Here is a 56,912-nt window from a genome sequence, read left to right on the forward strand (position 1 = left end):
CCGCCCAGCTGATCGGCGTTTCGGGCGCCATGCTGGTGGCCGCGCAGGCGGTAGGCGCTGCCGCAGGCAACATGATCGCCATTCACAACGTGGTGGCGGCCTCGGCAACGGTCGGGTTGCTCGGACGCGAGGGCCAGGTGCTGCGCATGACCATCCTGCCCACGATTTACTACCTCATCATGGCCGGCCTGCTGACGCTGATCGCCATTCATGTGGTCGGTGTGACGGATGCGCTGATGTAACACCCGCGCCTGGCACGCCTCAAGCTCAAAAGGGAGCAGCCATGAAAAATGCCGCCGTCATTGAATGACGGCGGCATTTTTCGTTCATGACCCTGTATTGGGGTTATGGCGGGATTCAGCGAACGTTTAATCTGCAAGCAAATTGCTATTTTTTATATAGCTGTCAGCGCCCGCTGTATCTGCGCCAGAGGCACTTTTCGTTAAAAATGACAGCTTTTTAGCCCGGCTGGCCGCAAGCAATGCGCTTCAGACGTTGGAAAAATCAGGCCGGCGCTTTTCCATGAAGGCGCTGAAGGCTTCGCGGGCTGCCGGTTCCTGGAGCATGCGGCCGAAACTCGCGCCCTCTTCGGCCATGCGTTCGGCCACCATGCCGGCGTTGCCTTTTTTCATCAGCCGCTTGGTTTCCATCACCGAAGTCATGGGTTTGGCGGCCAGTTTCTGGGCCTGGCGCTGGGCCAGCGCATTGGCTTCAGCGGGCGGCACGATGCGGGTGATCAGCCCCATTTCCAGCGCCGTCTCGGCCATGAAAGGCTCGCCCAGCAGCAGCGCCTCGGCAGCGCGCGGGTAGCCCATCAACTGCACCGCCAGAAAGCTCGACGCCGCTTCGGGGCACAGGCCCAGGTTGACGAAGGGCATGGAAAACGCGGCGTTGTCACCGGCATACACCAAGTCGCAATGGAACAGCATGGTGGTGCCGATGCCGACCGCCGGGCCGCACACGCTGGCCACGATGGGCTTGGGAAAACTGCTCAGGCCGCGCAGAAAACGGAACACCGGTGCTTCTGACGTGGCCGGCGGATTGTTCAGGAAGTCGCCAATGTCGTTGCCGGCTGAAAAAACGGTTTCATGGCCCTGGATGACCACGGCGCGCACCGCCACGTCGTGGTTGGCCGACTCCAGCGCATCGGCCAGTGCGCCATACATGTCGGCGGTGATGGAGTTTTTGCGCGCCACGCGGTTCAGCGTGATCGTCATCACGCCGGCATCAACATGGGTCAGGATTTCTGGAACGGTAGAAGTGGTCATGGGCACTCTTTTTGAAGAAGGAACTGCGGGTGGATAAAGCCAAAGTGTAGGAGACTCCCGCGCTGCCGACCGCAAAGCCGGCGAACGGGCGGCCAGCGGCTACGCCTTGTAGTAAACGATCTGGTGGCTGCTGGCCAGCAAGTGGCCGGCTTCATTCCAGAGCTGCGCGGACTGGTCAAAAAAGCCATTGCAAAATGCCTGCGCCTTGGCCTGGCCCAGCAAATAGCCGCTGCTTTGCGCCAGCTGCGCGCTGTCGGCGTGAAAGTAGGTAGTGATGGACACCGTGCCCGCCGGCACATGCGTGGCGCGGCGCAGCCAGACACGCGGAAAAAACACATCGGCCATGGCCGCCAGCGCCGGAAAATCAAGCGGGCGCGGCGGTGCGTCGCGCACCCAAAGCCGGCTCACGCTGCCCTGTTCGCGGCCGTCCCAAACTTGAGGCACCTTGCCATCAATCAGCCGCATTTCATAGCGGTTGAGCCATTCCAGACCGGGTGCAAACTTGTGCGCCGCCACATCGGCTGGCGCGGGCGTAGCCGGCATGGGCATGTCGTTGGCGCTCCAGGTGGGGCGGCGCACGGCGGTGACGGCGGTGGCGGTCATCAGCACGGCGTCTGCGCCCTGCGCATCGGGCTGCGTGAGCAGCAGCGTCCAGTGCTGGGTCGAGCGGTTGGTGCGTACCGGCGTGGCTTGCAGGGTGAACGGGCCAGCGCCCAGCGCGGCGGCATAGTTGACCGTCAGGGCAATCGGCTCGCCAAGCCGGTCCGGATGCTGCACCACCGCCTGCATCGCCGAGGCAGCGGTCATGCCGCCAAACGGGCCAATCATGTTCCAGTAATCAAGGCTGCTGGCCCCCGAAAAACTGCCCGGCGTGTGCGCCAGCGGCTCCAGGCGGAGCGCCGCATCAAAAGGATGGTTTGTCATTGCAGGAAGTGTGCCTTTGCAGGTATTTTCAGGTTGTCATGCGGGCGACGCCGACAAATGATAAACGGGCCCAGCCAGCGGCGCAGCGTCCGAACGGACGGTCTGCTTTGGCAGCGCGCGCTTCGGTGGCGAGCCGCTATTGCGCACCGGGCGTGAAGCAAAATGCTATTTAATTCATAGCTGCTTACGCACGCCCCGCCTGCACAAGCGCCCTGAAACGCTTAAAAACAGGCTTTGGCTGCGTTACACGCGCTCGAAAATACCCGCAGCGCCCTGCCCCATGCCCACGCACATCGTCACCATGCCGTATTTCAGCTGGTGGCGGTGCAGCGCATGGATCACCGTGGCCGCACGGATCGCGCCGGTCGCGCCCAGCGGATGGCCCAATGCAATCGCGCCGCCCATCGGGTTGACCTTGGCCGGATCCAGGCCGAGTGTGTTGATGACGGCCAGCGACTGCGCGGCAAAGGCTTCATTCAGCTCGAACCAGTCGATGTCGTTTTGGCTCAAACCGGCGTAACGCAGCGCCGCCGGGATGGCCTCAATCGGGCCAATGCCCATGATTTCGGGCGGCACGCCCTTGGCGGCGTAACTGACAAAACGCGCCAGCGGCGTCAGGCCAAACTGCTTGATGGCGCTTTCGCTCGCCAAAATCAAGGCACCCGCGCCGTCCGACGTTTGCGAGCTGTTGCCCGCCGTGACCGAGCCGCGCGCGGCAAACGGTGTCTTGAGCTTGGCCAGGCCTTCGAGCGTGGTGTCGGGACGCGCGCCTTCGTCCAGGCTGACGATGCGGCTTTTGGCGATGACTTCGCCGGTCTCCAGATTCGCCGTGCGATCGGTCACTTCAACCGGCGTGATTTCAGCGATGAACTCGCCCGCCTGCTGCGCCTTGAGCGCCTTCATGTGCGACTCGTAGGCGAACTGGTCTTGCGCCTGGCGCGAGACTTTCCACTGCTGCGCCACTTTTTCGGCGGTCAGCCCCATGCCGTAGGCAATGCCGACGTTCTCGTCGTTGGCAAACATGGCCGGTGACAGCGACGGCGAATTGCCCGACATTGGCACCATGCTCATGCTTTCGGTGCCGGCGGCAAACATCACGTCCGCCTCGCCCACGCGGATACGGTCAGCGGCCATCTGGATCGCTGACAAACCGGAAGCGCAAAAACGGTTCACGGTAATGCCGCCGACGCTGGTTGGCAAGCCAGCCAATACGCCGCCGATGCGCGCGATGTTCAGGCCCTGCGGGCCTTCGGGAATCGCGCAGCCGCAAATGATGTCTTCAATCGCTTTCGGGTCCAGCGTCGGCACCTGAGCCAGCGCGGCCTTGAGGACGTGGACGAGCAGGTCGTCAGGCCGGGTATTGCGGAAAAACCCCCGGTGCGAACGACCAATGGGCGTGCGCGTAGCGGCAACGATGTAAGCGTCCTGGACTTGTTTGGCCATGATGGAAATTCCTTTGATTTTTTAGCTTTTTCGGGGACTGGACGGAATCCAGGCCCACACAAATTCACATTCAACAGGTTCGATGCCCGCTTCGTCGGTCACCGTTACCTGCACCTTGACTTCGCCCTTGTCGCTGGCCTGCATCAGCGCCTGCTGCTCGGCTGTGAGGACGGCAACCGCACGCATAGCCCCCGTGGCGCGCTTTTTGAACGCCATCTTCAGCTCCTTGGCCAGCGGGGTGCAGTCGTCGCGCACATTCATGCCGACCACCATGCCGGTGGCGGTTTCGGCCAGCAGGTTCATGGCCGATGCATGAATGCCGCCGAGGTGGTTCTGCACCTTCTTTTCGTTCTTCAAGCCAATTTCGACGCGTTCGCGGCTCATCTGCAAGAAGTCGATGCCCGCCGTGCCGGTAAAAGGCACGGCGCGGCGCAAGACAACGCTTTGAAACCAGGGTCGGGCAAAGGCCGGCGCGTCCTTCAGCCGGTCGAGCTGGCGCTCAAGCCGGTTGGGCGGCGTTGGGGTCAGATCAGTCACCACGCAGGGCCTGCCAGGGTGTTCATGCCCTTCAGTTCCTGACCGGCTTGCCGGTGCTCATCATGCCCATGATGCGTTCCTGCGTTTTTGGATGCTCCAGCAGCGCGCAAAACGCCTTGCGCTCCAGCGTCATCAAATATTCCTCGCTGACCAGCGTGCCGGCATCGACATCGCCGCCGCAGACCACGCCGGCGATCAGGCTGGCAATGTGAAAGTCGTGCGCGCTAATGAAGCCGCCGTCACGCATGTTGACCAGCTGGCCCTTGATGGTGGCGATGCCGTTGCGCCCGGCCACGGGAAACTGGCGCTTGAGCGGCGCGCGGTAGCCCGAGATGTACAGCGCGCGCGCTTCGTTGATGGCGACAAACAAGAGCTCGTCCTTGTTGGGCACGACCACGTCGCTGTCCAGCAAAAAGCCCAGCTTGCGGCCCTCCAGCGCGCTGGTGCCGACGGTGGCCATGGCCGCCGCCGTGAAACCCTCCAGCAGGAAAGGCAGCAAGTCCTTGTTGCTGGACTTGCCGGCATTTTCAGCCGCGCGGCGCGCAATGTAGGTCAGGCCACCGGCCCCCGGCACCAAACCAACACCCACTTCGACCAGGCCGATATAGCTTTCCATCGCGGCAACGCGTTTGGCTGAATACACCGCCATTTCGCAACCGCCACCCAGCGCCATACCGCGAATGGCCGACACCACGGGCACAGCGGCATAACGCAGTTTGAGCATCATGGTCTGCATTTCAGCCTCTGCCCCTTCCACCGCCGAGACGCCGGCCATCATGAAAGCCGGCAGCATGGCCTGCAAGTCAGCGCCGGCAGAGAACATGGAATGGTTGGACCAGATCACCAGGCCCTTGTAACTTTTCTCGGCCAGGTCGACCGCCAGACCCAAGCCTTCGACCACATCCGGGCCGATGGCGTGCATCTTGGTCTTGATGCTGGCAATCAGCACATCGCTTGGCTCGCCGTCCAGCGTCCACAAACGAATCGCGTCGTCTTCATGCAGCGTGGTGCCGGCGGTCTCGAACGCGGGGGCGTTGGAACCCAGTACGTCTTCCGGGAAAAACTGGCGCTCATAAACCGGCAGCTTGCGGCGGGCAATGAAGGTCTGGCTGGAGGCGCTCCAGGAGCCTGCCGGCGTGTGCACACCCCCGGCTTCGGCCACCGGGCCGTTGAAGACCCAGTCCGGCAGCGGCGCAGAACTCAGCGCCTTGCCGGCGTCAATGTCTTCCTTGATCCAGTTCGCCACTTTCAGCCAGCCAGCTTCCTGCCACAGCTCGAACGGGCCTTGTTTCGCGCCAAAGCCCCAGCGCATCGCAAAGTCGATGTCGCGGGCGGTTTCGGCAATGCTGGCGAGATGCACCGCCGCATAGTGAAACTGGTCGCGCAGCACGGCCCACAAAAAGCGCGGCTCGGCACCTTCGGCATGGCGCAGCAGCCCGAGGCGCTCGCCAGCTGGCTTCTTCAGCATGCGACCAACCACTTCATCCGCTTTCGCGCCGCCCGGCACATATTCCATGCTTTCCGGGTCGAGCCGCAAGATGTCGCGACCGACTTTTTTGTAGAAACCCGCACCGGTCTTTTGGCCCAGGCTTTTGCTTTCGAGCAGGCTGGCCAATACGGGCGGCGTGCCGTATATGCTTGAGAACGGGTCTTCAATCTTGCCGCTGCCGACAGGGCCGAGGTTGTCCTGCAGCGTCTTGATGACATGCGCCATCGTGTCCAGCCCGACCACGTCGGCGGTACGGAAGGTGCCCGAGCTGGCGCGGCCCAGTTTTTTGCCCGTCAGGTCATCGACCACGTCATAGCTGAGGCCAAACTTTTCCGCTTCCTTGATGGTGGCCAGCATGCCGGCAATGCCGACGCGGTTGGCGATGAAGTTGGGCGTGTCGTGGGCACGAATCACGCCCTTGCCCAGCGCGGTCGTCACGAAGGCTTCCAGATCGTCCAGTACGGCCGGTTGCGTGGTCGGTGTGTTGATCAACTCGACCAGCGCCATGTAGCGCGGCGGGTTGAAGAAGTGAATGCCGCAAAAACGCGGTTTGATGGCTTCGGGCAACGCTTCGCTGAGCGTGGTGATCGACAGACCGGAGGTGTTGCTGGCGACGATGGCGCCTTCGGCAATGAAAGGCGCGATCTTGTGGTACAGGTCGGTTTTCCAGTCCATGCGCTCGGCAATCGCCTCAATGATGAGGTCGCATTCCAGAAGCTGCTCCATGTGCTCTTCGTAGTTGGCCTGCTGAATCAGACTGGCGTCTTCAGCAACCCCCAGCGGCGCAGGTTTGAGCTTTTTCAGGCCCTCGATGGCGCGACTGACGATGCCGTTTTTCGGGCCTTCCTTGGCCGGCAGGTCAAACAGCACCACCGGCACCCGGCAATTGACCAGATGGGCGGCGATTTGCGCACCCATCACGCCCGCGCCCAGCACGGCGACTTTTTTAACCTGGAAACTTGACATGGATTTCTTTCTTCGAGTGACGCGATGGATGCGTCGGTCGTCTGATGTGAGATGAGAAAAGCAATAACGTCCCGTTCGTCATTCCCGCCTTCGCGGGAATGACGCAGACAAGTCATGCTGGAACGCCTGATTACTGAATACGAACCCAGGTCTGGGTGCGACCGAAAGGCCCGAACGAGCCCCGGACATCGAGCTTTTTGCCGTCTTCAATCGGCGTCATTTTCAGCGTGTAGTTTTTCCCGTTTTCAGGGTCCAGAATCTTGCCACCTTCCCACACGTCGCGGCCTTCGGCTTTTTTGGCACCACGAATGATTTCAAGGCCGATGATGGGTTTGTCCTTGCGCTCGTCGCTGCATTGAACGCACACATCCTCGGGCCGGGCGTCCTTGAGCAGGCGCTTTTCAATCTTGCCGCTCAAGCCAGCCGGCGTCTCAAGGATGCGGATTTCAGCTTTGGCTTCGCCCGTCTTGTCATCGCTGCTGCGCCACAGGCCCACCGGCGTGTTCTGGGCCATGACGCCCAAGGAAAACGCTCCCAAAAGCATAGCTGTCACTGCACGTTTCATATGCGCTCCCGCGTTAAATGATCAAAAAATCAAGCCAGTGCCGCGTCGGTATCCATCAGCGCTCGGCTGCCGCTGCGCGCGGTGCGCATCAGCGTAGCAGTTTCAGGAAACAGCTTGGCAAAGTAAAAACGCGCCGTCTGCACCTTGGCCAGATAGAACGGGTCAGGATTGCCGGCAGCGATTTCGCGCAGCGCGGTTTGCGCCATGCGCGCCCAGAAGTAGCCAAACACCAGGTGACCGGCCACACGCAAATAGTCAACGGCGGCGGCGCCCACTTCGTCCGGATTCTGGAAGCCCTTGAAACCCAGTTCGGTGGTGAACTTGGTCATCTGGTCGGCCAGGTAGGCCAGCGGGTTGATAAATTCGGCCATCTTCTCGTTTACGCCTTCTTCAGCGATCAACGCGCCCACGATCTTGCCGAACTTCTTCAGCGTCGCGCCGTTGTTGCCCAGCACCTTGCGGCCCAGCAGATCGAGCGACTGGATGGTGTTGGTGCCTTCATAGATCATGTTGATGCGGTTGTCGCGCACAAACTGCTCCATGCCCCATTCCTTGATGTAGCCGTGGCCACCGAACACCTGCATGCAGGCATTGGTGGCAATGTGGCCGTTGTCGGTCAAAAAGGCTTTGACGATGGGCGTGAGCAGCGCGACGATTTCGCCCGAATCCTTGCGGACTTTTTCGTCCGGGTGATGCAATTCCTTGTCGAGCAGCAGCGTGCAGTAAACAGCCAGCGCCCGGCCCCCTTCGGCATAGGCCTTGGCGGTCAGCAGCATCTTGCGCACGTCTGGGTGAACGATGATCGGGTCAGCCGGCTTGTCCTTGGCTTTGACGCCCGAAAGTGAACGCATCTGGATACGGTCTTTGGCGTAGGCCAGCGCGTTTTGGTAGGCGACTTCGGTCAAGCCCAGCGACTGGTTGCCCACGCCCAGACGGGCTGCGTTCATCATCACGAACATCGCGGCCAGGCCCTTGTTGGGCGCGCCGACCATCGTACCGACGGCGCCGTCAAGCACGATTTGTGCGGTGGCATTGCCGTGAATGCCCATTTTGTGCTCCAGGCCGCCGCAGTAAATGCCGTTGCGCGAACCGACCGAGCCGTCTTCATTGACGTTGAATTTCGGCACGATGAACAGGCTGATACCCTTGCTGCCCTGCGGCGCGTCCGGCAAGCGGGCCAGCACCAGATGCAGGATGTTCGGCGTCATGTCATGCTCGCCGGCGCTGATGAAAATCTTGTTGCCGGTCAGCTTGAACGTGCCGTCGGCTTGCGGCTCGGCCTTGGTGCGCAGCATGCCGAGGTCGGTGCCGCAATGCGGCTCGGTCAGGCACATGGTGCCAGTCCACTCGCCGCTGACCAGTTTTGGCAGGTAAAGCTTTTTCTGCGCGTCGGTGCCGTGGGCATGCAGCGCTTCATAAGCGCCGTGCGACAGGCCGGGATACATGGTCCAGGCCTGATTGGCCGAGTTCATCATCTCGTAGAAGCACTGGTTGACCACGAAAGGCAGGCCCTGGCCGCCGTATTCCGGGTCACAGCTCAGCGCGGCCCAGCCGCCCTCCACATACTTTGCGTAAGCTTCCTTGAAGCCCTTGGGCGGCGTGACTTCATGGGTGGTCTTGTCGAGCGTGCAGCCTTCCTCGTCGCCGCTGATGTTCAGGGGAAACGTCACTTCGACGGCGAACTTGCCGCCCTCTTCCAGCACGGCGTTGATGGTGTCGGCGTCGATGTCGGCATGCGGCGGCAAGATTTTCAGCTCATCGGTGACCTTGAGCACTTCGTGCATGACAAACTGCATGTCGCGCAGGGGCGGGTTGTACTGGGGCATGGTAATCCTTGGGCGTTAAATGGCGTCGATTGACGTCAAGCGGGGTGGGAAGAAGATTTCGACGAAAATTTTTTCGGCGATGCAGAAACTGAATCAGCGGCGATAGGTGCTGGCGCCGTGGCGGCAGGGCTGCCGTAACGCGCCAAAATGTTGGCAAAACCCGTGTTGGCGCGGGCAATCGAGCCGGGTGTTCTCAAGAAGCGGGCCTCGTAGTGCAGCGCCAGAATCAGGCCGTGAATCTCAAAGGCAATCTGGTGTTCGTCGGCATCCGGGCGCAGCTGGCCGGACTCCCTGGCCTGCACGACGGCGCGGGTCATGGCGGACAGCCAGATGCGCACCGAGTCAGCCAGGGCGTCACGCACCGGGCCGGGACGGTCGTCAAATTCAACCGCACCGCTGATGTAGATGCAGCCCGAATCAATTTCGACCGACGTGCGGTTCATCCAGTTGTGAAACATGGCCTGCAGGCGGGGCAAGCCGCGCGGCTGCTTGAGCACCGGAAAGAAAACCTCTTCCTCAAAGCGGGCGTGGTATTCACGCACCACGGAAATCTGCAGTTCTTCACGCGCGCCAAAATGGGCAAACACGCCCGACTTGCTCATGTGCATGACTTCGGCCAGCGCGCCAATGCTCAGGCCTTCCAGGCCGATCTGCGTTGCCAGGCTGAGGGCCGCATCAACAATGGCCGCCTTGGTTTGCTGGCCTTTTTGCGCACTTTTGGATGCGCCCCTCCCCAAGGAGGGGCGGGCGCTTTGGACGGAAGGTGAACTGACGGGCATGGATGAGGCTGATAAAAGAACGATCGTGCTATTTTGCAGCAATTTCATCGCATGCGGGCGATTGCCCCTAAATCTTGCTAGAGTTCATGCTCTAACCGAATCAAGGGTTTACCCTTCGTTTTTAAAAGCTTGCCCTTCAGGCGTTTTTGAAACTGGCGTCTTTTTGACGGCCAGTCGGGGGCGTGGCGCCACCCGCGTCATCTCTTCGCGCAGCATGTCCACCAAAGCCGTTGCGGCAGGTGAAAGACTGCGATAGCGCCGGGTCACCAGCCCGATGGGACGGGAAATGTCAGGTTCGACCAGAAGGCGGCGCACCACGCCGGGCTGCGGCGCACCACGCCGGGCTGCGGCGCTACCGCCGCCGCCAGTTCGGGCAACGCGGCAACCCCCAGCCCGCAAGCGACCATGGCGGTGATGGTGGCCAAATGTTCGACCTCGTAGGTCGGCGCAAAACGCAAGCGGTGCTCCAACAGTGCAGCGTCTGCATACTGACGTACGCTGGCGGGCAGCGGCATCGAAATGTGCGTCAGCGCGGCCACCTCAATCCAGCGCAGCGGCCCGTGCGCCTTGGCCAACGCATGGCCGGGCGGAATCAGCAAGACAAAGCCATCTGAAGCGAGCGGCTGGTAGTCGAGGTCGGCATAAGCGGGATTGGCTGCCGTCAGCGCGAAATCCACCTGGCCGGCGCGCACCAGGTCAAAGGCCGGGCCTGACAGCGTGTCCACGATGCGGAACTGGATGCCGGGGTGCCGTGCGCTGAAACGCGCGCACGCAGCCGGCACCACGGTGGCAGCCAGTGAAGGCAGCGCGGCCAGTGTCACCTTGCCCGACTGCAGTTCCACCACATTGCGAACCGCGCGCACCGCCTCGTCAGTCTGGGCGCGCAGCAGCAGCGCCTGCTCGGCAAACACCTGCCCGGTCGCCGTCAGCTGCACATGGCGCGTGGTTCGGTCGAACAGCCGCACCGCCAGTGTTTCTTCCAGCCGCGTGATGACGCCGGAAACGGCTGACTGCGACAGGTTGACTTGCGCAGCAGTACGGCGAAAGCTCAGGGTGGCGGCCAGGGCCAGAAAAACATCGAGTTCGCGGAGTGACCAATTGATCTGCATAACGAATCAGTTTATCCATAAAAACGTTTGGACAGCGCAATGCCCGCCTCCTAGACTCGCCTGAAAACCACCTCTGCCCATTTTGCAAAAAGGACCTCTTTTGAACCTGCTTCCCTCCCATCCCAAAAACGTCCATGCCGTGGTCGTCGGCGGCGGCACCATGGGGGCCGATGTGGCCGTCGTGCTGGCGCGCGGTGGCTGCCGCGTGACGGTGATTGATCCAGGCAAAGCCAAGCGCGCGGCATTGCAGGCGCATGTAAGGCAAGGCTTGACGCCGCTTGGCCTGGAACGCCGCGCAGACCAGGTCAGGGCCGTGCCCGACCTGTCATCTGTCGCCTGGGACGACGTGGCGCTGGTGGTGGAATGTATTCCTGAAAATCTGCCGATGAAGCAGCAACTGTTTGCCGAACTGCTGACGCATGCGCCGGCTTCCGCCGTTCTGGCCAGCAACAGTTCGAGCTTTCCGATCAGCGCCATTGCCCAGGGGCTGGCGTCGCGCCAGCGCATGCTGGGACTGCACTTTTTCATGCCGGCCCACTTGGTGCCACTGGTGGAAGTGGTGTGCGGGCCGGACTCCAGCATGGCACTGGCCGACAGCCTCTGCGCCTTCATGCGCGGTTGCGGCAGCGTGCCGGTGCTGGTGCGCAAGGACAAGCCCGGCTTCCTGGCCAACCGGCTGCAGCATGCGCTGGCACGCGAAGCTTTTGCCATGATCGACGAAGGTATTGCTACGCCGGAGGACGTGGACGCGGCCGTGCGGTTCGGCTTCGGCTTTCGCTACCTGGCCGCAGGGCCGGTGATGCAGCGTGACCACGCCGGACTCGACGTGCACTGCGCCGCTGCCGCCAGCATGTACCCCAGCCTTTCCAGCACCACCGTGCCGGCCCAGGTGCTGCAGACGCATGTCGATGCCGGCAGGCTGGGCATGAAGACCGGAGCCGGTTTTTACGAATGGCCCGAAGCGCGTCGCCTGGCGGAGCGCGCGCGTTATGACCGCCTGCTGCAGCAGGGGCTGGACTTGCTGGCCGATGAACTTCCGCAACTTGACAAAACCTTTTGACCCTTCACGCCATGACTATTGAGCCTCTCATCATCACCGTGGCGCCCAACGGCGCCTACAAGCAAGCCCATGACCATGCGGCCGTTCCACTCACCGCCGCCAGCCTGGCCAGCACCGCCAAAGCTTGCCTGGATGCGGGCGCTGCCATGCTTCACCTGCATATTCGCGACGCGCAAGGCCGGCACAGCCTGGACGTAGAGGGCTACCGCAATGCCTTGCAGGTCGTCAAGGCAGCCGTGGGCGACGCCATGGTGCTGCAAATCACCAGCGAAGCCGCCCGCGTTTACCAGGCCCCGCAACAAATCGCCATGGTGCAGGCGCTGCGCCCTGAAGCTGTGTCGGTCTCGTTGCGCGAACTGGACCAGCCCGACATCGGCGACGCCGGACTGGCGGCATTTTTTGGCGAGCTGGCGCGCGAGCGGGTCATGACGCAGGTCATCCTGTACGACGTGGCCGACCTGCAGCGCTGGCAAGCCCTGCGCGAACGCGGCGTGATTCCCGAAGCGCCCTGGTTTTTGCTGTTTGTACTGGGCCGCTACACCACCGGCCAAACCTCCAGTCCGCGCGACGTGGTTCCTTTTGTCCATGCCCACACCGGGCCAGAGCCTTGGGCGGTGTGCGCGTTCGGCGCCACCGAACATGCCTGTGTCACCGCTGCTGCTGCCCTGGGCGGCCATGTGCGGGTGGGTTTCGAGAACAACCTGCAGCTTAAAAACGGCCAGACCGCGCCCGACAACGCGGCCTTGGTCGGGCAGGCCAGAGAAGCGGCCTCCAGCCTGGGCCGTCCGCTGGCCAGCGCGCACGACATTCGCCAGCGCTTCGGTGCAGCCTGAAACCCATCCCCAATAACGACAACGACAACGACAACGGAGACAACATGAAACGCACTGCTTTTCTGAAACTTGGCGCCACATTAGGCGCTACCGCAACGCTCGCCCTGCTGATGCCACTGGCCAGCCATGCGCAGGACAACTACCCCAGCAAAAACATCCGCTTCGTGGTGCCCTACCCGCCCGGTGGCCCCACCGACCTGATGGCCCGGCTGCTGAGTCTGGAACTGCAAACCCGGCTGGGTGTCACGGTCATCGTGGACAACAAAAGCGGCGCCGGCGGCAATCTGGGCAGCGCCGAAGTCGCCAGGCAGTCGCCGGCTGACGGCTACACCCTGCTGCTGGCGGCCAGCGGCCCGATGGCGGTCAATTCCACGCTGTTTCGCAGCATGTCCTTCAATCCGCTGACCGACCTGGCGCCCGTGATCCAGATTTCGGCGTTTCCGCTGGTGCTGGAAGTCAATCCCAAGCTGAACGTGAAAACGGTCAAGGAGCTGGTGGCGCTGGCCAAAACCAACAAGCCGGACCTGAGTTTTGCCTCGGCGGGCAACGGCACACCACAGCATCTGGCGGGCGAGCTGTTCAACACCCAGATGGATATCAAGATCGCCCACATTCCTTACCGGGGCGCAGGCCCGGCGCTGAACGATCTGCTGGGCGGCCAGGTCAATGTGATGTTCGATGTGCTGGGCAGCTCCCTGCCTTACATCCAGACCGGCAAGCTCACCCCGCTGGCTGTGACCTCAGCCAAACGCAGCGCGTTGTTGCCCAATGTGCCCACCATGGCCGAAGCTGGCGTGGCCGGTTATGAATTCACCGGCTGGCACGGCGTTGCCGTTCGCGCCGGTACGCCCGCACCCATCATCGACAAACTCAACAGCACACTGAACGCCATTTTCAAGGAACCCGAGTTTCACAAAAAATGGGAAGCACTGGGAACGCCCGTGGTGGGAGGCACCCCGGCACAGTTCGGCGAATTGATCAAAAAAGAAACCGTGCGACTGGGCAAAGTGGTCAAAGACTCGGGCATCACACTGGATTGAGCTTTCAGTCTCGTGCCGCCTTGAAGCTGCACGGGACTGCCAATCAACTCCTTATTTGATAGCTGCTCACGCAGGCGGGCATTGCGCAAGCGCCTTTTTTAATCATTAATGCTGGAGTGCTGGCCAAAAACACCCAGCCCCCAGACACGCTCAGTGCGAGCGGATCATCGTTCCGTAGGCCTTGTCGGTCAGGATTTCGAGCAGCATGGCATGCGGCACACGCCCGTCGATGATGTGGACGGCATTGACGCCGCTTTTGGCCGCATCAAGCGCGCCTTCTATTTTGGGCAGCATGCCGCCTGAAATCGTACCGTCGGCAAACAGCTCGTCAATCTCACGTGCCGTCAGATCGGTCAGCAACTCGCCGGCCTTGTTCAGCACGCCCGGAATATTAGTCAACAACACCAGCTTTTCAGCCTTCAATACGGTCGCCAGTTTGCCCGCCACCACGTCGGCGTTGATGTTGTAGCTTTCGTTGTTTTCACCAAAACCAATCGGGCTGATGACCGGAATGAAAGCGTCGTCTTGCAGCGCCTTGACCACGCTGGGGTCGATGCTGACGATCTCGCCGACAAAGCCAAGGTCGTGCTCGGCGCTGGCGTCGTCTTTGTCGGGCATTTTGAGCTTTTTCGCACGGATCAAGCCGCCGTCGCGTCCGGTCAGACCCACTGCCTTGCCACCGGCCTGGTTGATCAGGCCCACGATGTCTTGCTGCACCTGGCCAGCCAGCACCCATTCGACCACTTCCATGGTTTCGTCGTCGGTCACGCGCATGCCCTGGATGAAATGGCCTTTCTTGCCGAGCCGGTTCAGCGCCGTTTCAATTTGCGGGCCACCACCATGCACCACCACCGGATTCATGCCGACGAGCTTGAGCAGCACCACGTCTTCGGCAAAGTCGGCCTGCAGCGCCGGATCGGTCATGGCGTTACCGCCATATTTGATGACCAGCGTCTTGCCATGAAACTTGCGGATGTACGGCAGCGCCTGCGCCAGGATTTCAGCCTTGTCGCGCGGGCCGATGTGGGACAGGTCGGGGTCGGAAGAAGAAGAGTCGGTCATGGTGCTTGCATTCGGGAGTGGGAATCTGCAAATTGTGCCGCATTGGCGTGGCAGGTCACTGCCAACAGTGCCGGAGCGGCGCATCGATTTTTACAAAGCCGGCAAGTCCATGTGGTGTGAGGCAAATAACGGCGGGTTCTGACACGAATGTGCGGGCGTTTAACTGCCCGCTTGAACCTGCGCCAAACGGTTGGGTTCAGGGCAATAGCCCTGAACCAGCTGCTTCAAAATGTCCTTCATCACAGCTTCATTGTTCTGGACGGCAGCTAGCCGCATGTTCACCAGCACCAAGGCCAGCTCAGGCCATTGAACAAAGTCTTCATGCGCTTTCATGATGCGTTCGTGCGCAGTCGCCTCGGGGTTGTCGCCAATCAGCAGCTCTTCGTAGAGCTTTTCTCCGGGGCGCAGGCCGGTAAACAGGATTTCTATATCTCCTTCAGGATTGCGTGCATCGCGCAGTGTCAGCCCGGAAAGCTGGGCCATTCGCCGGGCCAGATCAACGATCCTGACGGGGCTTCCCATGTCCAGAACAAACACATCGCCGCCCTGGGCCATGGCGCCGGCCTGCAGCACCAATTGGGCGGCCTCGGGAATCGTCATGAAATAGCGCGTGACTTCCTCGTGCGTGACGGTCAGCGGCCCGCCGTCGCGCAGTTGTTTGCGAAAAACCGGCACCACGCTGCCACTGCTGCCCAGCACGTTGCCAAACCGCACCATGGCGAATACGGTGTGGTTGGGTACTTCGACACTGTAGCTGCCGTCCGGGGTGACGAAGCGCACCGATGCGCTGGCCGCCAGCGCCTGCAGCACCAGCTCGGCCATGCGTTTGGTGGCCCCCATCACATTGGTGGGCCGAACCGCTTTGTCGGTGGACACCAGAACGAAGTGGGCAGCTCCGCTTTCCATGGCGGCGCGGGCCATGTTCAGGGTGCCAAAAACGTTGTTCAGCACGCCTTCGGACGGGTTGCTTTCAACCAGTGGCACGTGCTTGTAAGCGGCCGCGTGGTAGACAGTGGCAGGTCGGTAAAGCTGGCAGATTTCCTTCAGGCGGCTGAAATTACCGACGCTGGCGAGCAGGGGAACGATTTCCACCGGCAACGCATGCTCGGCGCACAAGCCCTCCAGCTCACGGTGAATGGTGTAGAGGCCGAACTCGTTGTGTTCGACCAAGACCAGCTGGCGCGGCCTTTCAAGCGCGATCTGGCGGCACAATTCACTGCCAATGCTGCCGCCCGCGCCGGTCACCAGCACCGTCTTGCTGGCCAGATTTTTCGCCAGCAGGCTGGAGTCGGGCGGCACCGGCACCCGGCTCAAAAGGTCTTCAACGTCCAGCTCCTGAAAGTCCTGAATCGTCACCCGGCCCGACGCCAGATCCACCATGCCCGGCAAGGTGCGAACGTGGACCGGCAAGCCCCGCAAGCTATTGATGATTTCGTTGCGACGGGCGCGCTCCAGCGAAGGCATGGCCAGCAAAATATCGGTCACGCCCATGCGCTCGACGGCCTCAACCACCGCGCCGGGCGTCATGATGTCAACGCCGTTAATGCTTCTGCCGGCTTTGCTCTTGTCGTCGTCAATAAAGCCCAGCAGCACAAATTGACGGGATATTGCCAGGGCGGAGGCCGTCTCTACACCGACCTCACCCGCGCCATAGATCAGCAACCGGCCGGCAGCCTGACGCGCCTTGCTCGACCAGCCTGCCAGCCAGAAACGCGCCAGGGCGCGTGTGGTTCCCACCAGCAGCAACAAAAGTAAAGGTTGAATCAACCCCAAAGTACGCGGCACGCCATCCCACTTGAACCACAACAGTACCAAAAAAAACAGCAGCGTATAGACGCACACTGCTTTGGCCGTGGTAGCCAGGGCCGCCATGCCGGTGTAGCGAAAAATGGCGCGGTACAAGCCAAACCGGATGAACACGGGAATCGCCAGCAAAGGCGCTAACAGGTAAACATAGGCTTGCTGGGCCTGCGGCGCCCCCGTCTGGTCGATGCGCAAATAAAAAGCCATCCAGACTGAGGCCAGCGTCATAGCCCAGTCGAGCGCAATAACCACCACGCGCTTGGCAGGGCGAGGCAATGCCAGCAAGGGGGTTACGACTGATTTATTAAATGGCATTCGAGCTTCTTAAATTGGCCCATGAAGGCCTAAAACGAGTCCTGACAAACCGCATCAATGAGTCACGCCATCGCGCCTGAGCACTTTCACCAACGTCAGCCACAGGATCCGGATATCGAACCCCAGCGACTGCCGCTGAAGGTATTGGGCATCCAGTTTCACCTTGTCAGGAATGGGCAATTCGTCGCGACCATTGACTTGCGCCCAGCCCGTCAACCCCGGCACCAATTCATGCACACCACGCTGTGTTCGCAATTCAATCAGGTCATGCTGGTTGAAAAGCGCAGGCCGAGGCCCGACAAAGCTCATGTCGCCGACCAGAATGCTCCACAACTGCGGCAGCTCGTCCAGGCTGCTTTTCCTTAAAAAGCTTCCAATCGGTGTGAGGTGCGACCTGGCATCGGCCAGCAGGTGCGTGGCCACAGCAGGCGTGCCCACCCGCATGCTGCGGAACTTCGGCATTTTGAATATTTTGTTGTGGCGTCCGACGCGGTCTGACCAATAGAGGGCGGGGCCAGCAGAAGTCAGCCGTACCGCCATTGCAACCAGCAATACCGGCACGGCCAAAACCACCGCTGCAGCCAAAGCCAGCAATAAATCAAAGATTCGCTTCAAGTCCATACCCTTCTGCTGCTTTTTTCAAGCCCTGATCCAGCGTGAGGGGCGGACGCCATCCCAAGAGCTGGCGCGTCTTTTCAATATCTACTTGCAAAGACCCGCACAAGCGCTGCGCCACATCCTGCTTGCCCACCATCTTCGCCGCCAGTTTGAGCCAACTGGCCGGCACAGGAATCAAACGCGCCGGGCGGTTCATGGCCTGACCCATACGGCGCAAGAGTTCGGTCGTGGAAACATCTTCGCCATCAGACACCAGAAAAGTCTGATTGGCGGCAGTAGGATGAGTAATGCAAGTCACGATCAAATCGACCAGATTGCCAACCGCCACCAGGCTGCGCTGGTTGTGAATGCCGCCCAATGGCAAGGGCACACCGCGTTGCAGCCAGCGCATCATCGCGGCAAAGTTGGCTTTGACACCGGGGCCATAAACCAATGGCGGACGGATGATGACGACTTCCATGCCCGTCTGCACAGACAACTCACGCAAGCCTTGCTCGGCTTCCCTCTTGGAAATGCCATAGGGATCCAAAGGCGCTGGCGTAGCGTCGGCCGTGAACGGATGGCCAAGCTGCGTTGATTCGCCATTCACCTTGATGGAGCTGATAAACACAAACCGCCGCACACCCGCTACAGCCGCCTGGCGGGCCAGGTTCAAAGTGCCTTGCACATTGACGTGGCGAAACTCCTCCAACGGGTCGGTGGCCGTATCGGCCATGACATGGACACGGGCTGCCGCATGCACGACAACGGCGATTCCAGCCAGCGCCGACTGCCAGTCGCTTTGCTCACCCAAACCTTCCTGGACTTGTCGCTCGACCCCGGCGGGCAAGACACACGGGCTGCGTACCGCGCCTCGCAGCGTCATGCCACACGCCAGCGCCTGTGCGCACACGGCTCGCCCCAAAAAACCATTGGCCCCTGTGACCAGCACATGCAGCGACATCATGAACGAGGCCCGCCAAGCAGGCTCATGGCCAGGCACGACAACGCAAACAGCAGCTTGTCACGCCCACGCCGGCGGCATTGCCCGCCATGACAAGCCAGCCAAAACAAGCCCGCCCGCCCGCCACCCGACCAGCGCTTGACGAAAGCGTCATCGCCCAAACCGACCAGATCAGCAATCAAGGCCGACTGCGCCAAACCCCAGCCGCCCAGCACCTTGCGCGCACGGTGGCGCCAGGCGCGCCAGCCTTTGTTGACGCCGACCTGGTTGTTCGCGTGCTGGCGGTACAGCATGCCCGCGTAGTCATCAATCACCCAGCGGTAACCGTTCGCACGGGCAAAAGCATAAGCAAACCAGTCATGCAGGCCGACCTGCTGCACCTCTGCCCATCGGGTTCTTAGTAAATCCTGAACGGCACAGGCTAACTCTTTTCGCATGACATAGGTGCACCCCGGCCCCGCAGCTTCAAATAAGAAATCCCATTGAACTTGCTTTTGCGCTTTTTCAATTAAAGCTTTGCGACCGTTCGGCCAAAATGCCAAAACGTTACTTGAATAGGCGTACGATCCAGTGCTTAACAGCGTCTCATGCGCACGTAATAGTTTCTCTTGAGGCCAAATATCATCTTGGTCTGCAAAACTCACATAGTCGAAGTCAGCAAAGTCCACATCGCGTAGCAGTCTATAAAAATTCGGTCCCGCACCACCAAAACGCTGACCCACAGGCAGCAATGTCAAACGTGGTTCGGACAGCGCCCATTCGGCAAGGAAATCTTCAGTCCCGTCTGTTGACTGATCCACACTGATGAATATCCGAAGATCAACATTCCTCTGAAGCAAAATAGATTCAATTTGCTCCGCGATGTAGGCCATGCCGTTATAAGCGGCCAAGCACACCGCAATACGCAGTTTTTTTTCTTCAATCACCATCAAATATTTCCTGCTTTGTCATTTCGATCAAGGCTGTTCTGCGGGGCAGAGGTCAAACCATCGATCAAAATACCCCACAAACTCGCCCAGTCAGCGGCAAACGGAGCTTTTGGGTTGGCACGGTGATTTCCAGTTGGTTGCCATGTTTGATCCACCATAGATTCCATGAGATCGGCTAGGCTTTCTGCGGATTCGGCTGGAAAAAAACTCACAAGATCGTAGGTTCCGACTGTTTCCCGCGCATACGGGAGGTCGGCTACGAGCAGCGGCCGCTTTTGTGCTTTAGCTTCGGTAATGGGCAACCCCCAGGTTTCCAGCTTACTCGGAAACACCACCGCGGAAGCCTCACGGTATTGCGTAACCATCTCATCTTTGTTCTGTCGGCCTATAAATCGGACTTGCGCCGTCTTTCCGTACATGGTCAGTAGCCAACGGGAATATCGATTTTCGCTGCCATCAAGCGTCAACCGTACCTCGAAGTCACTAATGCCACGAGAAGCCAGTATCTGAGCAGCTTTGCACAATGTCTCGATATTTTTAAAGACCCGTGGCAATGCAGGATAGATGAATACAAATGTCGATCCTGGCGTCGGGGTGGAAGCGCGTTCGTCAATCCGCATGGATGGGTGAGCGACAACGATCGGAAGTTGTCCCATACGCCTTATGAACTCAGAACGCAGCCAGTCTTGCTGCACGATAACGCAGTAGTTGCGACGAATAAACACGCGGTACAGTAAAGCGTAAAGCTGATTGAATGCAAGAAACGATGGGTCCTGTATCGCCTCTCGCAAACTAATGCGGTAAAAAGGTGATGAATTGTGACAATAGACCGCTTGGCGCACAGCATGTAAACGCGGAGTTATATCGTGCAAAGATAGCCACAAATTAGGCTTCAGTTCATGCGCAATTTTCCTAAATCCGAACCACTCCCAGTACAACCTATTTAACCAGGATTTTTTTGAACTCGGAATCGATATCAGACGAACTCGCGGCTCTTTAATAAGATCAGCACTATTTACTAAAGCGACTATTTCCCATTCGGCTGGGAGAACAGTCGCTGCAGACGCAAGACACTCACGTAAAACAGTGAGTGGACCACCCTCTGTGAGATTTACTGCCGAAACAACGATGCGCAGCATATTTATATTATTCCTCACATTTATTTACATACATCAAACACATAAATTGCGTCAACCCAATCGCCTGAAAAAATTGAATTCGGCAGTATCGCGCGTGTTACTGGCGAATTTCGTCGGTGATAGTACTGTTTCCAATAGCCATACTAATCAGGACATAGACTTATTCGTTTAGTTGCACTTTATAGCCGACGCGGACGGGCTGCGATGAAAAGAGACTTTCTGAGAGAGTGATCTCAGACGCGGATGCTTCGTGTTCCATTTAAAAAATATCATGATTATGATCGCCAATGAAGGCGCGGATTCTAGTCAAAAAGCCATCCCCGATCGAAACATTCTCCAATGAACCAATATGCATAAGATCATTCAATCGAACATTTTTCCAAAACTAATACATCCATGACTACCAAAAGTATCGACACACACTAAATAGCCACGTATGAAGTTTTTCCAAATATTATTGCATCTCGATTACGTAAGAATATTGGCAACCTAATCAAATTATCATCCTTTAAAAATAAAGGCATTAATACGACGAGCATCAAATATGATGCTTATAAGAACTCATGGATATTTATTTTTGAAAAATTAGGTACCATGCAATTTGTACTCCTATTTTTTTACCCAATTACCCCCATTAAACGCCCTATTTTATTATATCCGAAGTAGTAATGAATCGACGTCAAAAATAAAATCATAGTTCCAGAATAATAACCTGTTCCTCGAACGTATATTTCCAACACAAAAGTCACTATCACGCAACAGGAAAAAGTATACGCAGGCGCAGAATACAATCCATTAGCTATAGCTCTTAGTCTTACTGCAACCTTCCCTATAAATAAAGAAATCCCGCCAATGATTATCATACCTAATATCCCAAACTCAGACACCACTTTCGCCAATAAAAAACTCCCATCATTTTGGTTTAAATCGCCTCCACTAAGGCGATAAATAGCTTCTGCAGTTGGAACAGAAGTTGGCTGTAGACCTAGTTGCTGAAACCCAAATCCCCAATAATTTGTCAGCTGCATTGATTCCTTAACAAGCTCCCATCCTTGCAAATATACTAAGGTTGAAAGATTGGTGTTTTCACCAGTAAAATCCAGGCGCTCGACGAAGTAAGACAAATCCAGCGTTGAGCCAGCGATAAATATAACAACAATTAAAAATGGGAAAAAAGCTAAACGAACACACACCAAGAAAACTATAAAGCATCCGACCATCATCGTTAGATTCTGAACCAAGTAAGCCAAAATAACGCTTGCGAAAAGGATTAAATAACGACGCCAGCCATTTGAAGTCACACACGCAAACATTAAAAATGGTAAGAATGTGAGGGCAAAATGCGACGGCTCAGAAAATGGAAAAACAGCCTTATTAACACCAAAAATGTTACTCGGATAGATGTTTGAAATAGATACTAATAATATAAAACCCATCAAAAAAAATACACTCCAACAAACTGTATTAACATTTTTTGAACTCGAACCAAAGAAGGATATCGATAAAGCCACTGCTCCAAAAAATAAAATAAATAACAAAACTAGGGAAGTCATAGCCTTCCATAAACTTACTGAAAAAACAATATCTGCGAATATGAGATGATCAATAATGATTCCAGCACAAAAGAGCAAGAGAATCAGATCAGATTTGTAAATATTTAACGACTCGCTTTTAACAGGCAGCGACACTGCAATTGCCAGCAAAGCGGCTAGCGCTGCCCCTATGGCTAACGAGCTCAGGTTTGCCACAAGAAACAACGCAGATGGCAGGAAAATTACCGCATAAAACCCAATGTTTCGCTTTAAAATCATTTCGACACTTTTCGCGCCCGCAGCTGACTGAATACGCGGCTCCATCCCACCTGTACTGGAACGAGGAGGCGCCCAACAAGTCCACCCGCCACATACCAGACCACACCGGCCGAACGCACCCGTCCGGAAAGCAAGCGCTCGCAGTAGGCCGTGGTTAGCTTGCGCCATAGACGCGCATCGACCAGGTTGTTAGTGAGGTAGCGACCCCTTAACTGCAGCGCATGTGCTTGGCAAAACCGCAGTAGCGGTGTATCCACCTCAAGAAAATCGGCATTGGGTTGCTCAATGGCTTGCTGAATCATCGGCATTTCCTCAAGCAAACGGACGAAACACCTCACTCCCGGCGAATTCAAGTAAAAGAGGAAGGTAGGTACGAAGTGGTCTAGTGAACCGTCGCCAAAGGAAAACTCACTTTGAGAATAAGGGCCGATCAGCAGTGGAAAGTCAAAATTAACACCCTTGACCATATTTATGCGGCTACATAGCGCAGCCATCAGGTGCGGGCTATCGTGCTTGGGGATCAGTGTGTCATTGATATACAGCACTCCGTCGTACCCTCTTTCAGAGAAGTACAAACTGGCCTCACGGTAGCAAGAGAAGTCGAAGTAAGTGTCGTCAACTTTGCGGCAATCGTCCAGACGCAGACCCAGCGATTCGCACAGCGCGCGCACTGCAGCAGGCGTCAATGAGCTAGACGCTGCCACCAGCGCCAGTACGTCGAACACGGCACCAAGACTGGCCTGTAACTGCAGGACGCGGTTCACTAACGGACGCAGATGGCGTGGGTCGTATAGAACCAAACATAGTCCAAATTTTCCAGAAATTTGAGTCATATTGACTTAAAAAAATATTGCCTTTTGTTAGCAGAGAGGTATCAAGTTGGCGCGCCACAATTATGTCTTGGTGAGTGATTGCTAAGTTTTTCCACTAAATTCAAAAAACTCTACCATTTTGGCGAAAGAATGAGCAGCCATAACTGAGTTTCGAATAGTTTTATATCGACTACTATATCTTTTAAAAAAATTTCTTATCAGTACTTATTTTGATTATTTAAATAAAATAAAATTTATAATAAATTATATTCTTGAGTAAAATACTTTTTTACCCAGATAAAGCAATGCAAAAAGATCAACTATTACTCTTGATGTCCAAGCCAAAGCGGCACCCATCAGCCCTGCGTATTTAAGACAAATAAAAAGCAAAGGAACATAAAAAACAAATTCAAGTAAATGCAATTTGGCAGTTGCATGAGCCCTACCTTTTGCCTGAATAGCAGCGAAAGGCACACTTGCAACTCCATTAAAAATTAATCCAATAGCCATAATTACAACAATTTTCCAGGAATGCTCTGCAAAATCTAGTCCAAGCCACAGTGCCATACCCCACTTTGATCCAAGCGCGATAATAAGGCAAGTTGGAACAAGAATTGTCATGATTATTTTTAAGCTATTTTTATACAACCTATCAGCTTCTTGAATGTTTGTTGTCAGGAGCGAAGCAAGCCGAGGAAATAAGGCAGCAGTCAAAGCGCTAGGTACGATCAGTACACGAATTAACAATTCAAAAGGCACCGTGTAATACGCAACCACAGTGGCACCAAGTACTCCTGAAATAATAAATCGGTCTGCGGTCACCATTAGCGGACTAATAATATTGGAGATGGTCATCCAAGCGCCAAACGAAAGGAGGGCCCGCATGTCTTGCTTATTGAACTTAGCGAACATCCATCCTGCAGGCATTTTCAGGTGGACTAGCCAAGCATGCGCAGCTAATACGATCAAGCGCGCGATGATTAAACTCGCCACCATCCACACCAACGAAGTACCGATAAACATGACGCTTAATGCCGGCAAAGCGAAATTTGCGGATCCCAGACAGATACGTAACAGATTGACGCCCTTGAAGTCTTCAAATCCTTCTAGAATACCTCGGAACCCGGTGGTAACGGTTGTTAATGGAATTCCAATGCTCGCAACAAGTAAGGCCTGAACGGTATTCGGTTGCAGAGTAATACTAATTTTTAACCAATGAAGAGCAAGCGGTTTAGCCAGAAAAGCAAGTAAGATGCCTCCTACTAACCCGGTGACTGCCGTGAACCACAAGCCTGTTTTTATCAAACTTGGCAAATGCGAATTCTGCTGATTCCCCCTAGCTACCGAGACCTGCTGGGTAAGGGCACGACCTAAACCGAAGTCAAAAAGGCTAAAGTAGCCTATCAGCGCCCAAACTAGCGTAAGAATTCCAAAAGCTTCGACACCGATATTTTTCAGTAGATAAGGAATGGTTACAGCACCGAGCAGGAGAGGCAATCCTGTTCCCACGAGATTCCAAATGGTATTGCGTTTGAGCGACACTATGCAGCTTCAGGTTAAGTCCAGGCGTCTACCCTGAAGATCTTTGGCTGATAGTTGGGGAACGTCAATTTCATAATGTTTCAATCGCCAGTCAATAGCAATACTGGGGTCATCCCACGCAATGCAGCGCTCATGCGCGGGCGCGTAGTAGTCGGTGGTCTTGTACAAAAATTCTGCAGAGTCGCTGGTCACCATAAACCCGTGCGCAAAGCCTGCGGGTATCCAGAGCTGTTTGTGGTTTTCTTCGCTCAGTTCCATGCCCACCCACTGGCCGAACGTGGGCGAGCTTTTGCGAATATCCACCGCCACATCAAACACCGCACCGCGCACCACGCGCACCAGCTTGCCTTGGGGTTGCTGGATTTGGTAGTGAAGTCCGCGCAGCACGCCCTTGGTGCTGCGGCTGTGATTGTCTTGTACAAAGTTGAGCTTCAGCCCGGTGGCTTCGTTGAAGGCTTTCTGGTTAAAGCTTTCATAAAAGAAGCCGCGCTCATCGCCGAACACTTTGGGTTCGATGACAAGCACATCAGCAATGGAAGTCGGCGTGACTTTCATGACGGGCTTGCTTCTGTCAGCAAACGCTGCAGGTATTGGCCATAGCCATTCTTGGCCAGCGGCCGGGCCAGCTTTTCAAGTTGCTGGGCATTGATGAAGCCGTTGCGAAAGGCGATTTCCTCGGGGCAAGCGATCTTCAAACCTTGCCTGCGCTCCAGCGTAGCAATGAACTGGCCGGCTTCCAGCAGGCTGTCATGGGTGCCGGTGTCCAGCCAGGCGTAGCCGCGCTGCATCATTTGCACACTGAGCTGATTTTGATCAAGGTAAGCCTGGTTGACGGCGGTGATCTCCAACTCGCCGCGCGCGCTGGGCTTGACGGCCTTGGCAATGTCCACCACTTGGTTGTCGTAGAAGTACAAGCCAGTAACAGCGTAGTTGCTTTTGGGCTTGAGGGGTTTTTCTTCAATGCTGCTGGCTTTGCCGGTTTTGTCGAACGCCACGACGCCGTAGCGTTCGGGGTCTTGCACGTGGTAGGCAAATACGGTGGCGCCGCTAGGCTGGCGGTCTGCGCTGGAGAGCAGGTTGACCAGGTCGTGGCCGTAAAACAGGTTGTCTCCCAGCACCAGGGCGCTGGGGTGATTGCCGACAAAGTCTTCTCCAATCAGGAAAGCTTGCGCCAGGCCGTCGGGGCTGGCTTGCACGGCGTATTGCAGGCTCATGCCCCACTGGCTGCCGTCGCCCAGCAGCTGCGTAAAGCGCGGCGTGTCTTGCGGGGTGCTAATGATGAGCACGTCTTTGATACCTGCCAGCATCAAGGTGCTGAGCGGGTAATAGATCATCGGCTTGTCGTACACCGGCAGCAACTGCTTGCTGATCGCCAGGGTGGCCGGATGCAGCCGGCTGCCGGAGCCGCCAGCGAGGATGATGCCTTTGCGTTGGGTCATGATGATTTTTGGGTTCAGGTTCAAAGCGTTTCGGCCAGCATACGATCCACGCCCTGCTGCCAGCGCGGCAAGTACAGGCCAAAGGTGGCTTGCAGCTTGCCAGTGTCGAGGCGCGAGTTTAAAGGACGACGGGCGGGTGTCGGAAAAGCGCTGGTCGGCACGGCTGCTACCTCTTTCACTATTAATTTAATAGCTGTCTGCGCACGTGCTGCGTGCGCAAGCACGTGTTTTGCGTAAGAATTCCAGGTGGTTTCGCCGCTGGCGGCCAAGTGGTAGAGCCCGGCATCCTGCGGATGTTTTAGCACCTGGCGGATCGCATGCGCGCTCACGTCGGCCAGCAGCTCGGCGCCGGTGGGCGCGCCCCACTGGTCGTCAATGACGGTCAGGCGCTCGCGCTCTTGCGCCAAGCGCAGCATGGTCTTGGCAAAATTGCCTCCACGTGCGGCGTAAACCCAGCTGGTGCGAAAAATCAGGTGCTTGGCACATGCGGCCTGGATTAGCCGCTCGCCTTCTAATTTGGTTTGGCCATAGACGCTGAGCGGCGCAGGCGTATCGGTTTCAAGCCACGGCTGGGCGCCGCTGCCGTCAAACACGTAGTCGGTGGAGTAATGAACCAGGCAAGCGCCGAGTTTGCTGGCCTCTTGCGCCAGCACGCCGGGGGCCAGGGCGTTGATCGTACGGGCCAGTTCGGGCTCGCTTTCGGCTTTGTCAACGGCCGTGTAGGCGGCGGCATTGACGATCAGGTCAGGTCGCAATGTTTGCACGGTCGCGGCCAGTCCCTGCAAATCAGCCATATTTCCGCACAGATCCTGGCTATGGCGATCGAGGGCGATCAGTTCACCCAGGGGCGCAAGACTCCGCTGCAGTTCCCAGCCAAGCTGGCCGTTTTTGCCGAGTAGAAGGATTTTCATAATTCAGCCGTACCCGCGTATTGCGTCTGCACCCAGTCGCGGTAGGCGCCGCTTTGCACATTGGCCACCCACTCGGGATGGGCCAAGTACCACTGCACGGTCTTGCGAATGCCGGAGGCAAAGGTTTCAGCCGGTTTCCAGCCCAGTTCGCGCTCGATCTTGCTGGCGTCTATGGCATAGCGCCGGTCGTGGCCGGGGCGGTCTTTGACGGGGGTGATTTGCGTGCTGTAGCTGCTGGCGTCTGCCTTGGGACGCATCTCGTCGAGCAAGGCGCACACCGTGTTGACAATCTCGATGTTGGGCTTTTCGTTCCAGCCGCCGACGTTGTAGACCTCGCCCAGCCGCCCGGCCTCCAGCACGCGGCGAATGGCGCTGCAGTGGTCTTTTACATAAAGCCAGTCGCGCACCTGCATGCCGTCGCCGTAGACTGGCAAGGCCTTGCCGGCCAGGGCGTTGACGATCATCAGCGGAATAAGCTTTTCCGGAAAGTGATACGGGCCGTAGTTGTTCGAGCAGTTGGTGGTCAGCACCGGCAGGCCGTAGGTGTGGTGGTAGGCGCGCACCAGGTGGTCGCTGGCGGCCTTGCTGGCCGAGTACGGGCTGTTGGGCTCGTAGCGATGGGTTTCGGTAAAAGCTGGATCGGCGGCGCTGAGTGAGCCGTAAACCTCGTCGGTGGAGACGTGCAGGAAACGAAAGGCCGTCTTGGCTTCGGCTTCGAGTTGATTCCAATAAGCGCGCACGGCTTCGAGCAAGCGAAAGGTGCCGACGATGTTGGTCTGGATGAAGTCTTCAGGGCTGTGGATGGAGCGGTCCACATGGCTTTCAGCAGCGAAGTTCAGGACAGCCCTGGGTTGGTGCTGCGCCAGCAGGCTGGCAACCAGTTCGGAATCCCCAATGTCGCCGTGCACAAAGATATGCCGCGCGTCGCCGTCCAGCGATGCCAGCGTTTCCAGATTGCCGGCATAGGTCAGCTTGTCGAGGTTGACGACGGGCTCGTCGCACTGGGCCAGCCAGTCGAGGACGAAGTTGGCACCAATGAAGCCGGCTGCGCCGGTGATGAGAATGGTCATAAAGTGATGAATAGGCAAAAGACCCGCTAGCGGATCAGGTTGCAAATGAGGGGTTTACGCAAAAAACGACAACCCGTGATTAGAGCCTTACCTCAAGCCCAGTGACTTGCGAATGCGCAACAACTTTGCAGAGCTTGTGTCATTTTGGGTCGTATTGCGCAAAGCTTGCCGTGTAAAGATAAATAACAGTAGCGCCAAGCCCGCTGCGAGCGTTGCGCCAATCGCAATCAATCCTTTTTTAGGCTGGCTGGCCTTTTGTGGCAACGTGGGGAACTGGACTAGCTGCGCATCGGTCAAGCCTTCAAGCTGGGTTTCCAGCGTGCTGATCTGGCCTTGGGCTGCGCCGGATACGTTTAACAGTTCTGCATAACCTCGCGCCAGCTCAGCGCCCCCCTTAACACCAGCGCCCGACGATTCCAATCGGTTGAGCAGGCCCTGGGATGCATCCTGGGCGTTTTTGAGACGGACTTTTACTTCGGCCAGCTGTGCTTCAAGCCGGGTCCGCACAGAACCCTTGGGACGACTTTCCTGAAAGGTTTGCCGTAGCACGGCACTGGCGATGGCTTGCGCCTGCTGCGCCGTACGAGCAGAAACAGTCAGCGTGAGCAGCTTGTCGTTTCGCCCGACGGCCGATTTGATCTGCTGTCGCAGCTTGATGCGGGCATCTTCAACCGTGTCGTCCTTGGCCAACCCCAAAGCGTCAATGACCGGATCCAGCACAACTGCAGTGACCATCAGGCTGGCAGTGGGCTGCTCGGCCTGCAACACCGCGACGCTCTGGTAAGTTTGAGGAAGCATGAAGCCGATGCCGAGCGCGCACAAACCCACAATCAGTGAACCCATCACCAGCAACTTGACGTTTTCAGCCAAGGTGACTAACACATCCAGCAATCCAACCTCAACGTCCGCATCACTGAAACGATTTTTACCTTCTTGCATTTTTTACCTGTATCCAAATCACTGAGTTCACGGATTCTACTTGGCGCACGCAGACTCAACCATAAAGATACAAATCTCGTCCCGACACGCAAATAAGGGCTATTTAAAGTGCAGGTGAAATATTTATGAGTGCAAAAGCAGTAAATATCGAGAGAATTTGGTTTTCCTCAAGCGCGTACAAAGTTCATAGCTGAACATGATAAATATCTATAAACTTGCTAAGCCTTATGAAATATGATTCATGAACGCAATGGTAGATTAGTCATGCATTCCCTCAAGGTTCCTGCATATAACTTCGCACTTTCATACAAGATCTATGGCGCCTATTCTCATTGGACACAATAAGCTGTGCAGACAAAATCCGACACGATCGAATAAAATTGAAAGATAATTTTCTTGCAAAGCGGATTCAACATTTACAATTGCCTAGGCAATATATCAACTCTCCATAAGGAATAGCCCTTCATGTCAACGTCCAATGAGCTTCAGCAACAAATCAACGAATTCGAAGCCAAGTTAACAGAGCTACGTAGACAGCAGGATGCTGAGCGCAAGGGTGAACGCACGCAAGCCATTGCCGCCGCCAAAGAATTAATCAAGAATCATGACTTGAGCGCTTCGGATTTGGGTTTTTCAGGCAAGGGTTCTGCCAAACGCGTGACCGGCGACAAACGCAATGTGGTTGCGCCAAAATACCAAGACCCCGTCAGCGGAAAGACTTGGACAGGTCGCGGTAAATCGCCCGCCTGGTTAAGCGCCGAACTGGCTGCAGGTCGCGAAAAGCAGGAGTTTTTGATCCAGCACTAAAACCCGCCCGCAACGCCGGGCTGATTAAAGCAGGATTCAGCTCAAAAATGAATCCCACGCATCATTTGTTGCATGGCAAGTGCTTCAGGCGACAGTTTTGTCTTATCGCCTTTTTCACCTTTGGCGGCAGACGAATCTGGAAACATGCGAAAACTGGTATTCATGGCGATCTGGGCCATTTTTGGCACCAGCGCATGCATGACCTGTCCGGCAATACCCAGTCGGGTAGCGATTCTCACGGGTTTGAAAATGCAGGCCTGTGCGATCAGTTCAGCAGCCTCTTCCGGAGCCAGGGTCGGTACGTTGTTGTATAGATTGGTGGGCGCAATCATTGGGGTGCGCACCAACGGCATATTAATGGTGGTAAAGCTGATGCCCACATCGGCAAACTCGCTGGATGCGCAACGCGTCCATGCATCAAGCGCCGCCTTGCTGGCCACATAGGCTGAAAAGCGCGGTGCGTTGGTCAGCACACCAATCGAGCTGATATTCACCACATGGCCCTCGCGCTTGGCTGCCATGCCCGGCAGCAGCCCCATGGTGACGCGCAGGCTGCCAAAATAATTGAGCTGCATGGTGCGCTCGAAATCATGAAACCGGTCATAACTGGCCTCGACCGCACGGCGAATCGAACGGCCCGCATTATTGATCAGGAAATCGACCCCGCCATGCGCAGTAATCAAGTCGGCAATGAAACAGTCGCAATCTGCCATGTCGGCAATATCGACTGCATAGGCATTAAATTCGTAGCCCTTGGCGCTGGCTTCCTTGCACGCCTCATCAAGTTTGCCTTGGTCACGTCCGCAAATAAGGACGTTGGCGCCCGCCTCGGCAAACTTGTGCGCTGTGGCCAGTCCTATACCGGACGAGCCCCCCGTGATCAGCACCACCTTGCCGCCGACCGTGCCGCGCAATGAACGGTTGATAAACAGATCGGGGTCCAGATGACGCTCCCAATAATCCCACAAGCGCCAGGCATAGTCATTCAGATTGGGGCACGTAATGCCGCTGCCCTTGAGCGCGGCCAGTGTTTCGCGGCAATCAAAGCGGGTGGGGTAATTCACAAAGGTCAGCAGACCTTCCGGCACGCCCAGATCCGTCATGATGGCATCGCGGATGCGGCGCACCGGCGCCAGCGCCATCAGTCCTTTTTTAACGGCCTTTGGAATAAAGCCAAGCAGCGCTGCATTGATAAACAGATTCATCCGGGGTGCGTGTGCCGCCTTGCTCAGAATATCGAGCACATCGCCCACGCGGTAACCCACCGGGTCTACCAGATGGAAACATTTGCCGCTGGCGTGCTCATGATGGCTGATGTAGTCCAGTGAATTAACCACGAAATCAACCGGCACGATATTGATCCGGCCTCCCTCCAGTCCCACCATCGGCATCCATGAAGGCAGTAATTTGCGAATACGCTGAATCAGTTTGAAAAAATAATAAGGCCCGTCGATTTTGTCCATCTCGCCGGTCATGCTGTCGCCCACCACCATAGCCGGGCGAAACACCGTCCAAGGCAGTTTGCATTCATCGCGAACAATCTTTTCGCTCTCGTGTTTGGTTCTGAAATACGGATGGTCGTAGTTTTCAGCCTCTTTAAACATGTCTTCGCGGAACACGCCTTCATACAGTCCGGCCGCCGCGATTGAGCTGACATGGTGGAAATGTCCGGCATCAATCGCCTTGGCAAATTCCACTGTGTTGCGGGTGCCGTCGATATTGACGGCAATCTGGCTTTCCTCGTCGGCCTCCAGGTCATAGACCGCCGCCAAGTGGTAAAAACCGGAAATCTCACCCTTGAGCTTTTTAATGTCTTCTGCGCTGACACCGAGTTTTTTGCGGGTCAGGTTGCCATGCACGGCAATTGCCCGGGCCGCGCTCACCCCCCAGTAGTCACGCAGCGCCGCAACCTTGCCAGCGCTTTCCTTGCGGATCAGGAAATAAACTTTTGCACCCTTTCGTTCCAGCAGCTTTTTGACCAGGCGTTTGCCGATGAAGCCTGTGGCTCCGGTGACGAAATAAGGCATTGAACTTTTCCCTTTTGACTTGGCAAGTAAAACGACTATTTTGCGCAAGCTGTGCCATTTCAGGCTTTAGCGAAAACCCGCGAACAGGGGCAAATTCCATGTCGAGATTGATGCAGCACAAGGCACCCAGACAGTCGCCATGATTATCGAGAACCGGGCCCAGGTGAATCGGCCATCGGCAGCACGGAAAAAGCCTGTTTTCTGTGTGCATAGAGCGCTGCTCCTACACCTCTAGGAAGCGGCCCCTAAACGACATCAAGGGAAAGGCTTATATTTTCTGGCATGTACGGCATGGTGCTTGTACAACTTTCAATATCCGACAGGAGTACCCCATGGTCAAAAAACTGAACAAAATGAGTGACGCTAAAAAATCGAGCCCGCAATTATCAAGCGCGGTCAAGGACTCTGCCCAGCAAATCTGGCTGGCCGGTCTGGGGGCGTTTTCCAAGGCTCAGGAAGAAGGCAGCAAGGTGTTTGACGCGCTGGTCAAGGAAGGTATGTCAATCCAGCGCAAGACGCAGTCCGTGGCAGAAGAAAAAATCACGGAAGCCACCAGCCGCATGAGCGACATGGCCAGCGACATCCAGTCCAAGGCCGGTAATCGCTGGGACAAGCTGGAAAATATTTTTGAAGAGCGCGTGGCCAAAGCCCTGAGCAAACTTGGCGTGCCCTCCGCTAGGCAAGTCAATGCGCTGGCGGTACGTGTCGATCATCTCGACAAGGCCATGATGAAAATGCACAGCCCTGCTGCGGCGACCCAATCGGGCACAAAAACCACCGCAAAATCTGCCGCCAAGCCCGCAGCAAAACCTGCAGCCAAAGCGGCCACTACGCCGAAAACGCCGACCACCGCCAAAGTTGCCGTCAAACGCGCACCCCGCCCAGCGGTCAAGCGTGCAGCCAAAAAAGCCACCCCTGCCGCCGCCGACACCAGCACAGCCACGGCGTCCAGCGCAGCAGAATAATTCAAGGCAACCGCGAATCACGGCCCGCGCCTGATTTCACTCATAAAAAAAGGGACTTGATGTCCCTTTTTTATTGCCTGTCACTGAATAATCGGTGTTGTCTGGCAAGCATCGCTGAGATTTGCCTTGTCCTGGCAGCCGCGTCACTGGGTTAGAGTCATAAAAATAACGCTGGAGACAATCAATATGGCGAAAAAAGCGCCCCGCCGCACCGCAGAGCGCATTCTGGAAGTCACGCTGGAACTGTTCAACCGCTTTGGCGAACCCAATGTGTCAACCACCTTGATTTCCGCCGAACTCGGCATCAGCCCCGGCAATCTTTACTACCACTATCCGGCCAAAGACGAGCTGATCAATTCGCTGTTTGACCGCTATGAGCGCGCGCTGAGCGAATTGCTCAATGCCAGCGACGGCGTACGCAATGTGGAAGACGCCTGGTTTTTCATGCACACGCTGTTTGAACTGATCTGGCAGTACCGCTTCCTGTACCGCGACCTGAACGATTTGCTGAGCAAAAACCGGCGCCTGGAAACCCATTTCCAGTGGGTGCTCAAGAACAAGACGCGCGCTGTCAAAACCTTGCTTGACGGCATGAGCCGCTCTGGCGCCATGGCGATTGACTCGCGCGAAGTCGAGGCCACGGCCACCAGCATGGTCGTGCTGCTGACCTACTGGTTGAGTTTTGAGTATGTGCGTGACCCGCGCAATGCACTGGAGCCGGAGAATGCGCAATCGGCGCTGATGCGCGGCGGGCAGCATGTGCTGGGCCTGTTGATACCCTACCTTGAGGTAGACCAGAGAAGCCATTTGCAGGCATTGGTCACGGCCTACAGCACGCCGGTAAACTCGCCTCCTTGAGCCGCAACCGCGCGACAAAGACTTAAAAATATCAATAAAGAGAGACAAAAATGGCCCAATGGACTTCCTTCCCCCACGCTGGCGACTATGCGTTTGATGCCGCCAGTCTGAAAAAAAACTGGCCGCGCCTGCACCAGGGCGACTGCGAACCGCTGCCCAAAGCCGCCGCCGTGCTGCAGGCCTGGGTGTTGTTTCATAACGGCGCGTTTCAGCAGGCCGCACAAGCCGGGCTGAAGGCCGGCGGCGATGGCATCACGGTGGCTAACAAAGCCACCGCCATTTATGCCAATTACCTTGAAAGCAAGGAAAAAACCAAACTCGATTTGTTCATGCAGGTGGCGCAGCAGGCCGAAGCACAGCAGGCGGCAGAGCCCAACAATGCCAATGCCTGGTACTGGCAGGCTTATGCGCTCGGGCGCTACGGCCAGGGCATCAGCGTGTCCAAAGCGCTGGCGCAGGGCCTCGGCGGCAAGGTCAAGGGGGCCCTGGAGCAGACCATCAAACTCGCGCCCAAGCATGCCGATGCGCATATTGCGCTGGGCGCTTTTCATGCCGAGGTGATTGACAAGGTGGGCTCGCTGATTGGCAGCATGACGTATGGCGTCAAAAAAGACACCAGCCTGGCGCTTTTCAAGGAAGCGCTGACGCTGAACCCCGGCTCGGCCATTGGCATGACCGAATATGCCAACGGCATGGTCATGCTGGAAGGCGACAAACGCATGAAGGAAGCCACGCGGCTTTACGAGCAGGCCGCCGCCTGCGAGCCGCTGGACGCGATGGAGCGGCTGGACGTGGAAATGGCGCGGGTGGAACTGCAGGACTGATTTTTAGGCTGCCCGCTTTACGGCCAACCCGATGATCCAGCCCGCGCGCAGCAAAGTGCGCGGGCTTTTTTTATTCTGGATGGCGCGGGTGCCACGCACCCAGCCCGGCATGAATGCGAAGCTGGCTTTAAAACCTTCAAACTACTATTAATTTGATAGCTGTCAGCGCACATCCCTGTTGCGAAAGCGGCCAATATGGCGTTTATTTTGATGAAAACCGATGCCGCAGAGCCGGCTCAGGGGACATCAATGCCAAGCCAGCGCCTTTGACAACGCCTCTTAACGTGGGCAGCGCACCTGGCCGCAATAGCGCTCGCAAAACGGACAGCCGGTCATCGGCAACCAGGTCGGTATGTTGTAGAAGTGCCTGAACGCCACGCCCAGCACGCCTTCGCGGTAGGCCGGGTAGTTGAATGCGGTGCCTTCCACCACGTAAAACGGCACGCCGTCCTGCATGAAATCCTGCACGGTGACGTTCTGGAAATACGGCTGAAATTCTTCCAGCGCGGGTTTGTCCGGCGTGATGATGCGGATGGTTTTGCCTTGGTACAGCGAAAAGTCAACCAGCATGTCGTCTTGTCGTGCATGGAACTTGCCGACGCCAAACACCGGCATGTACTGGCGGCGTTCAAACCCGTAAATCGAGGCGGCGGTGTAGGAATCGCCCATCAGCACGGTGCCCGGCGCATTCGCCTGCCGCAGGATGTCGGCGGTCTTGATGCTGCGCACGATTTGCGGATAGATTTTGGCGTTGCGCCAGGTGTCCAGCGTGGTCATGTACAGCCCGGCCACGACCAGCACATGCAGCCCGGCAAACACGGCCAGGCCCTTGGCGCAGGTCTTGAGCTTGTCGGCCGGCAGGGCAAACGCCAGGAACGCAAAACCAAAGGGATAAAACGACAGCACCCAGTGCAGGCCAATGACTTTCTTGGCCGACAGCAGCGTAAAAAACAGCAAGGGCACCACCACCAAACAGGCCAGCAGGCGCTGCGAACGTGCCGTGACCACCAGCGCCTTGCGGTGTTTGAGCGCCAGCCACAGTGCCGCCGGCGTGATCAGGTAAGCCATCATGACGAAGTAAAGCAGCGGCTTGCGCCATTCAAACGTCGCGTCTTCGTTGCGGTTGTAGACGTTGAACATGATGTTCGACCAGCCATGCGACATGTTGTAGGCAATGTTGATGGCCGGGCCGGGCAAGGCGCAAACCACCAGCAGCGCCAGGCCCGCCAGCCGCTCGCGCCGGTAAAAAACGAAATACACAAGGTAAGTCAGGCCCAGCACCACCGAGAAATATTTCGACAGAAAGGCACAGCCCAAAAACACGCCCGACACCGCATACAGCCCGTAAGCTGCGCGGTCAAGCTGCGGCCGGCGTTCGGCCCGCATGAGGGCGGCCACCGACAGCATCGACCAGAAAATCAGCGGCGTGTCGGTGGTGATGATGGCGTAGACCCAGTTCAGCGGCGCCAGCCAGAAAAACAGCACGGCCCAGGCCGCGCGCACCCGATCCACCGGCTTGAGCGCCCACCACAGCGCAGCCCCCAGCCCCAGCGGCAGCAGCACCGCCGGCAGGCGAATCGCCCAGATGCTGTCGCCCAAGGTGGCCCGCACCAGGGCAATCAGCCAGCCGACCATCGGTGGATGGTCCGAGTAACCCCAGTCCGGATAAACGCCCCACCAGTAAAAAAACGCCTCGTCGCCGGAAATCGGGAAGCTCACGGCAATCCACAGCCGCAGCAGCAAGGACGCCAGCCCGACGCCCAGCAGCCAGCGGCTCAGCGTGTCAGGAAAGTCTTGCGGGGAAGGTAAAACGGCGTGATTCTGGGACATGGGTAAAAGCAGGTGATCAAGGCAGGCAAGCTGCGAAAGCCGTCAACAGGGCGTGGTGCGGAGTCACAGGGGCCGGCGTAAAAAGCAGCGTAAAGGCGCTAGCGCAAGCGGATGTCCCGGGCAATGGCCGCACTATAAAGCAAGGCCAGCAAGCCCAGCGCCACGGCCAGCCACAGCGTCAGCAGCCGTGTCAGCACAGTAATGGCCAGGGCGTTACCGGCCACGGTGCCATGCGCCACCAGCAAGCCGGTCAAAACCACTTCGGTTCCGCCCAGACCCGCCGGCAAGGCCGATAAAGCCCCCGCTACCATGGCCACCGCATAAAAGCCGGTCGCGGTCAAGACACCGGGCGATGCGCCCAGCGCGCGGCAAATCAGCCAGACGGCGATGCCCTGCGCCGCCCAGGCGGCCAGCGTCAGTGCAAACCAGCGCCACGGACGCACACGCAAACACGCCCAGGCATCCTGCAGCCAACCCAGACGCCGACGCAAGGCAAGGCGAAACCTGAACGCCAGGCCCAACACAATCCCTGCTGCAATCAGTCCAGCGGCCAACCCCACCATCAGCCAGAGCGGCGCTTTTTGCAACAACCCCTGCGTCCACGCCCAACCCGCCACGGGCAAGCACAGCAGCAGCAGGCACAGCAGATCGGCCAGCCGCTCAGCTCCAAAAATCACCAGGCTTTGCCGCGCGCCCAAAGGCTGGTGCGCCAGCATCAGTCCCCTGACCGCTTCGCCAACATTGCCGGGCGTGGGCGTGAAGGCATAGCCTGCCAAGTACAGGCGCAAACCTTGCCACAGCCCAAAATGCCTTCCATGCTGGACCATCCAGAAACGCCAGCGCAAACCGCGCAAGCCATAGTTCAGCAAGCACAAGCTGGCGGCCTGCACGCCGGACGCCCAACCCAGCTGCGCCAGCGAAGTGCGCGGGCTGTCACCCCAGATCAGCAGCGCCGCCGCGTACGCCGTGGCCACCAGCCCCAGCACAACGAGCAACTGCCGAACCGGCAGACGAACCCGCGCAGGGCCGTCTTTGGGCGTGGGGCGCTCGCCTGTCAAAACCGGCTGCTTAAAAAGATCAGCAGCCAGAGTGCGCCTGCGCCCAGCAGCCAGACATCGCGCAGCAGGTCGCGCGCCACGTCATCGCCCCGGCCGCAATGCACCTGGTAGGTGTAGCGCAGCAGACCAAAAACAACCACCGGCACGGTGTAAAGCAGGCGCTGGCCGTGCTGCAACTGCGCCTCGGCGCTGGTGGCAAACAGGCTGTAAGTGGTCAGCGTGGCGGTCATGGTGGTGGCGATGAAGGTGTCAATCAGATCCTTCGGGTAATGCGCCATGACGGCCCGGCGGGTGGATTCCTCCTGAAAACTCTCGGCCTTGCGTTTGCAAAACCCGAGGAAAAGCGTTAAAAAAATCCCGGTCAGCAGCAGCCAGCGCGAGGGCGCGATACCGACCGCCACCGTGCCTGCCAGTAGCCGGAGCATGAAACCCGTGGCAATGATGGACACATCCACCACCGGCACATGCTTGAGCCGCCACGAATACGCGACGTTCAGCGCCACATACATCGCCAGCAGCACCAGCAGCGTGCGGTTGCTGGCCGCCAGGAACAAGCTGGCCGCCACCAACCCGGCCGCCAGACAAAGTGCTTGAAAAGACGACACGGCCCCACTGGCCAGCGGCCGGTTGCGCTTGACGGGATGCAGGGCGTCGCTGGCGCGGTCATGCCAGTCGTTGAGGATGTAGACCAGACTGGAGGCGCAGCAAAATGCGGCAAAAGCAAGCACCACCCGGCAGTCGAGCGAGGTGTTTTCCCAGCTTTGGCTGAACACCAGGCCGGCAAAAACAAACACGTTTTTCACCCACTGGTGCGGCCGCATGAGGCGAAATAGCGCCGACAAAAGGGAAGGAGATGAAAGCATCAGTGAAAGGACAGCCACATTCGGTTTGAAATCGGCCTTCAAGCATAACTGACGGGTTTTTCCGCGCTGCCAGGCGTTTGGCCACCCTGCGAAACCGGCTGCGCAGCGTCAGGCGGGTTGGCAGGGCGGCCGCATAGACCGCAGCGGGCTGACGTTCAGACGCCCAGGCGCCCAGGCGCTCAGAAGCTCAGGTGCGAACGCGTCCGTCGCCGGTCAGCATCGACAGCTCGACAAAGCTGGACGCCACGTGATCGTTCGATGACAAAGACACCGAAAAACCGCCAAGTGACTGGCTGCCTATGCCCTCCAGACCGACCATCAATGACTCGCGCGTCGGGTTGGCGCCGGCCCGCTTGAGTCCCTCAGCGAACAGCCGGGCCGCCACATAGCCTTCCATGCTGGAAAAGTTGACCTGCACTTCCTTGTTGTTGGCCGCAGCCACCGCGCTGGCAAACTCACGCGCAATGGCGCGCGACGCGTTGTAAGGAGACGGCATGACCTGCGACACCACCACGCCCGCGCCGTCTTTGCCAAGCTCGTCGGCCAGCGCCTGCGTGCCGACAAACGAGACGTTGTAAAACGTGCCGCCATACCCTGCTTTGCGCGCTTGACGGATGAAAGCGGCGCAGGCTTTGTAGGCGCCAATCTGCACCACCGCATCAGGGCTGGCTGCCATCAGCGTCTTGACGGCAGGTGCGACATCGACCGAATTGCGCTCTACCGTGGCCAGGGCGACGGGTTTCAGGCTCTGAAGGCCCAGCGCTAGATTGACACCGTCCAGACCGGCCTTGCCGTAAGCATCGTTCTGGTAGAAAACAGCTATTTTTTTCAGACCCAGATTCAGCAACTGTTTGACGATCAGGGCGGTTTCGTCGTTGTACGACGCCCGCACATGGAAGGCATATTTGTTGAACGGATCGCGCAGCGCCATGGCGCCTGAAAATGGCGCAATGAAGGGGATTTTCGCCTTGGTCGCCAGTGGCAGCGCCGCAATGCTGGTCGGCGTTCCGATGTAGCCAAACAGCGCGAACACATTGTCAGCAATCAGCTTTTGAGTGTTCTCAACGCAGCGGGCCGGCTCGTAGCCGTCATCGAGTTTGCGGATTTCAATTTGCTGACGGCTGATGCCACCTTGCGCATTGATGCCGTCAAAATAAAGCTTGGCGCCTTGGTGAAACTGAATGCCCAGTTGCGCGGCAGGCCCGCTAAAGGCCGCCGACTGCCCCAAAATTATTTTGCCCTCGGACTGTGCTCGAACTGACGGGAAACCTGCCAGCAAAGCAGCACCGGAACTGATGGAAAATTTTCTACGCGTAAGCGTCATGGCAGCATTTCAAAGTTTGTTAATAATCGATATTTAATGTAATCAAAATAAGCTTGGCAAAACTTTGATGTGGAAAGCTTTTTGGGCCATGCGCATCGCCGTATTCACACCCCGGCGGCAGGCTTGAAACGGGCGCAGCGCCCAGCGCCACGCCAAACCGCCCATGACGCTCGCATGAACCGCCCCGCCTTCGCACCGTTCAAAAAAGCCCGGCCCGACACGCAGACAGCGGCCTGAGAAAGAGGTTTTATCGTGATTTTTGCGGGATTAAAAACCATGCTGGCCGCCAGCCTGGCCGCCGTCTGCTTGTCGGGCTGTGCCGACCTGGGTTACTACTGGCAGTCGGTCAGCGGCCACCTGACGCTGCTCAACGCAGCCCGCCCGGTCAACGACTGGCTGGGCGATACGCACACCCCGGCGACGCTCAAAACCCGGCTGGTGCTGGCGCAGCGCATCCGCAGCTTTGCCGTGACCGAACTCAAGCTGCCCGAGAACGCGAGCTATCACCGCTATGCCGATCTGCACCGCAGCGCCGTGGTCTGGAACGTGGTGGCCGCGCCCGAATACTCGCTCACGCTCAAGACCTGGTGTTTTCCGGTCGCTGGCTGCGTCGGCTACCGGGGTTATTTCAACGAATCACAGGCCAAGGCCGAGGCGCAGCAACTCAAGGGCGAAGGCTTTGAGGTGTATGTCCACGGCGTGCCGGCTTATTCCACGCTGGGCTGGATGAACTGGGCCGGCGGCGACCCGCTGCTGAGCACCTTCATCGGCTACCCCGAAGGCGAGCTGGCACGGCTGGTGTTCCATGAACTTGCGCACCAGGTGGCTTATGCGCCGGGCGACACGGTGTTCAACGAATCGTTTGCCACGGCGGTTGAGCGGCTGGGTGTGCAGCGCTGGCTGGACGGCCAAAGCAATGCGGCCGCGCGCCAGGCCTATGCCAGCTTTGACGGACGTCGCCAGCAGTTCCGGGCGCTGACACTCGCCACGCGCCGGGAACTGGACGGCATTTATGAGCCAAATACGCCTCTGGCGCAAGGTACACGGGCGCAAGCAGCTCTTAAAACAATAGCAATGCAGCAGTTTCGTGATCAGTATGCGCAGCTCAAGGCGCAATGGGGCGGCTACGCGGGCTACGACCCGTGGGTGGCGCGGGCCAACAATGCTTCGTTTGGCGCGCAGGCGGCCTACGACGATCTGGTGCCGGGCTTCGAGGCGCTGTTCGCGCACGAAGGCCGCGACTGGCGGCGGTTTTATGATGCAGTCCAGCGGCTGGCCGGCTTGCCAAAAAACGAGCGGCACAGCATCCTGAACAGCAACACACTGGAGATTCCGAATGGCTGACATTCACATTGAGCGGGAACATGCCCTGGGCCTGCCCGAGGCACGCAAAATCGCCTTCAAATGGGCCGAGCGGGCTGAAAAAGAGTTCGACATGGAATGCACCTACGAAGAAGGAACGACCAGCGACCTGCTCAGCTTCAGCCGTTCCGGCGTTCAGGGCACCTTGAATGTGACGGCCAACCGCTTTGAGCTTTCGGCGCAGCTGGGTTTTCTGGCGGGCATGTTCAAGGAAAAAATCGAAGCCGAGATTGCCAAGAACCTGGACACGCTGATCGACAAAAAGACTGCAGCCACGCAGCTGGCGGCCAAAAAATCAGCCGCCAAAAAGAACCTCGCCTGAATGCTTCAAGCGTAATTGCGTGAGCTACAACCTCGCCCGCTTTGACCTGGTGTCGATTCGCCTGGCGGTGGCTTGCGCGCAGACCGGCAGCCTGACGGCGGCGGCGCGGGCGTCGCACCTGGCCCTGGCCGCCGCCAGCCGGCGCCTCCGAGAACTGGAAAATGCCCTGGGCGAACCGCTGTTCGAGCGCCATGCGCGCGGCCTGCTGCCCACGGCGGCAGGCCGCATCTTTGTGCGGCACGGGTTGAGCCTGCTGCAAACCATGGAGCAACTCGGCGCTGAACTGGCCGATTTGCAGCAAGGCATTGCGCGCCATATCCGGCTGTGCTGCAGCACGGCGGCCATCAACCAGTTTCTGCCGCCGCTGCTGGCCCATTACGCCCGGCTGCAACCGCAGGTACGGGTGGATCTGGAAGAGCAGGTGTCGGAAGCCGTGGTGGTCGCCCTGCGCGAAAGCCGTGCCGATCTGGGCATTTTTGTCGAAGGCCCTGACACCACCGGGCTGGAGACCCAGGTCTTTCGTCATGACGAGCTGGTGCTGGTGCTGCCCGCCGGGCACCGGCTGGCGGGCTCCAAAACACCGCTGGCTTTTGTCGATGCGCTCGATGAAGAATGGATCAGCCTCACGTCTGGCGCGGCCATGCTGCAAAAGCAACAACAGACCGCACTGGCCGCCAACCGTCCGCTCAGGCTGCGCATGCAGGTGCGCAGCTTTGATGCGGTTTGCCACATGGTCGCCTCCAGCCTGGGCATTGCCATCTTGCCCAAAGTGGCCGCCCAACCCATCATGCGGGCCATGAAACTGCGCAGCCGTCCACTGGCCGACAGCTGGGCGCAACGCCGCCTGCTGGTGGCCCGGCCTTCAGGCCAGCCGGATGCTGGCATCGCCGCACTCATCAAGTTTCTGGTTGATCCTTCGCAAAATGCGAAGGCCAAAGCCTCCAAGCAGTAATGGACGCCAGCCACGCCCGGCGGCACACTGCCGGCCATGACGTCCATTGCTACTCCTTCACTTTCCGCAAGCGCTGCGCATGGCCCACTGGCCGGCCTTAAAGTCCTGGAGCTGGGCCAGCTGATTGCCGGCCCGTTCGCCGCCAAGACACTGGCTGACTTTGGCGCTGACATCATCAAGATCGAGTCCCCCGGCGCGGGCGATCCGCTGCGCAAATGGCGGCTGCTGAAAGACGGCACCTCGGTCTGGTGGCAGGTGCAGTCGCGCAACAAACGCTCGGTCGCGCTGGATTTGAAAAGCCTTGAAGCGCAGGCCATCGTGCGCCAGCTCGCGCTGGACGCCGATGTGCTGATCGAGAACTTTCGCCCCGGCGCGATGGAAGGCTGGGGGCTTGGCCCCGACGCGCTGCTCAAACTCAATCCGCGCCTGATCATGCTGCGCATCAGCGGCTACGGCCAGACCGGCCCCTACCGCGACAAGCCGGGTTTTGGCGTGGTGGCCGAAGCCATGAGCGGCCTGCGCCACCTGACCGCCGAACCCGGCCGCGTGCCGGTGCGGGTCGGCGTGAGCATCGGCGACACGCTGGCCGCGCTGCATGGCGTGATCGGCATTTTGCTGGCGCTGCAGGAGCGCCAGCGCTCCGGCCAGGGCCAGGTGATTGACGTGGCGCTGTACGAAGCGGTGTTTAACTGCATGGAAAGCCTGCTGCCCGAATACAGCGCATTCGGTGCGGTGCGCGGCGCGGCTGGCAGCGCCCTGCCCGGCATTGCGCCCAGCAATGCTTACCGCTGCAAGGATGAGGGTTATGCCTTGATTGCGGGCAACGGCGACAGCATTTTCAAGCGCCTCATGACCGTTATCGGCTGCCCCGAACTCGGCGCTGACCCGGCGCTGGCGGACAACGCGGGACGCGTCGCCCGCGTGGACGAGATTGATGCCGCCATCGGTCAGTGGACGGCATTGCACACCGTGGAAGAGGTGCTGGCGGCGCTGGACAAAGCGTCCGTGCCGGCAGGCCGGATTTATACCGTCGCCGACATTGCCGCCGACCCGCATTACCAGGCGCGCGGCATGCTGGACGAAGTGCAGATGGACGACGGCACGCTGCTGGCAGTGCCGGGCATCGTGCCCAAGCTGTCACGCACGCCGGGCAGCCATCGCCGCAATGCGCCGCAGATCGGCCAGGACACCGACGACGTGCTGCGGGAAATGGGCTTGTCGCCCGAACAGATCAAAACACTCAGAGACCAGGGCATTGTTGCCGGAGGCAAGCCATGAACACGTCACAACGCATCTTCTTTAATGAAGTCGCCACCCGCGACGGCTTTCAAATCGAGCCGGGTTTCATTCCCACCGACGACAAAATCGCGCTGGTCGATGCGCTCAGCGACTGCGGTTACGCCAAGATCGAAGTCACGTCCTTCACCTCGCCCAAAGCCATCCCCATGCTGCGCGATGCCGAAGAAGTGATGGGCCGCATCCGCCGCGTGCCGGGCGTCGAATACACCGTGCTGGTGCCCAACTTGCGCGGCGCAGAACGCGCCCTGGAGTCGCGCGCCGACGAGCTGAATCTGGTGATGTCGGTGTCCGAAACGCACAACCTGGCCAACCTGCGCATGCCGCGCGAAAAAAGCTTTGCTGCCCTGTCTGACGTGATTCGCCATGTCGATGGCGGCACACCTATCAATGTGTCGCTGTCGTGCAGCTTTGGCTGCCCGATGGAAGGCGACGTGCCGTTCACCGAAGTGCTGCGCTGGGCCGAGCGTTTTGCCGGTCTGGGCGTGCGCGGCCTGACGTTGTGCGACACCACCGGCATGGCGCACCCGGCGCAGGTCAGCCGCATGGCCGAAGCGCTGCAGCAGCGGTTTTCGGATCTGCAATTGACGATGCATTTTCACAATACACGCGGCATGGGCCTGGCCAATGTGCTGGCGGCGGTGCAAAGCGGCATCACGCGGCTTGACGGCTCGCTGGGCGGTCTGGGCGGCTGCCCGTATGCGCCCGGCGCCAGCGGCAACGTCAGCAGCGAAGACGCCATCCACATGCTGGACGCCATGGGTTATGACATCGGCATCGACCTGACGAAACTGCTGGCGGTGGCGCGGCAGTTGCCGGCCCTCGTGGGCCATGACGTGCCCGGCCAGGTCGCGCGGGCCGGCCGCATCAGCGAGCTGCATGCGCCGCCTGCGTTTGTGCAAGCGCTCCGGGCGGCCCAGGCATGACCGTGCAGATTTTTCACTCCTGCGTTCGCCACAAATGATCGCCAGGCGCACACGCAATCCATCACCAACAAGGAGACAACCATGACCCCTATTTCCCGCAGAACCCTGATGACTGTCGCCAGCCTGAGTGCTGCCGCCTGGCTGAACCCGGTCCGCGCGCAACTCGCCGGCAAGCCCCTCACGCTGATCGTTCCGGCGGCCGCTGGCGGCACCACCGACATTGCCGCGCGCATGCTGGCCGAGCCGCTGGGGCGCATCCTGCAGACCTCGGTCGTCGTGGACAACCGGGGCGGCGGCAATGGCAACATTGCCGGCCAGATGGTTGCGCGCGGCCCGGAAGATGGCAGCACCCTGCTGGTGCAGTATTCGGGCTACCAGTGCATCACGCCGCTGATCCAGCCGGTCGCCGGCTTTGATCCGGCCATCAACCTCAAACCCATCGGCCACCTGATCGACGCACCGCAGCTGCTGGTGGTGCGCGCCAATTTTCCGGCGAATACTTTTGAAGAATTTTTGAAGTACGTCAAGGCCAACCCGGGCAAGGTCAATTACGCGTCCAGCGGCAACGGCTCGCTGCAGCACGTCACCACCGAGCTGCTGAAAGACCTCACCAAAACCTACATGACCCACATTCCGTACCGGGGCACCGGCCCGGCGCTGAACGACCTGCTGGCCGGCACGGTGGACCTCACCATCACCACGCCGCCGCCCTTGCTGCCGCATATCCGCGCCGGCAAGCTGAAAGCGCTGATGGTGACGGGCCGCACCCTCCTGGCCGCGCTGCCAAACGTGCCCACCTCCACAGAAGCCGGCGTGCCGCTGGTGGCGTCGTCGTGGTTTGGGGTGTATGGCCCCGCCAGCCTGTCAAGCGACGTGCAAAACCGTCTGTCGCTGGCCGTCAAGCAAGTGGTGGAGTCCGACGGCTTCAAAAAGCGCGCCGAAGAGCAAGGCGCAAAAGCCATCGTCATGAACAGCGCCGAGCTGGCCAAACTGGCGGCCAATGAGCGCAATATGTGGGGCCGCATCGTGAAGCTGGCCAACATCAAGGCGGACTAGAAGCGCTGGCGGCAACCGGGAATCTGGCTTTCACCGGGCCAGCCACAGCGGTAAAACGCTATAAAATAAATAGCTGCCAGCGCACGTTCTGCGTGCGCTGGCAGCTATTTTGACTTAAAAAAACCGGATTCAACCCAGTTCATTGATCAAATCGATGTACTGCTGCATGGCCGCGTCTTGCGACGTGCCCTTGAGCTTGCTCCAGGCATCCCATTTGGCGCGCGCCACCATGTCGCTGAAGCCGGGTTTTTTCTCGGCGTTATCGCCCACGCTGCCTTGCTTGTACAGCGCGTAAATTTTCAGCAGCGTGGCGTTGTCGGGCCGCTCGCTGAGGTTCTTGGAATCGGCCATGGCTTGATCAAAAGCGGTGTTCAGTTCTGACATGAAAATGTTCCTGGTTTTAGAAATGGGCCCCCAAAGGCAGCGCTCCGGGTAACTGCCGGTTATCTTAGCGACAAGTTGCTTGCAAAATAGGCGGCTCACTCCAGTCCGGGGCGGTTTTGCACAGGGAACAATTTGATGGTCACACGCGTTACAACGCCCTCGGCAGGGAAAAAACCGGCCTCGAAAACCCGGCCCAAAAGCACCGAATCACCCCGCTCTGCCGCCCGCCCGAAGCCCCGCAAAAAAGTCACGCCGCCCACTTCCGGCCAGCCCGATCTTGCTGACGAACGCATGAGCAAGGTGGACACCGCCTGGCTGCGCATGGACAACGAGAACAACCTGATGCAGATCATTGGCGTGTGGCAACTCGCCCCCGGCGTGAGCTATGCGGCGGTCTGCGAGCGCATTGAAAACACGCTGACCCGCTATGACCGTTTCCGGCAATGCGCAGTCGACGACGCCCTGGGGGCCAGTTGGGTGCTAGACCGGGACTTTGCGCTGACCGAGCATGTGGTGCTGGAAAAGCTGCCGCACCCGGCCGGCCGCGACCAGGAACGCGCCCTGCAAGAGCGCGTCGCGGTGCTGGCCACCGAGCGGCTGGACCGCCGCCGCCCGCTCTGGAAATTTCACCTGATCGAGGACTACACCGGCTTAGATGGCGTGCGGGGCAGCGCCATGATTTTGCGCATTCACCACTGCATTGCCGACGGCATTGCGCTGATTGCGGTCACCATGTCGATGGTCGATGGGGGCGCTGCGCCGCCCGAGCCCGAAACGCCGCCGGCCCGTCCACAGGGTGCGCAAGACTGGATGGTGGGCACGCTGCTCAAGCCGTTTACCGAACTGACGGTGAAGGCGCTGGGCGCGATGGGTGACGGCGCAGCGCGCTCTTTGGGCCTGCTGGAGCAGCCGGCCAAAAACCTGGAGCACGGCGTTGAACAGGGCGTGAAGGGCTCGCTGGACTTGGCCAAGGTGCTGCTGCAGGTGGCGACGGACTCGGCTGCGCTGGCGTTGATGCCCGATGATTCAAAAACACGGCTGAAGGGAAAATCCAGCGGCGTTAAAAAAGTGGCCTGGTGCCAGCCGATTCCGCTGCAAGAGGTCAAGGCGGTGGGCCGGGCGCTGGGCTGCTCCATCAACGATGTGCTGCTCAGCTGCGTGGCGGGCGCGCTGGGCGAATACCTGAAGTCGTACGGCGATGCGGTGGCGGGCCAGGAAATCCGCGCCATGGTGCCGGTCAACCTGCGGCCCCAGACGCAGACGCCCAGGCTGGGTAATCACTTTGGCCTGGCGCCGCTGATGCTGCCGGTGGGCGTCGACAACCCGGTGGAGCGGGTGTACGAGGTGCGTCGGCGCATGGCGGCGCTGAAAGGCAGCTATCAGCCGCTGCTGGCGTTTGGCCTGCTGGCGGTGGCGGGGCTGCTGGTCAAGCCGGCGCAGGATTTGATGCTGAACCTCTTTTCCAAAAAAACCACGGCGGTGATGACGAACGTTCCGGGGCCGCGCGAAAAGCTGCAGTTCTGCGGCGCTACGCTGGAGCAAAGCATGTTCTGGGTGCCGCAGTCGGGCGATGTGGGGCTGGGCGTGTCGATACTGAGTTACGGCGGCAGCGTGCAGTTTGGCGTGATTACCGACAACGCCTTCTGCCCGGATCCGCAGCGCATCATCGACAAGTTCGTGCCGGAGTTCATCCGGCTGTCCATCGTGACGCTGATGCTGCCGTGGGAGGATGATTTGTCGTGATTCACGGTGCGGGCTTGTTGGATAGTGATTTGACTTGGGGTTTGCGCAATGGGGTCTTGCGCTGATAGCTATTAAATTCGTAGCTCTTTTTTCTCTGTGTGGGCTGGCTGGCCGGGGGTAGCCCGGCGGCTACTCACTTTCTTTGGCTATCGCCAAAGAAAGTAAGCAAAGAAAGGCGACCCCTTCGCTTCGCTACGGGGCACCCTGCGGTGCTCGCTTCAGGCGGGGTCCGCGCAAATTCGCCTTCGGCTCAAACAACGCGCGGCCCTAATCCGCCTGAAGCTCCGTTCCTCAGCGCAGACAGAAGGGGTTGGGGAAAGGAATTCCAATACCAGCAGCCGAACAGCCGAACAGCCGAACAGCCGAACAGCCGAAGTCAAACAGACATCGTGCCCGATAAATTAGAAATGCTACAAATTAAATAGCTGGTTGCGCCCGCCCAATATGCGCAAAAAGCACTTTTGACTCCGAATCCGCTCCCGAACCCCTTCCCCACCCCGTTCTGGCTGGGCCTGTGATGACCGGGCAAAGCGGGATCAGGGCGGCGCGCTGTTTGAGCGCAACGCAGTGAAGCGAGTTTGCGCCGACCCCCGCTTTGCCCGGTCAGCACAGGTCGCCCGAAGGGCCCCAGCCAGCCGGGTCGCCTTTTCTTTGCTTACTTTCTTTTGGCGAAGCAAAAGACAAGTGAGTTGCCGCCGGGCAACCCCCGGCCAGCCAGCCCAAGCAAAAAAACAAAGCCAAGAAATCAAGAGCGCCAGTAAAGCAGAAAAAAGCCTTAAGTCCCAAGCCGCCGCGAAGCAATCGCCAGCAGGCCGTCAAAAATCAGGCTCTCCACCAGCTCAAACTTCACCGACATGCTGGGCGCTACTTTCCAGCCGGCGCCGCCGGTCATGATGCATTCGGGCGCTTCGCCGCAATGGCGGGTGATGTTGTCAACCATGCGCTGCACCGCACCGGCAATCGCAAAGGTGCCGCCGCTGGTCAACGCGTCGCTGGTGTTGGTGGGGAAATCGCGCACGTCGCCGGTGGGGACATGCAGGCCGGCGGTGCCCGATTCGAGCGCGCGCAGCATGATGCCGTGGCCAGGCAAAATGATGCCGCCCAAAAATTTGCCCGACGCATCAATCGCTTCCACCGTCACCGCCGTGCCCACCATCACGACCAGGCAGGGTTTTCGGATGCCGCGCTTCTGGAGCCGGTGGTAAGCGCCAATCATGGCCACCCAGCGGTCTGAACCCAGCCGCCCCGGATGGTCGTAGCCATTCGTCAGGCCGGCCTCTTGCGGGCTGGAAACCACCCAGCGCGGCAGCACTTCCCAGATTTCCATCTGTTCGGACAGCCGCCGCTTGATGGCGTCTCCGGCCACGACGCAGCCCAAAATAGCCACGGGCTCGGGCATGCCTTGCCAGTCGCCCTCGGCCAGCTTGTCAATGTTTTCAAGAAAAACTGCCCCGTGGGCGAGCAGTTTGGCGTCCTCCACGGGAGCATCGTACTGGGCCCATTTCAGGCGGGTGTTACCCACGTCAAGCGCTAAGAAAGTCATTGGGCTGAATTATGAACAGGTTGAGGTGCAGCTGGCACCGAATGAAGGTCGGGTTTTACCCTAAATAGGCTGACGCAGGAAAAACACAAAATCAGTCGCAGCGCCGCCATTCACGACGCCGACGCTGTCAAAACCTGCAAAGTAAAAATCCGGTTCCGCATAAAAATGCTTGCAACGCCCTGCCCTTCAAGCGCTTATTTTTGCAGCCACGGCAGGCCCTGCAAGCGCCAGCCGCCCACATGACCGCGCTGGGCTTGCGCGTCGGCGTCGCCCTCAAAGCCTTGCAAAATGTTGTAAGCCTCCAGGCCCAGCTCTGTCGCGCGGCGGGCGGCGGCCACGGAACGCACGCCGCTGCGGCACAGCAGCACGACTTTCTTGCCATCGGGCACGGCGGCTTTCAAGCCCGCATCAAAATCGGCATTCATCGCCATGCCCGGCCACTGCTTCCAGGCCAGCGCCACGGCACCGGGCACAAAACCCACCCATTCGCGCTCGGCATCGGTGCGCACATCGACCATCACCGCTTCGCCCGACTGCACCCATTGCCAGGCTAGAGGCGGCGTGATGTCGCCCGCGTAAGCTGATGCGGGATGGACTTGAAAACCGGAAATATCCGGCGAAAGATCTGTTGTCATGAAAGCGCCTGTGCTGGTTAAAGTTGAAAGCCGGCCTTTTCACGCCTCAATGCGGCGGCATCCGGCATAAAAATAAGTGTATTCCTTCATGCAAGAAGAAAAAACGTCAGGAAAATGAGGCTGCGCACTGCGCCGGCCTCCGGGCAAAATCAGTTCAGCATTTCACAACCACCGGAGACCCGATGTCCTCAAAATCTGCCGACACCCCGGCTGCGCCAGAAGCGCCTGCGAACAAAGCCGAACGCAAGGCGCTGGCCGATCTGATCGCCAAGTGGCAGCCGCCCCTGACAGAACCCGGCACGGACCGGAAAAAAAGCAAGTCCTGCAGCCTGAGCGACTTCGACCCTGGCGCCAAGCCGTTCTCAGTCGGGGACAAAACGCGTGACAAGGAAGCGGTCGAAGCGCTGGCCATCGAACTCGATGCGCTGCAAAACCTGTTTTACGCCGACAAACGCCACCGGCTCTTGATTATTTTGCAGGGCACCGACACCTCGGGCAAGGACGGCACGCTGCGCGGTGTATTCAGCCGCATGAGCCCGTTGGGCGTTCACACAAGAGCCTGGAAAGCACCCAGCGAAGACGAGCGCGCCCACGACTACCTGTGGCGCATTCACCAGGCGGTTCCCGGCAATGGCGAGATGATGATTTTCAACCGTAGCCACTATGAAGATGTGCTGGTGCCGCCGGTCAATGGTTGGATCACGCCGGCGCAAACGGCACAGCGTTATCAGCAGATCAACGACTTTGAACGCATGCTCAGCGAAAACGGCACGGTAGTCCTGAAATTTATGCTGCACATCAGCCAGCAAGAGCAAGGCCTGCGGCTGCAAGAACGCATTGATGACCCGACCAAACACTGGAAATTCAGCCTGGGTGACCTGGAAGCGCGCAAGCAGTGGGCGCAATACCAGCAGGCGTATGAAGACCTGCTCAACGCCACCAGCACGCCCTGGGCGCCCTGGACGGTGGTTCCCGCCGACTCGAAAACCCATCGCAACCTGATGATTGCCACGCTGATGCGCCAAACGCTGCAACAACTCGACTTGCAGTACCCGCCCGATGACCCGGCGCTCCAGGGTTTGAAGATCGTCTGAAGGCCTGAATGCAAAACAGCCGGGATGCAGAACTGCAAACCCGACTGTTTTTTGATGTTTTAAGCCGCTTGCGCACGCTGGACGGGCGCTGTCAGCTATTTTTTGTATAGCAACCCAATGCCTGCCCGGCCCCTGTTTTGGGTCAGTGCCCGCCGCCCAGATAGGCCGCCTTCACCGCCGGGTCATCGCGCAGCTTGGTGGCCTCGCCATGCACCGAGATGCGGCCGTTTTCCAGCACATAACCGTAGTCGGCCACTTTCAACGCAGCGGCGGCAAACTGCTCGACCAGCAGCATGGTGACGCCGCGCGACTTCAGGTCGGCAATGATGCGGAAGACTTCCTCGACCAGAATCGGCGCCAGCCCCATTGACGGCTCGTCGAGCAGCACGATTTCGGGGTTCAGCATCACGGCGCGTGCCATCGCCAGCATTTGCTGCTCGCCGCCCGACAGCGTGCCGGCCAGCTGGTTGCGCCGTTCCTTGAGGCGCGGAAACAGTTCCATCGCGCGTTCCAGGTCGCCCTGCACGTCGCCTTTGGGGCGGCTGCCGGTCAGGCGTGGAAACGCCCCCAGGATCAGGTTGTCGGTCACCGTCATGGTGGCAAACACGCGCCGGCCTTCGGGCGAATGGGCCAGGCCCTGCTTGGCGATGGTGTAGGACTCCAGACCATCAATGCGCTTGCCGTGCAGGTTGATCTCGCCGGCAGTCGGCTGGATCATTCCCGAGATGGCGCGCATGGTGGTGGTTTTGCCGGCACCGTTGGAGCCAATCAGCGTCACCACCTTGCCTTTGGGCACTTCCATCGAAATGCCGTGCAGCACTTGCACTTTGCCGTAACCGGCTTCCAGATTCTTGATACTCAACATGGGGTTGTTTCCTTATGCAGCCGTGCCGCCGAGGTAAGCCTCGATCACTTTTTCATCCGCCTGCACATCGGCTGGCTTGCCTTCGGCAATTTTCTGACCGAAGTCGAGCACCGAGACGGTGTCGCACAGGCCCATCACCACGTCCATGTGGTGCTCGATCAGGATCACGGTGATGCCGTGGTCACGAATCTTGCGAATGATGATGATCAGCTCCTGGATGTCAGGCGCGGTCAGGCCAGCGGCCGGCTCGTCAAGCAGCAGCAGTTGCGGGTCAAGCGCCAGCGCGCGGGCAATTTCAAGCAGGCGCTGCTTGCCGTAAGGCAGGTTGCGCGCTTCTTCGCCCGCCAGGTCGCCCAAGCCGACAAAGCGCAGCAGCCCCAAGCCGCGCTGAATGGCCGAGTTTTCTTCGCGCGTGTAGCGCGGCGTGTGCAGCGCCACATCGACGATGTTGCTGTCAAAGGTGTGGTGCAAGCCGACCTGCACGTTTTGCAACGCGGTCATTTCACCAAACAGCTGCACGTTCTGGAAAGTGCGCGCAATGCCTGACAGCGCGATGTCGGACGAGGTGCGCCCCACCACCGAACGGCCGGCAAAGTCGATGCTACCGGCTGTCGGCACATAAATGCCGGTCAGCACATTCATCATCGTGCTCTTGCCCGAACCGTTGGGGCCGATCAAGCCGTGAATGGTGCCGTGCTTGATGCGCAGATCGACCTGGTTGATGGCTTTCAGGCCACCAAACTGCATCAGCACGCCTTTGGCAATCAGCAGATCGCCGCCGGCCTCGGCCCCGCTGGCACTGGCGGCCACCGAGATGGCATCGTTGCCATGGTCCTCGCCTGCCTTGCCGATGAACTCGGGCGCAGGCTTGCGCACATGAAACAGCGCGCGCACAAAGCCGACGATACCGTTTTGCAGGTAATAGACGACAAACAGAATCATCAAGCCAAAGATGCTCAGCCGCCAGTCGGTGATCGACTGCAGCCAGAAGGCGAAACCGGCCAGCGCAATGGTGCCGACCACCGGAATCGCCATGGCCTTGGGCGTGGTGATCTTCCTGATCACGCCCACAACGGCACCGATGGTGATCATCGTCGCCAGCACCGTGGCGACGATGCGGAACAGCTCCAGGTCGTCCAGCAGCTTGGGCAGGATCACGATGATGGCAGCGCCCAGCAGCGCGCCGGAGCGGGTCTTGCGGCCGCCCATGATGACGGCCAGCAGGAACATCACGGTCAGCTCGAAATTGTAGGTATTGGGCGAGATGTACTGCTCTGAATAGGCATACAGGCAACCGGCCAGCCCGGCAAAGCCGGCGCTGATGACAAACGCATAGACCTTGTAGCGGTACACCGACACGCCCATGCAGTCGGACGCCACCGGGCTGCCGCGCAGCGCTTCGAAGGCGCGGCCCAGTTGCGAGCGCAGGATGCGGTCAACCACCACCAGTGAAATCACCATGAGCGCGAACACCAGCCAGTAAAAGTCGTGTTCATCGAGCTTGTAGCCGGCAATCGAGGGCTTGGGAATCGTGATGCCGAGCGGGCCTTCGGTGAGGAAAGTCATCTCGTTGATCAGGATCTGGATGATGGTGCCGAAGGCCAGCGTCACCATGGCCAGGTAAGGCCCGGTCACGCGCAGCGCCGGCAGGGCCAGCAAGGCGCCAAAACCGGCGGTCACCGCAATGCTGGCCGGAATGATGAGCCACAGCGGCGCGCCCAGCTTCAGGAACAGCACGCCGGCGGTGTAGGAGCCGACACCGAACAGGCCGGCATGGCCCAGCGACACCTGGCCGGTGTAGCCGACCACGATGTCCAGGCCGTACAGCAGGATGGCATAGATCATGATCGTGCCGACCATGTGGATGTAGTACGAGTTGCTGGTCATCAGCGGCACAGCGGCCAGCAGGGCCAGCCCAATCACGGCGGCCACAAGGGTCTTGCGGTTCATCTTCAAACTTTCTTGATCGCGTTTTTACCGAACAGGCCGGCCGGCTTGAAAGCCAGTACCAGCAGCAGCAGGACCAGTCCGGGGACGTCCTTGTAGCCGGTAGAGATATAAAAACCGGTGGTGGTTTCGGCCACGCCCAGAATAATGCCACCAACGATAATGCCCATGCCGCTGGTCAGCCCGCCAATAATGGCCACGGCAAAGGCCTTCAGGCCCAGCACCGAGCCCATGGTGGCGCCGGTCAGCGTCAGCGGCGCAATCAGCGCGCCGGCAAAAGCGGCCGTGGCTGACGACAGCGCGTACGAAAAGGTGATCACCAGGCCGGTGTTGATGCCCATCAGCTTGGCGGCATCGCGGTCGTTGAAGGTGGCCACCACGGCCTTGCCGTAAATCGTCTTGCGGTTGAAGAACTCGACCGCAAGCATCATCAGCACCGCGCCCACCACCACCAGGATTTCCATCGGCAAAATATTGGCCCCCAGCAGCTTGATGGGTGACTCGGGCAAGGGTGACGGAAATTTCAGGTCGTCGCGGCCCCAGATGTTTTCTGCCACGTTTTTGAAAATGATGCCCAGCGCAATGGTGGACATGATCCAGCCGAACTCGCTCTTGATCTTGATGGCCGGGCGCACACCGATGCGTTCCACCAGTCCGCCCTGCAGCAGGCCGAACGCAATCACCAGCGGCAGCATCAGCCAGTAGTTCACGCCCATGTTGACCAGTGTCAGCCCGACCATGGCCCCCAGCATCAGCGCATCGCCCTGTCCGAAGTTCAGGGTGTCGGACGTCTGGAACGTGAGCTGGTAGCCGAAGGCAATGACAGCATAGATCATGCCCAGCGCGACACCGCTGTAAATGAGTTGAAGCAGGATTTCCATAAATTCAGTTCCGAAAAAAAGTCGGTCAGGTTAGGCCATGCATGGCGGCGGGCAATAAAAAAGCACCGCGTCAGCTGGCGCGGTGCCTGTTTTCAACAGTCTTTCGGCTTACTTCTTGACGCGGATTTCAGACGCTTTCTTCTGATCGTCCGAATAAGCGTACACCACGCGCTTGCCCTTGACCTCGCCGAACACCGGAATGTTGGCGGTGATGGCTTCGTGGTCCTTGGCCGTGAACGGCTTGTTGTAGGTCGTGATGACGCCTTCAACCGGCGCCTTCAGGTCTTCCAGCGCCGCCTTGATCTTCGGGCCATCGGTCGAATTGGCCTGCTTGATGGCAGCGGCCAGCAGGTAGATGGAGTCATAGCCCTGCGCGGCCGACACCGGCGAGTCGATGCGCTGGTTCTTCGGGTTGAAAGTTTTCAGGTAATTGATGATGAAGGACTGGCGCTTGGGCGTGGTCGGCTCCTGGATGAAGGTTTGCGGCATGCGCGCACCCTCGCCGCCAGGACCGGCGTTGTCGATGTAGTTGGCCATCGACAGCGTCCAGCTGCCCACCAGGGGCACTTTCCAGCCCAGCTTGGTCATGCCGTTGGCGATCTGCGCCAGCTCGGGGCCAATGCCGTAGGTCAGGATGACTTCAGCGCCGGCTTCCTTGGCCTTGAGCAGTTGCGCCGTCATGTCCACATCCTTGATGTTGAACTTTTCAGTCGCCACAGGCGTGATGCCCTTGGCTTTCAGTGCGGTTTCCAGGTCGGCGCGGCCGAGCTGACCGTAGTTGGTGGAGTCGGCCAGAATCGCGACCTTTTTGAAGCCTCGCCGGGTCACGGCTTCCTCGACAATCATCGGCGCCTGGATGTTGTCGTGCGCCGCATTGCGGAAAATGTAGTTCTCAGGCTGGTCCTTGAACTGCTGTGTGATCAAGCTGCCCGTGGCCACGTTGTTCATCACCGGAATCTTGGCTTCCTGGAAGAAGCGTTGCGAGGCCAGCGCCACGCCGGTATTGATATAGCCGACGGTGGCCGTGACTTTTTCCTTGTTGATCAGCTCCTGGGCAATCTGCACGCCGCGCTCGTTTTTAGCTTCGTCGTCACGTTCGACGGTTTGCAGCTGGCGGCCCATCACGCCGCCGGACTTGTTGATTTCATCAACCGCAAGCCGGACACCGTCACGCATGCTCACGCCCATCGACGACGAGCCGCCGGTGAAGGGGCCCGTGACACCGATCTTGATCGGATCGGCTGCAACGGCAAGGCCGGCAACGCTCAGAACAGCTGATGCAATAGCAAGTTTGGCAAAACGAATAGTCATAGGGTTTCCATAGTGAAAAAGAAGCTCGGCATAAACAGTGCGCAACACAAGATCATTTCTGTGCCACTTTCAGGCCACGGCTGAAGAGCTAATCTAGCCGACTTGACGGTAATTTTTCATAGTGTTTTTCCTCAGAGCAACAAAATATGAAAGGAAAAACAATGAAGTTTTTTAAACCCGTCGCACAAAATATTTCACGCCAACACGGGGACTGTGAGTTTTTTGAAAAACCCGCGGGTTAAGGATGGTCTGAATAACTCACCGTAACATCGAGTAGCGGCTCGTTGGTTTTCAAGTGATGGAATTTCAAGCGCAATTTATGGAAATTCCACCGTTTTTACCGCCCACTCGGGCTTTGTTCGCCCTTTGTCGGGGAGCTCCCCGGTTTTTGGGCGTACTCATGCCTTGGCTCCCATCAGTTTGCCCCGCACCATCCACAAGTTGGACAGCGCAAACAGCGTGACGAGCTGCGCCGTGTTTTTCCTCAAGCCGCGATAGCGCACTTTGACAAATCCGAACTGCCGCTTGATGACCCGAAAAGGATGCTCCACCTTGGCGCGTACCCCAGCCTTGAGCTTTTCAATCTTGTCGAGGAGCGCATCAATCGGCTTGTTTTTGTCCAGCGCTTTGCGCTTGCCCGGGCGCATGGCTACGTGCCAGGTCACCTCGGCATTGGCATCCGGGCGTTTTTCGACGCCCTGGTAGCCTGCATCGCCAAAGGCAACCGTTTCATGCCCATGCAGCAACGCGTTCGCTTGTGCGATGTCGCTGACGTGGCCGGACGTGCCGCGCGCGGTATGTACCAGACCGGAGTCAGCATCAACGCCAATGTGGGCCTTCATGCCGAAATACCATTGGTTCCCCTTT

At 58.6% G+C, this 56,912-nt stretch carries 51 protein-coding genes and 1 pseudogene (2 of these 52 only partly in view); 16 read left to right on the top strand and 36 right to left on the bottom strand.

The features are described 5' to 3' along the window. On the top strand, positions 1 to 242 hold the end of the coding sequence (locus RCH06_RS06625; RefSeq protein WP_327080648.1) for an L-lactate permease. Its footprint begins 1,453 nt before the window's first position; 242 of the gene's 1,695 nt are visible here — the last part of the coding sequence; its start codon lies beyond the left edge, outside the window; it ends in the stop codon at positions 240 to 242. 246 nt (positions 243 to 488) lie between these two features. Here RCH06_RS06625 and RCH06_RS06630 read toward each other — a convergent pair whose 3' ends face one another. The 9 genes and pseudogenes from RCH06_RS06630 to RCH06_RS06675 all read right to left on the bottom strand — a co-directional run bounded on the left by RCH06_RS06630 (position 489) and on the right by RCH06_RS06675 (position 10,906). Further along, positions 489 to 1,268, bottom strand: coding sequence for an enoyl-CoA hydratase (locus tag RCH06_RS06630; RefSeq protein ID WP_327080649.1), 780 nt, complete (start codon positions 1,266 to 1,268; stop codon positions 489 to 491). A 99-nt stretch (positions 1,269 to 1,367) separates the two neighbouring features. After that, positions 1,368 to 2,192 carry an acyl-CoA thioesterase gene (locus RCH06_RS06635; RefSeq protein WP_327080650.1) on the bottom strand — a complete coding sequence of 275 codons (825 nt, stop codon included), beginning with the start codon at positions 2,190 to 2,192 and terminating at the stop codon, positions 1,368 to 1,370. Between the two features lie 243 nt (positions 2,193 to 2,435). After that, entirely contained in the window at positions 2,436 to 3,635 is a 1,200-nt protein-coding gene (locus RCH06_RS06640) for an acetyl-CoA C-acyltransferase (RefSeq protein ID WP_327080651.1), read from the bottom strand. A gap of 21 nt (positions 3,636 to 3,656) precedes the next feature. After that, complete coding sequence (locus tag RCH06_RS06645; RefSeq protein WP_442799608.1) at positions 3,657 to 4,172, bottom strand: DUF4442 domain-containing protein; 516 nt, start codon at positions 4,170 to 4,172, stop codon at positions 3,657 to 3,659. Positions 4,173 to 4,203: 31 nt separating this feature from the next. Further along, a complete protein-coding gene (locus tag RCH06_RS06650) occupies positions 4,204 to 6,627 on the bottom strand; it encodes a 3-hydroxyacyl-CoA dehydrogenase/enoyl-CoA hydratase family protein (protein WP_327080652.1) in 2,424 nt (807 codons plus the stop codon). Between the two features lie 130 nt (positions 6,628 to 6,757). Next, entirely contained in the window at positions 6,758 to 7,192 is a 435-nt protein-coding gene (locus RCH06_RS06655) for a DUF2147 domain-containing protein (RefSeq protein ID WP_327080653.1), read from the bottom strand. A gap of 29 nt (positions 7,193 to 7,221) precedes the next feature. Next, a complete protein-coding gene (locus RCH06_RS06660) occupies positions 7,222 to 9,018 on the bottom strand; it encodes an acyl-CoA dehydrogenase C-terminal domain-containing protein (RefSeq protein ID WP_327080654.1) in 1,797 nt (598 codons plus the stop codon). A gap of 35 nt (positions 9,019 to 9,053) precedes the next feature. Beyond that, positions 9,054 to 9,797, bottom strand: a complete 744-nt coding sequence (locus RCH06_RS06665) for a TetR/AcrR family transcriptional regulator (protein WP_327080655.1) — start codon at positions 9,795 to 9,797, stop codon at positions 9,054 to 9,056. A gap of 108 nt (positions 9,798 to 9,905) precedes the next feature. After that, positions 9,906 to 10,906: pseudogene (locus tag RCH06_RS06675) on the bottom strand (LysR substrate-binding domain-containing protein). Positions 10,907 to 11,066: 160 nt separating this feature from the next. On the opposite strand from RCH06_RS06675, the gene RCH06_RS06680 reads away from it, so the two are divergent. The 3 genes from RCH06_RS06680 to RCH06_RS06690 are packed head-to-tail and all read left to right on the top strand — an operon-like array spanning position 11,067 to position 13,839. Next, entirely contained in the window at positions 11,067 to 11,966 is a 900-nt protein-coding gene (locus tag RCH06_RS06680) for a 3-hydroxyacyl-CoA dehydrogenase family protein (protein WP_442799615.1), read from the top strand. An 11-nt stretch (positions 11,967 to 11,977) separates the two neighbouring features. Continuing rightward, entirely contained in the window at positions 11,978 to 12,799 is an 822-nt protein-coding gene (locus RCH06_RS06685) for a 3-keto-5-aminohexanoate cleavage protein (protein ID WP_327080658.1), read from the top strand. A gap of 44 nt (positions 12,800 to 12,843) precedes the next feature. Continuing rightward, entirely contained in the window at positions 12,844 to 13,839 is a 996-nt protein-coding gene (locus RCH06_RS06690) for a Bug family tripartite tricarboxylate transporter substrate binding protein (protein WP_442799610.1), read from the top strand. 150 nt (positions 13,840 to 13,989) lie between these two features. On the opposite strand, the gene argB is transcribed toward RCH06_RS06690, so the two are convergent. From argB to RCH06_RS06760, 14 genes are all read right to left on the bottom strand, one after another. Next, a complete protein-coding gene (argB, locus tag RCH06_RS06695; RefSeq protein WP_327080659.1) occupies positions 13,990 to 14,901 on the bottom strand; it encodes an acetylglutamate kinase in 912 nt (303 codons plus the stop codon). 159 nt (positions 14,902 to 15,060) lie between these two features. Then, positions 15,061 to 17,019, bottom strand: a complete 1,959-nt coding sequence (locus RCH06_RS06700) for a polysaccharide biosynthesis protein (RefSeq protein WP_327080660.1) — start codon at positions 17,017 to 17,019, stop codon at positions 15,061 to 15,063. Positions 17,020 to 17,073: 54 nt separating this feature from the next. Beyond that, complete coding sequence (locus RCH06_RS06705; RefSeq protein ID WP_327080748.1) at positions 17,074 to 17,634, bottom strand: sugar transferase; 561 nt, start codon at positions 17,632 to 17,634, stop codon at positions 17,074 to 17,076. Then, positions 17,618 to 18,583: a UDP-glucose 4-epimerase family protein gene (locus RCH06_RS06710; protein ID WP_442799611.1), complete on the bottom strand. Its 966-nt coding sequence runs from the start codon at positions 18,581 to 18,583 to the stop codon at positions 17,618 to 17,620. Before RCH06_RS06710 ends, RCH06_RS06705 begins: the two co-directional genes overlap by 17 nt. Then, positions 18,580 to 19,509, bottom strand: coding sequence for a glycosyltransferase (locus RCH06_RS06715; protein WP_327080661.1), 930 nt, complete (start codon positions 19,507 to 19,509; stop codon positions 18,580 to 18,582). The genes RCH06_RS06710 and RCH06_RS06715 overlap by 4 nt, the downstream gene beginning before the upstream one ends. Further along, positions 19,509 to 20,648 (bottom strand): glycosyltransferase, encoded by a 1,140-nt coding sequence (locus tag RCH06_RS06720; RefSeq protein ID WP_327080662.1) that lies wholly within the window; start codon positions 20,646 to 20,648, stop codon positions 19,509 to 19,511. The genes RCH06_RS06715 and RCH06_RS06720 overlap by 1 nt, the downstream gene beginning before the upstream one ends. A gap of 617 nt (positions 20,649 to 21,265) precedes the next feature. After that, positions 21,266 to 22,504 (bottom strand): hypothetical protein, encoded by a 1,239-nt coding sequence (locus RCH06_RS06725; RefSeq protein ID WP_327080663.1) that lies wholly within the window; start codon positions 22,502 to 22,504, stop codon positions 21,266 to 21,268. Next, the gene (locus tag RCH06_RS06730; protein ID WP_327080664.1) at positions 22,456 to 23,292 is read right to left on the bottom strand and encodes a hypothetical protein; all 837 of its coding nucleotides are present in this window, start codon (positions 23,290 to 23,292) and stop codon (positions 22,456 to 22,458) included. Before RCH06_RS06730 ends, RCH06_RS06725 begins: the two co-directional genes overlap by 49 nt. 243 nt (positions 23,293 to 23,535) lie before the next feature. Continuing rightward, entirely contained in the window at positions 23,536 to 24,813 is a 1,278-nt protein-coding gene (locus RCH06_RS06735) for a flippase (protein ID WP_327080665.1), read from the bottom strand. A gap of 9 nt (positions 24,814 to 24,822) precedes the next feature. Next, entirely contained in the window at positions 24,823 to 25,368 is a 546-nt protein-coding gene (gene rfbC / locus RCH06_RS06740; RefSeq protein WP_327080666.1) for a dTDP-4-dehydrorhamnose 3,5-epimerase, read from the bottom strand. Continuing rightward, positions 25,365 to 26,252: a glucose-1-phosphate thymidylyltransferase RfbA gene (rfbA, locus tag RCH06_RS06745; protein ID WP_327080667.1), complete on the bottom strand. Its 888-nt coding sequence runs from the start codon at positions 26,250 to 26,252 to the stop codon at positions 25,365 to 25,367. Before rfbA ends, rfbC begins: the two co-directional genes overlap by 4 nt. Positions 26,253 to 26,272: 20 nt before the next feature. Beyond that, positions 26,273 to 27,163, bottom strand: coding sequence for a dTDP-4-dehydrorhamnose reductase (rfbD, locus tag RCH06_RS06750; protein WP_327080668.1), 891 nt, complete (start codon positions 27,161 to 27,163; stop codon positions 26,273 to 26,275). Further along, on the bottom strand, positions 27,160 to 28,233 hold the full coding sequence (gene rfbB / locus RCH06_RS06755) for a dTDP-glucose 4,6-dehydratase (protein WP_327080669.1): 1,074 nt from the start codon (positions 28,231 to 28,233) through the stop codon (positions 27,160 to 27,162). Before rfbB ends, rfbD begins: the two co-directional genes overlap by 4 nt. An 87-nt stretch (positions 28,234 to 28,320) precedes the next feature. Then, positions 28,321 to 29,172, bottom strand: a complete 852-nt coding sequence (locus tag RCH06_RS06760) for a hypothetical protein (RefSeq protein ID WP_327080670.1) — start codon at positions 29,170 to 29,172, stop codon at positions 28,321 to 28,323. A 465-nt stretch (positions 29,173 to 29,637) separates the two neighbouring features. Between RCH06_RS06760 and RCH06_RS06765 the strand changes: the two genes are divergently transcribed. After that, complete coding sequence (locus RCH06_RS06765; protein WP_327080671.1) at positions 29,638 to 29,979, top strand: H-NS histone family protein; 342 nt, start codon at positions 29,638 to 29,640, stop codon at positions 29,977 to 29,979. Between the two features lie 41 nt (positions 29,980 to 30,020). On the opposite strand, the gene RCH06_RS06770 is transcribed toward RCH06_RS06765, so the two are convergent. Then, positions 30,021 to 32,006 carry an SDR family oxidoreductase gene (locus RCH06_RS06770; RefSeq protein WP_327080672.1) on the bottom strand — a complete coding sequence of 662 codons (1,986 nt, stop codon included), beginning with the start codon at positions 32,004 to 32,006 and terminating at the stop codon, positions 30,021 to 30,023. Positions 32,007 to 32,338: 332 nt separating this feature from the next. Between RCH06_RS06770 and RCH06_RS06775 the strand changes: the two genes are divergently transcribed. From RCH06_RS06775 to RCH06_RS06785, 3 genes are all read left to right on the top strand, one after another. Beyond that, on the top strand, positions 32,339 to 32,971 hold the full coding sequence (locus RCH06_RS06775; RefSeq protein WP_327080673.1) for a phasin family protein: 633 nt from the start codon (positions 32,339 to 32,341) through the stop codon (positions 32,969 to 32,971). Between the two features lie 186 nt (positions 32,972 to 33,157). Continuing rightward, positions 33,158 to 33,829 (top strand): TetR/AcrR family transcriptional regulator, encoded by a 672-nt coding sequence (locus tag RCH06_RS06780; protein ID WP_327080674.1) that lies wholly within the window; start codon positions 33,158 to 33,160, stop codon positions 33,827 to 33,829. Positions 33,830 to 33,879: 50 nt separating this feature from the next. Further along, positions 33,880 to 34,653: a hypothetical protein gene (locus RCH06_RS06785; protein ID WP_327080675.1), complete on the top strand. Its 774-nt coding sequence runs from the start codon at positions 33,880 to 33,882 to the stop codon at positions 34,651 to 34,653. Positions 34,654 to 34,932: 279 nt separating this feature from the next. Here the strand turns inward: RCH06_RS06785 and RCH06_RS06790 are convergent, their stop codons facing one another. The 4 genes from RCH06_RS06790 to RCH06_RS06805 all read right to left on the bottom strand — a co-directional run bounded on the left by RCH06_RS06790 (position 34,933) and on the right by RCH06_RS06805 (position 39,728). After that, positions 34,933 to 36,483: an ArnT family glycosyltransferase gene (locus RCH06_RS06790; RefSeq protein ID WP_327080676.1), complete on the bottom strand. Its 1,551-nt coding sequence runs from the start codon at positions 36,481 to 36,483 to the stop codon at positions 34,933 to 34,935. A 98-nt stretch (positions 36,484 to 36,581) separates the two neighbouring features. After that, entirely contained in the window at positions 36,582 to 37,541 is a 960-nt protein-coding gene (locus RCH06_RS06795; RefSeq protein ID WP_327080677.1) for a lysylphosphatidylglycerol synthase transmembrane domain-containing protein, read from the bottom strand. Continuing rightward, positions 37,538 to 38,404: a decaprenyl-phosphate phosphoribosyltransferase gene (locus tag RCH06_RS06800; RefSeq protein ID WP_327080678.1), complete on the bottom strand. Its 867-nt coding sequence runs from the start codon at positions 38,402 to 38,404 to the stop codon at positions 37,538 to 37,540. The genes RCH06_RS06795 and RCH06_RS06800 overlap by 4 nt, the downstream gene beginning before the upstream one ends. Positions 38,405 to 38,591: 187 nt before the next feature. Continuing rightward, on the bottom strand, positions 38,592 to 39,728 hold the full coding sequence (locus RCH06_RS06805) for an ABC transporter substrate-binding protein (protein ID WP_327080679.1): 1,137 nt from the start codon (positions 39,726 to 39,728) through the stop codon (positions 38,592 to 38,594). Positions 39,729 to 40,004: 276 nt separating this feature from the next. Here RCH06_RS06805 and RCH06_RS06810 point away from each other — a divergent pair, with 276 nt between their 5' ends. The 6 genes from RCH06_RS06810 to RCH06_RS06835 all read left to right on the top strand — a co-directional run bounded on the left by RCH06_RS06810 (position 40,005) and on the right by RCH06_RS06835 (position 45,642). Next, complete coding sequence (locus RCH06_RS06810) at positions 40,005 to 41,072, top strand: aminopeptidase (protein WP_327080750.1); 1,068 nt, start codon at positions 40,005 to 40,007, stop codon at positions 41,070 to 41,072. Continuing rightward, on the top strand, positions 41,065 to 41,412 hold the full coding sequence (locus RCH06_RS06815) for a polyhydroxyalkanoic acid system family protein (RefSeq protein WP_327080680.1): 348 nt from the start codon (positions 41,065 to 41,067) through the stop codon (positions 41,410 to 41,412). The genes RCH06_RS06810 and RCH06_RS06815 overlap by 8 nt, the downstream gene beginning before the upstream one ends. Before the next feature lie 19 nt (positions 41,413 to 41,431). Continuing rightward, positions 41,432 to 42,364, top strand: coding sequence for a LysR substrate-binding domain-containing protein (locus tag RCH06_RS06820; RefSeq protein ID WP_327080681.1), 933 nt, complete (start codon positions 41,432 to 41,434; stop codon positions 42,362 to 42,364). A gap of 36 nt (positions 42,365 to 42,400) precedes the next feature. After that, complete coding sequence (locus RCH06_RS06825; RefSeq protein ID WP_327080682.1) at positions 42,401 to 43,642, top strand: CaiB/BaiF CoA transferase family protein; 1,242 nt, start codon at positions 42,401 to 42,403, stop codon at positions 43,640 to 43,642. Continuing rightward, on the top strand, positions 43,639 to 44,586 hold the full coding sequence (locus RCH06_RS06830) for a hydroxymethylglutaryl-CoA lyase (protein WP_327080683.1): 948 nt from the start codon (positions 43,639 to 43,641) through the stop codon (positions 44,584 to 44,586). The genes RCH06_RS06825 and RCH06_RS06830 overlap by 4 nt, the downstream gene beginning before the upstream one ends. An 81-nt stretch (positions 44,587 to 44,667) precedes the next feature. After that, positions 44,668 to 45,642, top strand: a complete 975-nt coding sequence (locus tag RCH06_RS06835; RefSeq protein ID WP_327080684.1) for a Bug family tripartite tricarboxylate transporter substrate binding protein — start codon at positions 44,668 to 44,670, stop codon at positions 45,640 to 45,642. A 129-nt stretch (positions 45,643 to 45,771) separates the two neighbouring features. Here RCH06_RS06835 and RCH06_RS06840 read toward each other — a convergent pair whose 3' ends face one another. Further along, a complete protein-coding gene (locus RCH06_RS06840; RefSeq protein ID WP_327080685.1) occupies positions 45,772 to 46,026 on the bottom strand; it encodes an acyl-CoA-binding protein in 255 nt (84 codons plus the stop codon). Positions 46,027 to 46,161: 135 nt separating this feature from the next. Here RCH06_RS06840 and RCH06_RS06845 point away from each other — a divergent pair, with 135 nt between their 5' ends. Next, complete coding sequence (locus tag RCH06_RS06845; protein ID WP_327080686.1) at positions 46,162 to 47,769, top strand: wax ester/triacylglycerol synthase family O-acyltransferase; 1,608 nt, start codon at positions 46,162 to 46,164, stop codon at positions 47,767 to 47,769. Positions 47,770 to 48,544: 775 nt separating this feature from the next. Here RCH06_RS06845 and RCH06_RS06850 read toward each other — a convergent pair. Together RCH06_RS06850 and RCH06_RS06855 are read right to left on the bottom strand one after the other, a co-directional pair. Then, positions 48,545 to 49,312, bottom strand: coding sequence for a type III pantothenate kinase (locus RCH06_RS06850; RefSeq protein ID WP_327080687.1), 768 nt, complete (start codon positions 49,310 to 49,312; stop codon positions 48,545 to 48,547). Positions 49,313 to 49,506: 194 nt separating this feature from the next. Continuing rightward, a complete protein-coding gene (locus RCH06_RS06855; RefSeq protein ID WP_327080688.1) occupies positions 49,507 to 49,947 on the bottom strand; it encodes a rhodanese-like domain-containing protein in 441 nt (146 codons plus the stop codon). Positions 49,948 to 50,129: 182 nt separating this feature from the next. On the opposite strand from RCH06_RS06855, the gene RCH06_RS06860 reads away from it, so the two are divergent. Continuing rightward, positions 50,130 to 51,041 (top strand): PPK2 family polyphosphate kinase, encoded by a 912-nt coding sequence (locus RCH06_RS06860; protein ID WP_327080689.1) that lies wholly within the window; start codon positions 50,130 to 50,132, stop codon positions 51,039 to 51,041. Between the two features lie 142 nt (positions 51,042 to 51,183). Here RCH06_RS06860 and RCH06_RS06865 read toward each other — a convergent pair whose 3' ends face one another. From RCH06_RS06865 to RCH06_RS06885, 5 genes are all read right to left on the bottom strand, one after another. Further along, positions 51,184 to 51,906: an ABC transporter ATP-binding protein gene (locus RCH06_RS06865; RefSeq protein WP_327080690.1), complete on the bottom strand. Its 723-nt coding sequence runs from the start codon at positions 51,904 to 51,906 to the stop codon at positions 51,184 to 51,186. A gap of 12 nt (positions 51,907 to 51,918) precedes the next feature. Next, a complete protein-coding gene (locus RCH06_RS06870; protein ID WP_327080691.1) occupies positions 51,919 to 53,856 on the bottom strand; it encodes a branched-chain amino acid ABC transporter ATP-binding protein/permease in 1,938 nt (645 codons plus the stop codon). A 2-nt stretch (positions 53,857 to 53,858) separates the two neighbouring features. Beyond that, complete coding sequence (locus tag RCH06_RS06875; RefSeq protein WP_327080692.1) at positions 53,859 to 54,734, bottom strand: branched-chain amino acid ABC transporter permease; 876 nt, start codon at positions 54,732 to 54,734, stop codon at positions 53,859 to 53,861. A gap of 108 nt (positions 54,735 to 54,842) precedes the next feature. Continuing rightward, the gene (locus tag RCH06_RS06880) at positions 54,843 to 56,045 is read right to left on the bottom strand and encodes an ABC transporter substrate-binding protein (protein ID WP_327080693.1); all 1,203 of its coding nucleotides are present in this window, start codon (positions 56,043 to 56,045) and stop codon (positions 54,843 to 54,845) included. A 398-nt stretch (positions 56,046 to 56,443) separates the two neighbouring features. Further along, positions 56,444 to 56,912, bottom strand: a protein-coding gene (locus RCH06_RS06885; RefSeq protein ID WP_327080694.1) for an IS5 family transposase (it continues 492 nt past the right edge of the window). Within the gene, positions 56,444 to 56,912 belong to an annotated coding region that runs on past the window's edge; the region does not span the whole gene.

It is taken from the genome of Polaromonas sp. CG_9.5, assembly GCF_035984465.1.
Classification (GTDB): Bacteria; Pseudomonadota; Gammaproteobacteria; order Burkholderiales; family Burkholderiaceae_C; genus Polaromonas.

What these genes read in the sequence shown, in the direction of transcription:
- RCH06_RS06630 (WP_327080649.1), bottom strand. Translation starts at nt 1,268, where the DNA reads ATGACCACTTCTACCGTTCCAGAAATCCTGACCCATGTTGATGCCGGC.
- RCH06_RS06635 (WP_327080650.1), bottom strand. Translation starts at nt 2,192, where the DNA reads ATGACAAACCATCCTTTTGATGCGGCGCTCCGCCTGGAGCCGCTGGCG.
- RCH06_RS06640 (WP_327080651.1), bottom strand. Translation starts at nt 3,635, where the DNA reads ATGGCCAAACAAGTCCAGGACGCTTACATCGTTGCCGCTACGCGCACG.
- RCH06_RS06650 (WP_327080652.1), bottom strand. Translation starts at nt 6,627, where the DNA reads ATGTCAAGTTTCCAGGTTAAAAAAGTCGCCGTGCTGGGCGCGGGCGTG.
- RCH06_RS06655 (WP_327080653.1), bottom strand. Translation starts at nt 7,192, where the DNA reads ATGAAACGTGCAGTGACAGCTATGCTTTTGGGAGCGTTTTCCTTGGGC.
- RCH06_RS06660 (WP_327080654.1), bottom strand. Translation starts at nt 9,018, where the DNA reads ATGCCCCAGTACAACCCGCCCCTGCGCGACATGCAGTTTGTCATGCAC.
- RCH06_RS06665 (WP_327080655.1), bottom strand. Translation starts at nt 9,797, where the DNA reads ATGCCCGTCAGTTCACCTTCCGTCCAAAGCGCCCGCCCCTCCTTGGGG.
- RCH06_RS06680 (WP_442799615.1), top strand. Translation starts at nt 11,067, where the DNA reads ATGGGGGCCGATGTGGCCGTCGTGCTGGCGCGCGGTGGCTGCCGCGTG.
- RCH06_RS06685 (WP_327080658.1), top strand. Translation starts at nt 11,978, where the DNA reads ATGACTATTGAGCCTCTCATCATCACCGTGGCGCCCAACGGCGCCTAC.
- RCH06_RS06690 (WP_442799610.1), top strand. Translation starts at nt 12,844, where the DNA reads ATGAAACGCACTGCTTTTCTGAAACTTGGCGCCACATTAGGCGCTACC.
- argB (WP_327080659.1), bottom strand. Translation starts at nt 14,901, where the DNA reads ATGACCGACTCTTCTTCTTCCGACCCCGACCTGTCCCACATCGGCCCG.
- RCH06_RS06700 (WP_327080660.1), bottom strand. Translation starts at nt 17,019, where the DNA reads ATGCCATTTAATAAATCAGTCGTAACCCCCTTGCTGGCATTGCCTCGC.
- RCH06_RS06710 (WP_442799611.1), bottom strand. Translation starts at nt 18,583, where the DNA reads ATGATGTCGCTGCATGTGCTGGTCACAGGGGCCAATGGTTTTTTGGGG.
- RCH06_RS06715 (WP_327080661.1), bottom strand. Translation starts at nt 19,509, where the DNA reads ATGGTGATTGAAGAAAAAAAACTGCGTATTGCGGTGTGCTTGGCCGCT.
- RCH06_RS06720 (WP_327080662.1), bottom strand. Translation starts at nt 20,648, where the DNA reads ATGCTGCGCATCGTTGTTTCGGCAGTAAATCTCACAGAGGGTGGTCCA.
- RCH06_RS06725 (WP_327080663.1), bottom strand. Translation starts at nt 22,504, where the DNA reads ATGGAGCCGCGTATTCAGTCAGCTGCGGGCGCGAAAAGTGTCGAAATG.
- RCH06_RS06730 (WP_327080664.1), bottom strand. Translation starts at nt 23,292, where the DNA reads ATGACTCAAATTTCTGGAAAATTTGGACTATGTTTGGTTCTATACGAC.
- rfbC (WP_327080666.1), bottom strand. Translation starts at nt 25,368, where the DNA reads ATGAAAGTCACGCCGACTTCCATTGCTGATGTGCTTGTCATCGAACCC.
- rfbA (WP_327080667.1), bottom strand. Translation starts at nt 26,252, where the DNA reads ATGACCCAACGCAAAGGCATCATCCTCGCTGGCGGCTCCGGCAGCCGG.
- rfbD (WP_327080668.1), bottom strand. Translation starts at nt 27,163, where the DNA reads ATGAAAATCCTTCTACTCGGCAAAAACGGCCAGCTTGGCTGGGAACTG.
- rfbB (WP_327080669.1), bottom strand. Translation starts at nt 28,233, where the DNA reads ATGACCATTCTCATCACCGGCGCAGCCGGCTTCATTGGTGCCAACTTC.
- RCH06_RS06760 (WP_327080670.1), bottom strand. Translation starts at nt 29,172, where the DNA reads ATGCAAGAAGGTAAAAATCGTTTCAGTGATGCGGACGTTGAGGTTGGA.
- RCH06_RS06765 (WP_327080671.1), top strand. Translation starts at nt 29,638, where the DNA reads ATGTCAACGTCCAATGAGCTTCAGCAACAAATCAACGAATTCGAAGCC.
- RCH06_RS06770 (WP_327080672.1), bottom strand. Translation starts at nt 32,006, where the DNA reads ATGCCTTATTTCGTCACCGGAGCCACAGGCTTCATCGGCAAACGCCTG.
- RCH06_RS06775 (WP_327080673.1), top strand. Translation starts at nt 32,339, where the DNA reads ATGGTCAAAAAACTGAACAAAATGAGTGACGCTAAAAAATCGAGCCCG.
- RCH06_RS06780 (WP_327080674.1), top strand. Translation starts at nt 33,158, where the DNA reads ATGGCGAAAAAAGCGCCCCGCCGCACCGCAGAGCGCATTCTGGAAGTC.
- RCH06_RS06785 (WP_327080675.1), top strand. Translation starts at nt 33,880, where the DNA reads ATGGCCCAATGGACTTCCTTCCCCCACGCTGGCGACTATGCGTTTGAT.
- RCH06_RS06790 (WP_327080676.1), bottom strand. Translation starts at nt 36,483, where the DNA reads ATGTCCCAGAATCACGCCGTTTTACCTTCCCCGCAAGACTTTCCTGAC.
- RCH06_RS06800 (WP_327080678.1), bottom strand. Translation starts at nt 38,404, where the DNA reads ATGCTTTCATCTCCTTCCCTTTTGTCGGCGCTATTTCGCCTCATGCGG.
- RCH06_RS06805 (WP_327080679.1), bottom strand. Translation starts at nt 39,728, where the DNA reads ATGACGCTTACGCGTAGAAAATTTTCCATCAGTTCCGGTGCTGCTTTG.
- RCH06_RS06810 (WP_327080750.1), top strand. Translation starts at nt 40,005, where the DNA reads ATGCTGGCCGCCAGCCTGGCCGCCGTCTGCTTGTCGGGCTGTGCCGAC.
- RCH06_RS06815 (WP_327080680.1), top strand. Translation starts at nt 41,065, where the DNA reads ATGGCTGACATTCACATTGAGCGGGAACATGCCCTGGGCCTGCCCGAG.
- RCH06_RS06825 (WP_327080682.1), top strand. Translation starts at nt 42,401, where the DNA reads ATGACGTCCATTGCTACTCCTTCACTTTCCGCAAGCGCTGCGCATGGC.
- RCH06_RS06830 (WP_327080683.1), top strand. Translation starts at nt 43,639, where the DNA reads ATGAACACGTCACAACGCATCTTCTTTAATGAAGTCGCCACCCGCGAC.
- RCH06_RS06835 (WP_327080684.1), top strand. Translation starts at nt 44,668, where the DNA reads ATGACCCCTATTTCCCGCAGAACCCTGATGACTGTCGCCAGCCTGAGT.
- RCH06_RS06840 (WP_327080685.1), bottom strand. Translation starts at nt 46,026, where the DNA reads ATGTCAGAACTGAACACCGCTTTTGATCAAGCCATGGCCGATTCCAAG.
- RCH06_RS06845 (WP_327080686.1), top strand. Translation starts at nt 46,162, where the DNA reads ATGGTCACACGCGTTACAACGCCCTCGGCAGGGAAAAAACCGGCCTCG.
- RCH06_RS06850 (WP_327080687.1), bottom strand. Translation starts at nt 49,312, where the DNA reads ATGACTTTCTTAGCGCTTGACGTGGGTAACACCCGCCTGAAATGGGCC.
- RCH06_RS06855 (WP_327080688.1), bottom strand. Translation starts at nt 49,947, where the DNA reads ATGACAACAGATCTTTCGCCGGATATTTCCGGTTTTCAAGTCCATCCC.
- RCH06_RS06860 (WP_327080689.1), top strand. Translation starts at nt 50,130, where the DNA reads ATGTCCTCAAAATCTGCCGACACCCCGGCTGCGCCAGAAGCGCCTGCG.
- RCH06_RS06865 (WP_327080690.1), bottom strand. Translation starts at nt 51,906, where the DNA reads ATGTTGAGTATCAAGAATCTGGAAGCCGGTTACGGCAAAGTGCAAGTG.
- RCH06_RS06870 (WP_327080691.1), bottom strand. Translation starts at nt 53,856, where the DNA reads ATGAACCGCAAGACCCTTGTGGCCGCCGTGATTGGGCTGGCCCTGCTG.
- RCH06_RS06875 (WP_327080692.1), bottom strand. Translation starts at nt 54,734, where the DNA reads ATGGAAATCCTGCTTCAACTCATTTACAGCGGTGTCGCGCTGGGCATG.
- RCH06_RS06880 (WP_327080693.1), bottom strand. Translation starts at nt 56,045, where the DNA reads ATGACTATTCGTTTTGCCAAACTTGCTATTGCATCAGCTGTTCTGAGC.